This window comes from Labrys sp. HAY1-8F (genome assembly GCF_056754975.1).
The window spans coordinates 4048199-4105869 of record NZ_JBPGWZ010000002.1 but is presented as its reverse complement, the minus strand read 5'-3'; the positions used below and the strand labels follow the sequence as shown (position 1 = coordinate 4105869).

Below are 57671 nucleotides of genomic sequence, written 5' to 3'. Positions count from 1 at the left end.
CGCCGGCTTTGCTGGTGTTGCTGTTCATCTGGAACGGCCTGCCCCAGCTTTCGCCGCTGTTCCGGGCCGGCTGGTTCTCGCCCTTCCTGGCCGCCTTCATTGCACTCACCTTGATCCAGGTGGCCTATCTCACCGAGATCCTGCGCAGCGCCTTCGCGGCCGTGGGGCCGGGGCAGCGTGAAGCCGGTGCGGCGCTCGGCCTGCATCGCGGCCAGATCTTCGTCCTCGTCACGCTGCCCCAGGCCATGCGCATCGCCCTGCCCGCCCTGATGAGCGAGTTCATCACGCTCCTGAAGACGACGTCGCTTGCCACGGTGATCTCGCTCAAGGAACTGATGACTGTCACCCAATATGCCATCGCCACCAGCTTCCGCTTCATGGAGTGGTATGGCGCAGCGCTGGTCTATTATCTCGTGATGGTCTCGATCCTGACCGCCATCCAGATGCGGACCGAGGCGATCTTCGCGCGAGGCCGGCGTTGATGTTCTCGCCTTCCATAAACGTCGCGCTGCCTCATTCGAAGAAATCACGCCTTGATCCTGGAGTAACGGCATGACCGTGGTCCCTCCTACTGCCTGGTTTGCCAGGGAAAGCCTTACGCCCGACCTGACCCGGCTGTGGGAACCCTGCGTGCACGCCTTCTTCCAGGCCAACATCTTTCACCTGAGGGGCCGCGATGCCGATCTGGTGCTCGATTTCGGCATGGGCCTGTCCTCGCTGCGCGGCGCCCTGGAACTCACCGAAAGCAAGCCCGTCCTGGCGGTGGCAAGCCACGGCCATGTCGACCATGTCGGCTCCTTCCACGAATTCGAGCAGCGTTTCGGCCATGTCGCCGAGCAGGCGGCCTTCGCCGAGATGCGCGACGATGACACGCTCGCCTCGCTGTTCCGCGACATGGATGGCGCCGTCACACGTCCGCCGGTCCCATCCTGGCAGGCGGCAGACTATCGCCTCGACCCCGCTCCCCTCACCGCGTGTCTGGCGGAGGGCGACACCATTGATCTCGGCAATGTCAGGCTGCGCGTGCTGCATCTGCCGGGCCATTCGCCCGGATCGATCGGACTGCTGGACGAGCAGGGCGGCCTGTTCTTCAGCGGCGATGCGATCTATCGCGGCGGCCTCGTCGACGACGTGCCGGGCGCCGATAAGATAGTCTATCGCAGGACGATGGAGCGCCTGGCCCGGCTCGACATCGCGGTGGCCCATGGCGGCCATGGTGACAGCATGGACCGCGCCGCCATGCAGGCGATCGCTCTCGACTATCTGCGGGATTGAGAAGAGAAATCTTTGACTTGTCATCCCCGGCTGAGCCACTCGCGAGCGCAACGAGGTGAAGGGGATGACGGATCAGGTTCGGCGCCCTTGATATAAGATTGAGCCGCATCTACCGGCTTGCCGGCATTGACAAGACCGGCTGCCTGGCGCATTGGGCTCGCCCCCAATTTTCCTGATCGGTGCCACCATGCTGCCCTTGGCCTGCCTCGGCGAGCGCATCGTCGTCCTCGGCCCCTCCAATGCCGGCAAGTCGACGCTCGCCGTCGCCCTCTCCAGAAAGCTCGCGGTTCCCGCCATCCACCTCGACCAGCTTCACCATCGGCCCCATACCGATTGGCAGCCCCGGCCAGAGGCGGAGTTCGCGGCCCTGCACGATGCCGCCATCATGGGAGAGCGCTGGGTGATGGAAGGTAATTATTCGCGCCTGATGCCCCAGCGCTTCGCTCGGGCCACCGGCGCGATCCTGATCACTTCCCATCACTGGCTGCGCTTCTATCGCTATCTCAAGCGCACGCTGGTCAACCGCTCCAGCCGTGCCGGCCATCTGGTGGGCGCCAAGGACAGCCTCAAATGGGAGATGATCCACTGGATCCTGGTCAAGACCCGCGACAGCAGCAGCAAATATACGGCGATCATCGGCCAGTCCGGCGTGCCAGCCGTCGAATGCCATACGGCGAAGGAGCTCAATGAGCTCTATCGGGCCTGGGATTTGTAGAGGCTTGTCCCGTCGCGGAGCATCACACGAGCGTGCCCCTTTTTGCTGAGGATCAGGAAGCCTGGATGCGGGCGGCTTTCGCGCCCTCTTCGTTCATAAGCCGCTCGATAATGCCAGCCAATTCGCTGGTCACTCGATCACTATCGGATAATACGATGGCATCACGATAGTAGCGTGAAACATCATGCCCCAGACCCAGTGCGGCTAGCTTGATATCACCGCTCGCTTCCACCCTCCCAATCACGTGGCGCAGATGGCGCTCCAGGATCGTGAGACCGTTGTTGGAGAGCGTGGAATCGTCGACCGGAGCACCGTCCGAAACAACGATCAGAATTTTGCGCCGCTCATGGCGGTTCCGCAATCGCCCGACGGCCCATTGAAGAGCTTCGCCGTCGACATTCTCCTTCAAGAGATTAGGTCTCAACATCTGCATGTAAATTGAATCATTGCAGACGCCGGGCTCGCTCCCATCCTTGTAGATGATATGCAATAGGTCACACAGTCTTCCGACCTCCTTCGGAAATGCTCCTTGCCTGCGCCACTTTTCGCGCGATTTTCCTCCCTTCCAGGTCGATGTCGTGAAGCCCAGGACTTCGCAGCCCGAGCCCAGGCTGACGATGAAATCATGCACCACACTGCAGGCCGTGGCAGCCAGCAAGATCGGTTCTCCTCGTAAAGAACCGGATTGATCGACGAGGAGGGTTATAAAGAAATCTGCCCGGCCTTGATCGCTGAAGCGTTCTCGCAGTCGCAGGCCTCTTTCGTCGGTCTGAGGCCCAGCCTCCAAGCGCCGTTGCGTCAATCTCTCTTCGTAGAGAACTCGATCATGCTCGGCCGTTTCGGCAGCCGTCTGCGACAGAGGACCAAAGAACTCATCAAAGTCACGCGCATGAATCACACGGTCGAATTCCCGGGTGAAAACGGAATAGCTGCCGTTTTCCTTTCTCTCCGCAGAGAAGAAACGCATGAGCAGCTTGGCTAAGGCGAAAAGTCCACAGGCGACCGGTAGCGCCAGCAATATCAGAACGGCGAGCAGGCCGTTCGTGAACATGGAATCCATGTCCTACCCCCCGATCTCCTCCTTGCGCTTGGCGATATAGGCGTCCATTGCCTCGCGCACGGCCGGATCGAGCGGCGGCGGAACATAGGCATCCCGCGTTTTCTTCCAAATCCCCAGCGCACGATCGGTCGCGGTACGCTCACCGGCATCGCGCCAATTCTCGAAATTGGACCAATCGGAGAGCACCGGGCGGTAGAAGGCGTTCTCATAACGGGCAAGCGTGTGGGGCGAGCCGAAGAAATGGCCGCCCGGCGCCACGCCGCGGATGGCATCGAGGGCGATCTCGTCGTCGCCGAACTCGATGGGTTTGAGGATCTCGGCCCAGCCGCGCAGCAATTCGGCGTCGATCACGATCTTTTCGAGGCTGGCCGACAGGCCGCCCTCGAGCCAGCCGGCCGCGTGGTTGATGAGGTGGCTATGGCTCATGATCGCTGCCCAGAGCGAGAAGCTGGTCTCCCAGGTCGCCTGAGCGTCCGGCGCCGGGCTGGCATTGACGGCGCTGGTGCGCACCGGCACGCCGAGGCGCCGACCGAGCTGGGCGGTCGCCAGGGCCGCATTGACATATTCGGGCGTGCCGAAGGCGGGCGAACCCGTCTTCATGTCGACATTCGACGTGAAGCCGCCCATCACGCAGGGCGCGCCGGGACGCAGCATCTGGCAGAGAGCCATGATGGCGCAGGCTTCTGCCGTCTGCTGCACCAGGGCACCGGCCAAAGTTACCGGTGCCATGGCGCCCATCAAGGTGAAGGGAGTGATCACCACGCATTGGCCATTACAGGCCATGGTCATGATGGAGTCCATGATCTCCTCGTCCACCACGCGGGGCGAGTTGACATTGGTCACCGTCATCAGGGTTGGACGGTCCGCCAGGGCCTCGATGCTGCAGCCGTGCTCGATCGCCGAAAGGGCGAGCGCATCACGCGCCTGCACGCCGCCGACACCGCGCGCCGCCCAGACCAGATCCGACAATTCGATATGGGCGCGATACATTTCCAGATGCCGCACGGGGACGGCGATATCGACCGGCTCCACCACCACGCCGCCCTGCCAATGCAGGAGGCCCAGGCCATTGGTGATCTTGAGGATGTCGCGGAAGGCCTCCAAGTCGCCATAGCGCCGGCCGCGCTCGAGGTCACGCACATTGGGCGCGCCGTTGACCGGGCCGAAATTGACGACATTGCCGCCGACATGCAGGTCCCGCTCGGGGTTGCGTGCATGCAGCACAAAGGACGACGGAGCCTTGGCCAGCATGGCCTCGACGATATCGCGGCCGAGGCGCACCATCTGCGTCGCCTCGTCCACCAGCGCTCCGTGGGTACGATAGGTCTCACGCGCCCTCGGGCTGAGGATCTTCATGCCGTCGGTTTCGAGCAGAGTGAAGGCGGCATCGAGGATGCGCTCGACCTGTTCGGGCGAGAGGATGTCGACCGGCGCGAAGCGATTGGTGAGCCGCGGCATCGGCGGGGTTGCCGCCCCAGTGTTGCGGCTGCCGCGTTCGCGGCGGCCGGCACGACCGTGCTCCGGCGGCGTGTTCTCGCGGGCGATAGGCTGGTCCGAGGGATCCTGGCTCATCCGCGCAACCTTCCGCCGTTCGGATCGTGCAAGGGAGCCTTGCGGATGATGGCCGGGCATTCCCTGCCAAAGATGTCGATGGCGAATTCGCCGCCGTCCTCGTGATATTCGGACTTGATGTAGCCGATGGCCACGCTTTTGCCGACATAATGGCCATAGCTGCCGGAGGTGACGTGGCCGACGACCTTGCCCGATTTGAGGATCGGCTCATAGCCGATCACCTCGGTATCGGTGTCGACCTCCAGCACGGTGAATTTCTTCTTCGGGCCCCGCTCGCGCTCCGCGAGCACGGCGTCGCGACCTGTGAAACCTTCCTTCTTGAAGTCGACAAAGAGATCGAGACCCGTTTCGGCAGGCGTGTAATCGGGCCTGAAATCCTTGTTGAAAGAGCCATAGGCCTTTTCGATGCGCAGGGACGACAGAGCCCGGCCGCCGAAATGCCTGAGGCCGAGATCGCGTCCGGCCTCGAAGATCTCATCATAGAGCGTGGCCTGGTAGTCGGGCGTCGCCCAGATCTCATAACCGAGCTCCCCGGTGAAACCGGCGCGGGAGAAGATCACCGGGGACATGCCGACGGCGGTTTCCTTTACGGCGAAGAGCTTGAAGGCATCGGGCGAGAGGTCCTCACGCACCAGGCGCTGCATCAGCGTGCGGGCATTGGGGCCGGCGATGGAGAAACCCGTGAGCGTCGATGCCGCCGAGCGCACATGCACGTCGGCGGGCGGGTTCTGCAGCCAGAACCAGCGCAGGTGATAGGCCTCGGCGAAGCCCGAGCCGATCAGGAGATAGCGGTCCAAGGCAAGGCAGGCGATGGAGAGATCGCCGACGATGCGCCCCTCAGGGTTGAGCATCGGCGCGATCGCCATGCGGCCGGGTTTCGGCAGCTTGCAGGCCAGCAGCTTGTCGAGCCAGGCGCGGGCGCCGGCGCCCTCGATCTCGTATTTACCGTAATTGGAGGTCTCATAGATGCCGACGGCCTCGCGCACCGCCAGGCATTCGCCCCTGACATGCGGGAAGGCGTTGGAGCGCCGATAGGTCGGGTTCTCGACGGGTTCGACCCCGGGCGGGGCGAACCAGAGCGCATGCTCCAGGCCGAAATTAGCGCCGAACACGGCACCCGCTCGTCTCAGGCGGCCATAGACAGGCGTGCGCCGCAGCGGCCGCGCATCCGGCAACTCCTCGTTGGGGAAGGCAAGGCGGAAGCGCCGGCGGTAATTCTCGATCACCTTGGCCTTGGTATAGCGCGGCGTGGCGAACACACCGAAGCGTGCGACGTCCATGGCCATGATGTCGGCACCCGGATCGCCCTCGGCCATCCAGCGCGACAGGGTCAGGCCGATGCCGCCACCCTGGCTGAAGCCCGCCATCACGGCACAGGCCACCCAGAAATTCGGCAGGCCCTTGACCGGGCCGACCAGCGGGTTGCCGTCCGGCGCGAAGGTGAAGGGGCCGTTGATCGATTTCTTCACGCCGGCCCGGCCGACAGCGGGGAAGTGCTCGAAGCCGACCTCGAGTTCTGGGGCGATGCGGTCGAAATTGTCGGGCAACAACTGGGTGGCGAAATCATCCGGCGTCTTGTCAACAGACCAGGGCGTGCAATTATGCTCGTAGGTGCCAAGCAGAGCCCCTTTGCCTTCCTGGCGCACATAGATCTCGCCGGAGAAATCGGTGGTGTTGATGATCTCCTTGTCCAGTCCTTCCAGCTCCGGGATGGCCTCGGTGACGATATAGTGGTGCTCCATCGCCAGCACCGGCAGCTCGATGCCGACCATCCGCCCGATCTCGCGGGCCCACAGGCCGCCGGCATTGACGACATGCTCGGCATGGATGGAGCCCTTGTCGGTGGCGACGTCCCAGGAGCCGTCGGGACGCTGGCTGAGGCCAGTGACGCGGGTGAAGCGGTGGATCTCGGCGCCCAGCTTGCGAGCCGCGCCGGCATAGGCATGGGTGGTGCCCCAGGGATCGACATGGCCGCCATCCGAGCGCCAGAGCGCGCCGGTGAAGTATTTCTCCTCGATCAGCACGTTGCGACGCTTGGCCTCTGCCACCGGGATGATCTCGGTTTCCATGTCGAGATAGCGGGCACGGCTGGCGACGAGGCGCAGATAGTCCATCTCGCCCTCATTGGCGGCCAGCATCAGGCCGCCATTGGCGTGGATGCCGCAGGACTGGCCCGTCAGGGCCTCCAGCTCGCGATAGAGGTCGATCGTATATTTCTGCAGCTTGGAGACGTTGGCATCGCCATTGAAGGTGTGCATGCCGCCGGCGGCGTGCCAGGTCGAACCCGAGGTCAGCTCGTTCTTCTCGATGAGCGCGACATCCGTCCAACCGATCTTGGCCAGGTGATAGAGGATGGAACATCCCACCACGCCACCGCCGATGACAACGGCACGCACTTCGCTCTTCATTCTCGGGACCCTTTCACGGCAACAGGTCCCTGATACACGACATCAGGCCGCTCCGCGACGATGGTAGGGAAAACGTCCTGATGACAAAACAAACATGACCAGAGTCAACTCATCAGATTTTTCAGGCTAAAAGTGAGGATAGGAAACAAATGATGGATAAGGAAACGCATTGGCCCGGGGATCGCAGGCTTCCAGCCCATGAGCGCCAACTTTGGGTGGTGGCACCAGATTGGAGGGTCGATCTCCAGATCGACCATCTTGGAAATGTCGGCCAGATAGAGGACAAAGGTGGTCGATCTCGCTCCATCAATTGATGGAGCTGTGGAGATCGACCCTCCACACCACCTGCGCCTCTGGCCGCAAAGTTGGCGCCTATGGGCTTCCAGCCTGCATCTTCGCCTGCCACAGGCGTAGCGTTTCCACGACGCAGGCTGGAAGCCTGCGATTCCAGGGCTCACCCCGTCGCGAAGCGTGCTTCCAGCAAATCAAGCTCGCGCACCAATCTGCGGGCCACCTCATCCGAAAGCCGCCGGGTCCGGGCGAACTGGAAGATCTGGTCGCGCTCGGCCCTGAGGCCCGCCAGGCGCAGCTGGCGCTCGATCTCGTCGATACGCCGCGTCAGCTCGGCTTCCTCACCGGTCTGCAGCCTCCCGTCGATGCGCTGGCGATAGAGATCCATGATTCGCACGCTGGCATCGGCATAGAGATCGGCATCGCTGCGCCCCAACCCCAATTCGTGCTGGGTCCGCTCGATCGCCTTGATCGCGGCTTCCGCCGCGGCGATGCGGGCCTGGTCCTCTTCCTCCTGATGCGAGGGCTCGGGCGGCAGCTCAAGGCCTTTGAGCAGGCGGGGAAGCCCCACGCTCGCAGCCACCAGGGACATCACGATCACCCCGGCCGCCAGGAAAATGGCAAGATCGCGCGCCGGGAAAGGCGAACCGTCGGTCAGGGTCAGGGGTAGCGTCAGCACGCCGGCCAGGGTGATGGCACCGCGCACGCCGGCCAACGAAGCGGCGGCGATCAGCCGCCAGCTCGGCAGTACCTCCACCTTGCCCTTGCGCGCGGCCCGGAACAGGGTGAAGCGCAGCGAGGTCCACACCCACAGGAAACGCAGGATCGCCAGCGACAGCGTGATAGCGAGGACATAGACGATCATCCAGATCGCGCCATGGCTTTCGGCCGCAGCGGCGACGATCTGCGGGATCTGCTCGCCTAGCAGCACGAAGATGATGCCGTTGGCAGCGAATTGTACCATGTCCCACACCGCACCGCCGCGCATGCGGGCAGCGACCAGCGACTGGCCGAGGCGCTCGACATAGCTCATGGTCATGCCGGCGGCTACGGCAGCCAGGATGCCCGAGCAATGCAGTTCTTCGGCGAGGAGATAGGCGGCAAAGGGGATCAGCAGGCTGACCAGCACCTGCGAACCCGCCTCGTCGCCGAAGCGGCGGGCGACCCAGCGATTGGCGAGGGACGCCCCCCAGGTAACGGCGATGCCGATGGCGACGCCACCGCTCGCCACCCAGATGAAAGTGCCGAGCGCGCTGGTGAAGGAGAAGGTGCCGGTCAAGGCCGCGGCGACGGCAAAACGCATGCAAACGAGGCCGGAGGCGTCGTTCAGCAGCGATTCGCCTTCCAGCACATGCATCAGCCGCTTGGGCACGGGGACCCTGGCAGCGATGGCCGATACCGCAATGGGATCGGTCGGCGAAACGACGGCCGCAAGCGCAAAAGCCACCGCCAGCGGCATGGAAGGGATGATCCAGTGGATGAAGAAGCCGACACCGATCACGGTGAAGACCACCAGGCCCAAAGCGAGCTCTATGATCGTCCCCTTGTCGCGGAACAGGCCGTCCTTGGGGATGCGCCAGCCATCCAGGAACAGAAGCGGCGGCAGAAACAGGAGGAAGAAGACCTGCGGGTCGAGCTCGACCTTGAAGCTGGCGAAGGACGCGATGAGCGCGCCGAAACCGATCTGGACCAGCGGCAGCGGCAGGACGATCGGCAGCATCCTGGCCAGCGCGCCGCTGAGAACGACCGCCAGCAACAAAAGTAGAATGACCGAGATCGTCTCCATGCCCGCCTTATCCGCTCGTGACGCGGTCAAGCTAGGTAGCGGCTGTTAAGATATTGTTGACCAGTCCGAGTTTTCACCAGTTCTCCGGGGTGCGTCGGATCCAGCATTCCCTCCGGCCGGTAACGACTCTCCTAAGGAATCAGGTACGGCCGAAGCCCGATCATCGGAATAGCTCCCAACAACAAGCGCAAGGCGTTCAATGGATTGGGAATAGCCGCAATTGTCCATTGCGCGACATGTTGGCTTAATCCTAGGTTGAACCGGACGGTGGACCTGCAAAACATTTGGGCCGCCTTGCCTGCAAGGTGTCGTCGGGGGAAACGCAATGTCTTCTTACAAATCCATTGAGCAAAATCCAAAATATCAGGAACTCGTAAGGCGCCGGCGAACGCTTGGCCTTACGCTTTCGGCCATCATGATGATCATCTATTTCGGCTTCATCCTGGTCGTCGCCTATCTGCCCGGCGTGCTGGGCCAGCATCTGGGTACTGGGGTGACCACGATCGGCATTCCGATCGGCCTGCTCGTCATCATCACCGCCTTCATCCTCACGGGCATCTATGTCCGCAAGGCCAATGCCGAATTCGACACACTGACCCGTGAAATCGTCGAGGAGGCCCGCTGATGGCACGCCGCGCCCTTCTCCTCGCCGCCCCTATCCTCGCCCTGACGGCAAATCGGGCCTTCGCCGATGCGGTCTCGGGGCCTGTGCAGCAGCAGGCCACGAACTGGCACGCCATCATCATGTTCGGCCTGTTCGTGCTCCTTACCCTGGCCATCACCGCCTGGGCGGCCCGCCGAACCAAGTCGACCTCCCAGTTCTATACGGCGGGCGGCGGCATCACCGGTTTTCAGAACGGCCTCGCCATTGCAGGCGATTTCATGTCGGCCGCCTCCTTCCTCGGCATTTCCGGCCTGGTCTATCTTTCCGGCTATGACGGCCTGATCTATTCGATCGGCTGGTTGGTCGGCTGGCCGATCGTGACATTCCTGATCGCCGAACCCCTGCGCAATCTCGGCAAGTTCACCTTCGCCGACGTGGCGTCCTTCCGCTTCAAGCAGACGCCGATCCGCGTGCTGGCGACCTGTGGCACCCTGGTCACGGTCGCCTTCTACCTGATCGCGCAGATGGTCGGGGCCGGCAAGCTGATCCAGCTCCTGTTCGGCCTGCAATACAGCTACGCCGTCATTATCGTCGGTGTCTTGATGATGCTCTATGTCACCTTCGGCGGCATGGTCGCCACCACCTGGGTGCAGCTCATCAAGGCCTGCCTGTTGCTCGGTGGCGCCACCTTCATGGCCCTGATGGTGCTGGCGACCTTCTCCTTCAGCCCCGAGGCCCTCTTCGCCAAGGCCGTCGAGGTCCATCCCAAGGGCCAAGCGATCATGCAGCCGGGATCGCTGATCTCCAATCCGATCTCGGCCATTTCGCTCGGCCTCGCGCTGATGTTCGGCACGGCCGGCCTGCCGCATATCCTGATGCGCTTCTTCACCGTCGCGGACGCCAAGGCGGCCCGTAAATCGGTGTTCTACGCCACCGGCTTCATTGGCTATTTCTACATTCTCACCTTCATCATCGGCTTCGGCGCCATCACCCTGGTCTCGACCAATCCGGAGTTCCTGACCGATCCGGCCAAGGGCCTGGCCTCCATCCGCGGCGGCGAGAACATGGCGGCCGTGCATCTGGCTTCGGCCGTCGGCGGCAACATCTTCCTCGGCTTCATCGCCGCCGTCGCCTTCGCAACCATCCTGGCGGTGGTATCAGGCCTGACGCTCGCCGGCGCTTCCGCCATCAGCCACGACCTCTACGCCACGGTCATCAAGGGCGGCAAGGCCAAGGAGCAGGACGAGATCCGCGTCTCCAAGATCACCACCGTCGTGCTCGGCGTGGTCGCCATGGTGCTCGGCATCACCTTCGAGAACGTCAACGTCGCCTTCATGGTTGGCCTGGCCTTCGCCATCGCCGCCTCCTGCAACTTCCCGGTATTGCTGATGTCGATGATGTGGCGTGGCATGACCACGCGCGGCGCGGTCATCGGGGGCTATCTAGGCCTGATCTCCGCCCTCGTCGGCGTCATCCTCTCGCCCGGCGTGTGGGAAGCCGTGCTCGGCCACCCCAAGGGCTCGGCGCCGTTCCCCTATTCGAACCCGGCGCTGTTCTCGATGGTGCTCGCCTTTGCCGGAATCTGGCTGTTCTCCAAGCTCGACAACAGCCAGCGCGCCGCCCAGGACCGGGCCGGCTTCGACGATCAGTATGTCCGTTCGCAGACCGGTATCGGTGCCGCGTCGGCCAGCAAGCATTGAGGCAAGGGTGGCCCGGATGAGGTTCACCCCTCATCCGGCTGCCGCCACCTTCTCCGGCAGGGGGATGAGGGGGCTTCCTCAAGCCCGCAACCACCGTGTCACCTCAATCCAGCTTCAGACCATATTCGGCCGCGCTTTCGACCAGCACCTCGGCGAAAGCCTGGGCCAGGGTCGAGGGCGCAAAAAGATCATAGGCCGGCTCGTCGGACACCTGATGCAGCAGGACGGGAATCTGCGCCATCACGGTCCGTGCGACACGACCCGGCCCGAACACGCGCGGATGCAGGTCGATCCGGCATAGTTTCATGAGGGCGGTGCGGGCCTTGGCGCCCGACAGGCGCAGCACGCCGAAGGCGGAAGACAGATCCACCACCGAAGCGCTCTCGCCGAGCGCATGTTTGAGGCTGACGGCAAGGCTGCCCGGCCGGCCATGCTTGTCCAGAACCAGCCAATCGCCGGGACCTGATGACAACACCTTCAGGGCCCCCGAGACCGCCGACCGGCCCGGCTCGGGTAGATCGAGCCCGAATTCTGCCTGGAGCGCACGGCGCAGGGCCGCATCGCCGCCCCGCCGCAGCTTGATCTCGGCGATGTCGGGACTGCGCTCGGCCAGTTGCACCTCGGCGACGCGATCAGAGGGGCGATCCGGAATCAAAGCATGATGACCGGGCACGGAACGCGGCAGAGGCAGCGGCTCGACGGCTCCGACCGGCGAAGCGTCCTTCACCCTGAGATTATCCGGATCGATGAAATGCGGGGAGACGATGGTGACCTCGCAGGCTTCGCCGCGCACGGGATCGGCGGCATGAAGCCTCTGGCCGATCCGCTCCTTGCCGCCGCGCAGCAGGGCAAGGCCGATGAACCCCTCCCCCTGCGTGGTCGGGCAGGCCGCGGTGAGGAAGCCCAGGCTCTCCTTGGCTTCGGCCGAGGCGGTGAGATGGGCACCGGCCCGCAGCTTGCGGCCGGAGTCGTCCACCTTCACGCCGACCAGGGTAAGGCGCCCGGCATCGGTCAGGCCAGGACGGCCTGCCAGGACACGGCCGACATAATCGCCCTTTTTCTTGAGCATGCGGCCAAGGCCGAGATCATCGGCCGTGGTCTGGCCGTTGAGTTCGCTGCCCGCCACATGCCCTTTCTCGATCCGCAGCAGATTGAGGGCATCCAGCCCATAGGGCTTGATGCCGAAGGGCTTGCCGGCGGCGAGGATCGCTTCCCATACCGGCTCGGCATGGCCCGATGGCACCGAAACCTCATAGGCGAGTTCGCCCGAGAAAGAGATGCGGAAGAGCCGGCCGGAAACCCCGGCGATCACGGTCTCGACGACAGCCATGAAGGGAAAGGCCTGGCCATCGAGGTCCTGGCTGGCGATGCGGGAGAGCACCGCCCTTGCCTTCGGCCCGGCGACCGCGAAGGTCGCCCATTGTTCGGCGACATTGGTGATCTGGACGTCGAGATCGGGCCACACCGCCTGATGGTGGAATTCGAGATGCTCCAGCACCGGCCCGGCATTGGCCGTGGTGGTGGTGACGAAATAATGGTCCTCGGCCAATCGCGATGTGGTGCCGTCGTCGAAGACGATGCCGTCCTCGCGCAGCATCAGGCCGTAGCGCGCCCGTCCCACCGGCAGCGAGGAGAAGGCGTTGGCATAGATACGATCGAGGAAGACGCCCGCATCGCGGCCCTGAACGTCGATCTTGCCGAGCGAGGAGGCATCGGTGACGCCGACGGCCTCTCGGACGGCCTTCGCTTCGGCCAGCACCGGCGCCCAGCTTGTATCGCGCGAGGGGGAATAGACCAGGGGCCGTAGCCACAGCCCGAGCTTGACGAAGACGGCGCCATGCCGTGAATGCCAGTCATGCAGAGCGAGCCGGCGCTTGGGCCGGAAATGCTCGCCCGTCTCGGCGCCGGCAAGCGCACCGAAGGAGACCGGCGCGGCATAGGGCCGGAAGGTCGGCAGGCCCGTTTCGGCGATGCTCTCGCCCTTCTCGCCGGCGAGGATGGCACTCCCGACGAGGCCACCCGTCTTGCCCTGGTCGGTGGCCATGCCGAGCGTGGTGTAGCGCTTGGCGTGCTCGACATGGCCATAGCCTTCGCGCACCGCGAGCCGCAGGTCATCGGCGGTGACGTCGTGCTGCAGGTCGACGAAGGCCTTTCCGACGAAGGCCTTGCGGGAGCCGCGCGAAACCTTGGCCTCCCAGAAGGGCTGGGGCGGCGTGCCCTCGCCCTCCGGCCCCGCGGCATCGCCGACGAGCTCGATCCGCTCATTGCCCCTGGCGCGGAAAGACACGGCCTTTTCGTCCCATTCGAACGGCAACCGGGCCTGGCCGGCCAGTTGCAGCCGGGGATCATGGCCGCCCGAGATGCAGAGCAGATCGGCCAGCAGCATTTGCGGCCGCAGCCTTGCCGCGATCGAGGTGATGGTCAGGACATGGAGGGGAGTGCCTTCGGTGGCGGAGACCTGCGACCCGAACCAGACGGGGATGCCCGATCGCTCCGCCTCGCGGCCGGCCGCCGAATCAGCCCTGACATCGATGATACCGGCAATCTCGACGCCGGCTTGCGCAAGCTGCCTCACCGCCTCATAGGCGCGATCATTGTTGACGAAGAAGGCCGCCCGCCGGCCCGGCGCCACGCCGAAACGCGCGGCGAAGGTCGCGGCCGCCGAAGCCAGCATCACCCCGGGCCGGTCATTGCCGGGAAAGGCGATCAGGCGTTCCTGTGCGCCGGTGGCGAGCACGATCCTGCCCGGGCGGATGATCCATTGGCGCTGGCGCACCTCGTTCGGCTTCGGCGTGGCGCGATGATCGGCCACCCGCTCGACGGCGCCGACCACCAGCCCGTCATAGAGCCCATAGGCACCGGTGCGGTTGAGCAGCGTCACCTCGGGAAGCGCCGCAAGTTCGGCGAGCTTGTCCGTCAGGCCATCGCGCATCGCCGGATCGAGCAGCGCCGAGCCGCCGAAGGCGAAGTCCTGTTCCAGCACGATCACGCGTTTGCCGGCCCGCCCCGCCGCCAGGGCGCTGTCGAGCCCTGATGGGCCGGAGCCGACGACCAGCAGATCGCAATGGGCATGCATGGTGTCGTAGCTGTCGGGATCCGGCTCCCGCGCCGCCCGCCCCAGCCCCGCCGCCCGGCGGATCAGCGGTTCATACACCTTCTCCCACCAGGCTGGCGGCCACATGAAGGTCTTGTAGTAGAAGCCCGCCGGCAGAAAGGGCGAAAGCCAGCCATTCACCGCGCCGAGGTCGAAACCGAGCGAAGGCCAGCGGTTCTGGCTCACCGCCTCCAGTCCCTCGAAGAGTTCGATCGTGGTCGCTGGAATGTTGGGTTCGCGCCGCGCGCCTTTGCGCAGTTCCACCAGGGCCGAGGGCTCCTCGGGCCCAGCCGTGAAGATGCCGCGCGGCCGGTGATATTTGAACGAGCGCCCGACGATGCGCACGCCATTGGCCAGGAGCGCCGAGGCGAGCGTATCGCCGCGATAGCCGTGCAGGATCTTGCCGTCGAAGCGGAAGGACAGCGGCTTGCCGCGATCGACCTGCCCGCCCTCGGCGAGGCGATGGGGACCGCTCATGCCGAACGCTCCGGCAGGGCGATCTCGTCATGCCCAGGCAGAGTTTCCCGGCGGGACCCATCGGTGGCCCCCGCCGGGAAACTCTGCCCGGCAACCACGGTCTGGATCTCGTGGTTGACCGTATCGCGCAGCACCTTCAGCACCTGCCGGCAGCCATACACATGCTGCCACCATTCCAGATGCCAGCCTGCCGGATTGGCGCGCTCATAGACATAGTAGTAATAGGCTTGCGCCTCGGCCTCTTCGCCCGGCCGCCGCACCGAAGCATCGCCCCGATAACGGAATTCGACCTCGTCGCGCAGGCCGCAATGGGGACAGGCAATTCTCAGCATGATGGGCGAGCCTCGACGGTCAGGACGCTTCGCAAATCCGCTGGACCGAGAGGGCTGTCATCCCCGGCGCCACCGCAGGTGGCGGGAAGGGGATCCAGGGGCTGACGAGCACGATCCATGGCCCCTTCCCCTCGCTCTGCTCGGCCGGGGATGACAATTGCGGTCATTGCGATGCTTCTCATCTCAATGCATCCAGGCATAGGGGCCGATGCCCCGTTCGTCGATCGCCCGCCCCTCCCGGAAGCGTTGCAGGCCGAAATGGGCGATCAGCGGGTGTGGCGCGCCGGTCGCCACCAGATGCGCCGTGGTGAAACCGCCGGCGGGGATCGCCTTGAAGCCGCCATAGCACCAGCCGCCATTGAGGTAGAGATTGCGCACCGGCGTCGTCGAGATGATCGGATTGCCGTCGGCGGTCATGTCCATCGCCCCGCCCCATTGGCGCAGCACGCGCAGGCGCCCGAGGGCCGGCATCAGCGTGAGGCCGGCCGCCAGCACATCCTCCACCATCGGCAGGCTGCCCCGCCTGGCATAGGAGTTGTAGCCATCGAGCGCCCCGCCGAAGACGAGGCCGCCCTTGTCCGACTGGCTGACATAGAAGTGGCCGGCGCCATAGGTGACGACGCAGTCGATCAGCGGCTTGACCGCCTCGGAAACGAAGGCCTGCAGCACATGGGTCTCCAGCGGCAGGCGGAAACCGGCCATACCGGCCAGCAGCGAGGAATGCCCGGCCACCGCGAACAGCACCTTGCCGGCGCGGATGCTGCCGAGGCTGGTTTCAACACCGGTGATCGCCTCGCCTTCACGCGTGAGGCCGGTGACCTCGCAATTTTCGACGATGTCGACGCCGCGCCGGTCGGCGGCACGGGCATAGCCCCAGGCGACCGCATCGTGGCGAACGGTGCCGCCCCGCTTTTGCAGGAAGCCACCGAGCACGGGAAAGCGACCGTTGTCGACATCGACCAGCGGCACCAGGCGCTTGACGCCCTCCTTGTCGAGCAGTTCGGTATCGACGCCTTCCAGCAGCATCTGGTTGGCACGGCGGGCCAGCAGGTCGCGCTGGCCGTCCGCATGCACGAGGTTGAGGGCGCCGCGCTGCGAGACCATGGCATTGTAGTTGAGCTCGGCCTCGAGCCCTTCCCACAATTTGAGCGAAAAGTCGTAGAAGCGGATGTTCTCGGGCGAGAAATAATTGGAGCGGATGATGGTGGTGTTGCGCCCGACATTGCCGAGCCCGATGCCGCCGCGCTCCAGCACCGCGACATTGGCGATGCCGTGATTCTTGGCGAGATAATAGGCCGTGGCAAGGCCATGCCCGCCGCCGCCGACGATCACCACGTCATAGGCCTGTTTGGGCGCCGCCTTGCGCCAGGCCGGCCCCCAGCCGCGATGTCCGCGCAACGCCTCCAAAGCGAGGCGAAATCCCGAATAGGCGGAAGAGGTGACGGACATGGGCTCCGCTGTAATGCCGCGAGGGCGCCTGCCCGACGCAGGCGCCCCCCGACTTAAGCACCTCGCCCGCCGCTGGCAATCGAAACACCGACACAGACCTCGATTTTGTTGGCGGAACCCCGGCGCCGGGGAGACCCGCACAGATCATCCCGCCGTGATCCCGCGCAGCACCGCTGCCGCAACTTTCTCCCAATTTTTCCGCCGTTCCGGTCTTGCCCCGCGCGACGCATATCTATATGAAGCGCCCGACCAGCTGCGGAGAGGTGGCAGAGTGGTTGAATGCACCGCACTCGAAATGCGGCATGGGGGCAACTCCATCGGGGGTTCAAATCCCTCCCTCTCCGCCATTTATCCCTGAAATCATTATCGTTTTTGGCACGAAGGTGGCGATCTCTGAGATGCGTCTTGCCAATTAAGTGCACTGTCACCGTAATTGCAAAGTCGCCTCGCGCCCGTGGTGGACGAAAACCACGATGGGGCGAGCGGTGGGCATCACCATTGACAACCATGTCCGTCATAAGATGACCGACTATGAAAGCCTCTACCAAATCAACGGCATAACGCGAGAAGAGGCGCGCACAATCATCCTGCCGAGTGTGAACGCCATTCTCCGCTCGTGGCAGGAAGCGCCCGAGAATGGGGGTTATGACAGCCCAGAGGGACGGCGGGTCTGCCTCACAAGCAAGAGCGGGGAGGTGATCAACGCCAGAATTCGCAGGGTTCCTCGCGTGGTCTAGTCGGTGCACTACGGGCGTTGCGAGCGGGTCAGTTTGGGCCGTGCTATGGTGGCGCTCTGCGCTGATATGAGGAATTTACCGTGTTCAATTGGTCGGTAGAGCGCTTTGCGGCTCTTGTCGCGGCATGCGTGGTAGGCGGATGGCTTGGCGCGGCGTTCGCCTATAGCCAAAGATCAGACCCGAACGAAGGCTTTTGGCGGTGGCTCAACACCCCGCACCTGTCGAGTAGGGGACTGCCTGAACAACTTGTGTGCACCGTTGTGGGGTCCTTGGTGGTGGGCGGCATCGTGTTGGTTTGGGGGAAAGCGGGGCAAAAGAGATAGATAGAAGTTTCAAAGCGGGCGCGATACCATCCACGTGCTTTGATCTCCGGGCGCGTGCGCGACATCGCGAGGGGGGCATGGGGGGATTGCGCGACTATTCCAGTCGAGGCCTCTCCTCAGATTTTTCCGGCAAAACATTTCGGTGCCCCTAGTGGGCAGGTGCAGGTCCCCTTGTGCGGGAGCGTTCTGGTTAGCCGTCCTATCCATCGCCTGGACCAGTGCCTCTAACCGCAAGATGGTAAATCTCGCCTGCGACAGGAGGTCCTTCAGTTCCTTCTCGGGAACCTTGGCAGGCTCCTTACAGGCAACCTGGAGGCGGTCGGTTAGGTTTGTGTATCGACTATCGTCCATGTTGCGACTCTCCTTTTCGAAGGGTCTTCATAGCACCCGTGAGGGGCGCACTGAAGCTCATTAAAGGACACGCATAGGGCAACCTACCGGGAACGATAGGCTGGCGTATACGGGCTCCTGGTCGATGGCACGGGTGTTGCGGCTCGTGCCTCTGCCGCCTCATTCAGGATATCTTGAAACACTCTTTGGCACAGGAAGAAACTCCACTCAATCACAGAGAATTGTCCGGATGCCACTATGTATATGCCGATGAAATCCGAGAATTAATTGCCCAAAATATCCATAATATCGGAAGACTTTGCTTTCTCCCATTTTCTTTTAATATATCTCGATGTGTATTCTACCTCAGGAAAAAGAGATCTAGAGTTTATATTTAGAATATCTAATTCAGAAATTATTTTCGATTTGCTATCTTTAGGGATATCAATCTGGGACAATTTAAAGGAGACGACATTGTCGAATGATTTGTACGATAATAGACCGGCAGCGACGAAAGCTCCAGACTGAGCCATTACACGTCTATTTGACTTTGATGGGTAAACGAAAAAATATTTGCGAAAATCAGTGGCTCGTATTTTATTTTGAAAATACGGCTTCTCCATTCTAACAAATTGTGCAAGACGTTCCGTGCTTTCCAGTTGTTGCAATTTGCTGTCAGGTGACTTTCGATCCGATACAGTTTCCTTCAATTCATCTCGTTCGTCATCTGTCAGTCGAGATAGATTGCAAATCAAACTTACTGTATCGCTATCCGGATAGCGAATATTCTCTTTACGAAAATCTAAAATTAAAACTTTTCCATCTTTGTCGCGCTGCGGCTCATCTGAACATGCAAAAAATAATCCAACGAGTGGGTTTAGCGAGACATCCAGCAATCGTGTAGGAAGCCCATAGTGTTGGGCGCGGACAAGGCGACCAAACATGGTCTTGTCTTCTGTGAACTCCGTAGGTGCTTCCGCCATTAGTTCGCTGATAATGTTGCTTTCTGCCTCACTACGTAGGCCCCGCATTACAGAGGGCATCAATTTCCAAGATGCGCTTGCCTCTCCCCGAAAGCAGCGCACTCCAGTTGTAGGTTTTAATTTATATATTTCATTGAGAAATGATGTCACACTGTTGACGCTAACCGACTGTGCCTCTTGTGCCCTCTTACGGGGTGCAGTTAAAGCCTTTGCCACGTTTGCTCCCTGTGACTCTATTTATCAAACGCGTAATGACATAAGTCGTCTTTGCAGTAAACAATTAGATTTAAACTTGGCCTATGTGACTCCGTGAGAAAACAATGAAAAAGTAATCAGATAGGCGTCACTGTTGCTTGTGCGTCGATTGTTTCGGCAGTTTCACCGCTTCGACGCACCGCCGTGCTTGTTTCATCAGTGGCCTCGCAGAATATCGCCCGAGCGTTATGCTCTTCCGCTTATGGCCCACGACAATAGCAATGGTGTTTTCCGGTTGGTCGGCGCATTCTGCCTTGGTGATGAACAGGAAGGAATGGAAATTGACTAAGGACCGTCTTTTGATCGGCATCTGTTCACCGGCACCCTGCCCGTAAAGCCTTCGGGTTGGCAATGTTGACTGTAGGCCCCTATAGCATCTGGAACCAACTACCACGATAGCGCCGCTGCGGCAGTCCTCGCGAGAGACTGCGGGGAGTCTATGGCCCGCATTAATGGACACGCATTGGCAATCTACCAAGAATGATAGGCTGGCGCATACGGGCTCCCTAGAGCTCCTCTGGCGGTAAGGTTCGCGTACCTTTGCAGTTTGGGTAGCGGCTGCACCCCATGAAAAATCGCCTTTTATTGCGACCGCGTCGAGCTAACCGTTTTTGCAAAGGAAACCCACACAACGGGCAGGCCATGCCGCTCTCGGCGGCCTCTTGCTTGATCGCGTCATCGCTTGCCTTCTGTATCTCCGCTGCCTGCGCGCGTTCGCGCATAGCCCCGGCATCCTCGATGGACTGGCGCCACAACCACATAGCGGTCGATGCGCCGAGCGATAGAAGCAATGATAGGAAGCCCTTACCATGATCTGAAACCCCTCCATGCCATGAACATGCACCTCTCAAACCGATGGAATGCGAGCGCCAGCCATCTCTGCATGTTGTCGGCAAGAAATACCCAAGGACGACACTAGAAACGATGCTAGTGACGAGGAATGTAGCAATGGTCGCTACAATGGGATTTCTAATGAACGAAGGTAAGTTGCGCATGAGGTGAGATTACATTGATTATCTCACAGTCGCGAACCCTTTGCGCGAGAGCCAGAGAATGAGTTATGGGGGAAAGCGCGTTTCCAACCTCGCTGAGGCTCCTGCTAGAAAGTTTGAGGTGAGATATTTTGTCCCCTTTTAGGTTACCCTACTGATCGGTAAGCATGAATATTGGGGGTTACAATGATCAAACAAGCAGTGATTGCTATGGGTGCCGTACTCGCCAGTTCCATCTGCGCGGACGCGGGAAAATATCGGATATTTGGGCCGGGCGCCTCCAGTTGCGCAACGTGGTTATCCGGCAACAAGGCTAGAGGCGATGTATGGATAACAGGAGCGTGGACGATGTTGGACCTCTGGCGCTCTAAGGCCACTCCAGACAGGGCAGACGTGGGGCACTCGACAGATGCCCTTGGCATCCTCGGGGAGGTCGAAAAGTTGTGTCGAGAAAATCCTTCACTCGGCCTAGCAGAAGCCACGGTTCGCGTATTCGAGACCCTTAGACAAGAGGGCAGATAGGAAGTGTATTTGAGGCATCATGACGGTAGACGTTGGTACGTGGCGGTGGTACAAACCATTCAAACTGATCATAGCCTAAGATACTGAAATATAAAGATTTATAGGCGAAGAAGGGCCAGTCCCTCCCTCTCCGCCATTTACTCCTGAAATTATTGTCGTTTTCGACCTGATGGTAACTAGTCGTACCATTGGTCCCGTTTTCGCCTAGCTCACCCCGTTTGAGACGGCGCCGTCATTTGCGGAAGAGACAGGCGCCCCGCTGCCAGCTTACAACCGGCTGCGCAACTCCGCCAAATCGGCGGCGAACCAGATGTCCTGGCCGCGATTGGCCTCCCGGACGAAATCACGCAGGGCATCGCTGCCGGCGATCCAGGCCGAGATATCGCCGATCACGGCGAGGCGCATGCGATAATTGACGAATTTCTGCGCCACGGCGCCGGCGAGCCGCGTGCGCAGGCGGAAGAAGTTGTCGCCAAGCCGCGTGACCGGAATGGCAACCAGCCCCGCCTCGTGTTCCCAGGCCTTGCTGAGAAAATCGTTTATATCGGCTTCGCTGGCGAGCTTCTCACCGTCTGCAGCACAGACGAGCACCCGGACGCCGCCGATCTCCTCGACGCTGTCGTTCATGGTCGTTCTCCCGGTGGCCCGCCTCAGACGATCTCGTAGATGTGATACTGATCGCCCGTCGCCTGCGGAAACGCCCGGCGCCGGAAGGCGGGCGGCAGCTTGCCGTCCACCAGGGCAATATCGACATTGGAGATATAGAAGCCTCCCTGCGCCATCAAACCGGGCAGATAGGCGATGATATCGGCCACGATCGGCACGGCGCCCTGCCGGTCCTTGAGGCCGAGGTCGGAATGGGCCAGCGCGGCCTTGCGCGGCAAGCGCTGTCCAGCCGTGCGGATGGTATCGCCGATATCGCCGAGGAAGAGCAATTCATCCGCCGGGCGCACGAAGACATTGGGGCTCACGCGCTTTTCGAAGGCATAGATATCCCGATCGGGAAAGTTCTGGCGCAAATGGTCATAGGTCCGGCCATGGCCGAGGCCGAATTCGAGCACCGGCCCCTCGATCCCCCGGATGAGCTCGACGGCGAGGTCGAGGCAACTGCGCTGGGCCGTCATGCGATTGATAAAATTATCGAGATAACTCATTATCCATTTCACATCATTGCAGAAATCCCGGCCGGCCGTTCTCGGCTGCCGTCCCGGCGGGCGCCGGAAGCCGGCTCCCGGACGCTGTGTCCGGGCCGGATATACCGGCCGTCATAAGCCACCGGCCCGGCGCGAGGCAAGCGATCCGGCGGCCTCTCGCGACACGGCGCGGCCTGACAGAAGCAGCGTGCCGGTGTCTCTCAATGTCCGTCAAATTTGCCGGTGTGCGCGAACACAACGTAGCGGCTACGTTGATTCTGCGAACGGCGCGGCACTCTCCGAACAGATCCCCTCCCTGCCGTGTCGTTCGTGTCTTTCCAGCTCGTCTCTCTCTCGTCTAACCTCCCAGCCCGCGCAAGCGGGCTTTTTCTTTTCCTGCGTGCATTGACCAGACAAATCGGTTGCACTGATTTCCGTTCGGTTACTCTCTGGAATAGGGAATGGCGATCTCCGCCCGTTCCAGCAGCCACTCCCAGTGGCCGCGGGCATAGCCGCGCGAGACGTCGGCAAGGAGCTTGGCCATCTCGCCCTCGATCGCCGCGATCTCGGCCATGGCGTGGCTGTTGGCGACCAGCAAGACGCGCACCGCCGCACGCGCATCGCCGTCACAATCGGCGATGACGCGCTCCACGCTCGCTTCCAGATCTTCCGGCAAAGCCTGTTCGGATTTGCTGGCTTGCGAGGTCATTGACGGTTCTCCCTGTTCAGAGGACTGGAATCGGCAGATATCTCGCCCCACCGGGACGGTGCACGAGCCCTGCCCCGATGACGGAACGGGCGTCTGCTGCCCGCCCCGGCCTTGATCAGCACGAACGCAGGGCAAAGCGCGTTCATGCGAGAACGTTTTTGCTCCAACGCCTTGTTTCGAGATGCCGTTGCGATTCATCCGCTTCGGCAAATCGCAAAATGCTTTCGGATTCGAGACCGGAAAATTAGGCGAGCCGGCTGCGGCTGTCGAGCATTTTGTTCATGTTATGTTCCGGAATAAACGACACCGACACGAGCCTGGTCCCGATCTCCCGCAGCCAGGCAAGACGCCTGAAAAAATCTGCACGAAGCATGGAACCAAATCCCGGCCCACCGGTTGAGTGTGTAGTCGGATGCCTTGAGACCGTTCCTGGCATTCGAGCGGGCTCGCCCGCATGACTTCGAGCTGTTGACGCACTCGTAGTTTCCTCGGGCTTTTTGGCCCGACCCAACGACCCAACTGCCGGGTGCCCCCGCATCCGGCTTTTTCTTTGCGCCGACCGCTACGGCACAAGATCCGATTTCGGAATCGGATCCCGTGCCGTGGATCTTTGTTGTCGCATCGTTTTTGCCGAAAACCGGAGTCCACTTTTCGGCACGATGCTGCTGCAGCCTCAATTGCGCAGCACCGCGCAACTTCCGCCGACGCGGTGCAGCTTGTCACACAGCAGACTCGCCTCGCGCAGGCTGCGGGCTGGCAGGCGGACACGATAGAAGGCCCGCCGGCCGCGCCCGGCCATGCGCGTGCCGACAATCAATGTCTCCCGGCCCGCCAGAACGGCCGAGAAGCGCTTCACCGCCCGCTCGTAAGAGGCGATGGCGATCGCCTTGGAGAAATTGCCGGACAGCTGCACGCCGAAGGGCGCATAGGGGCCCTCGATCAGGCGCGGCACCTCCCTGCGCACGGTGGTGACGACGGCGAGGCAATCGACCGGCTTGGCGGCGGGCTCCTCCCCGGCCTTGAGCCCGTCGTTCGAAACCCAGTCGTCAACGCTGCGATGGGTGATGAAATAGACATAGGCACGTGTTTCCGAGGGCAGATAGCGCCCGCCCGCCAGCCAGTCCGAGAGGCGCTTGGGCCCGGCATTATAGGCCGCCAGCGCCAGCCCCCAATTGCCGAACTGCGTCTTGAGCGCGCTGAGATAGGCGGCCGAAGCCGGAATCGCCTTTTCGGGATCGAAGGGATCGTCGAGTTGCCATTCGGCCGCCGTGCCAGGCATGAACTGGGCGATACCCTGCGCGCCGGCACTGGAGATGACGTGGGGACGGAAACTGCTCTCGCGCCAGATCAGCCGGGTGAAGAGTTCGGGCGGAATGCCCTTGTCCTTGGCCGTGGTCTCGATCAGACGGCAGATCGCCTCGTCCAGGCTCTCCTGGCGCGCCTCGGCTCGGCCCACTATGGCCATGCCGGCGAAGGCGGCAAGAAGCAGCATCGTCGTCAAGCAGATTACTCTCGATCGTGGCCCCGGCCCGATCGAGAGTAATCCGCAAGACATCAAATATTTGCAGAATTTTCCGGCGGGGTCCATGGACGGAGCCCGTCGGAAAACTCTGCTTGGGAAAAGCCGAAGGTTCACAAACAAGGCCCCGCCACTGCCAGCGCGGCCTTCTCTATCGCCATAGCCGAGCTCCTCGGCAAGTGCTTCTTGGCGTCCTGCTGTTTCTTGACCTCCTGCTTCCTGGCTACGACGGGCCGGCCTTTGGGTAATGACCCATGACGCCGCGGCCGCCTTGCCAGGATCGCCTGGACTGGTGCAAACAGGGCACCCCGCCACTTGGAAATTCCATCATGACGAGATGTCATTGGGCCGTAGTCGCTCTCGCCTGGTTCGCGGCCTCCACCGGCACGGCCCTGGCCGCCTCCGAATTCGATCCCACGCCGCTATTGCCTGTTTCGATCGAGGAGGCCGACCGCTCCCGTCTGATGAATTTCGAGCAGACGCGCCGCAGCGCCGTCGATGCGGTGCTCGGCTCCAATGCCCGCCACACCGCCGACGGCATCGCCCTGGAGGAGATCCTCGCCGGCGATCCCAGGCCGATCGCCAATACACGCGAACTCGTCGGCAATTGGCGCTGCCGCAGCGCCCAGCTCGACGACGGCTCGAAGGCCAATGACGGCAAGGGCAGCATCTATGCCTATCCCTATTTCAAATGCGCCATCAGCGAGCGCGGCGGCAAGCTCTTCTTCGCCAAGGTGAACGGCTCCCAGCGCGTCAGCGGCTTTCTCTACCGCGTCAGCAACACCCGCTTCGTCTTCCTCGGCGGCAATGCCAATGGCGACGATCCGCCGGTCGCCTATGGCGCATCGCCCAAATCCGACGCGGTGGCCTATCTGTTCAAGGCTGGCCCGCGCAAGCTGCGCCTGGAACTGCCGCAAACCTGCTGCAGCACGCTCGAGATCCTCGAACTGGTGCGCTGAGCCTGCCGGCTCTCGGGGGGCTGGTCTTCAGACCAGCCTGAAGCGCGGCGCCTGCCAGGGATGAAGATGCCGGGTCTGAAGTGCCAGAGCGATGCAACCCCTCATCCGCCTTTCTCAGGTTTGTTCGGAAGACCTTGAAAGGGATCTGAAGGCCCGCCCCCGGATTCATGCCGTCGGCGGCAAAGAAGCACGAAACATCTATCCCGCCCGCGTGAAGGCAGCCCGGTCCAGGGACAGAAGATCGCCGATGCGCTCGATGGTGACGTCGGGCTTGGGATCGACAGTGTTCATATCCGCTTCCAGGGCGTAATGGCCCTGGCGCACGAAGATGGTGGTGAGCTTGTCGCCCATCACCGCCTTCATCTTGGCGAGCAGGCGGGGCTTGTCGTCGACCATGGCGTAATGCTCGGCCGGATAATGGCGCTGCACGGAGTCCAGCATCTGCTCCTTGTGCAGATAGATCATCACCCGCCCTTCCACCGCGTCCCACAGGCCGGCGCGCTGCACCTTGCGCGGCTGGAACACGATGTCGCCATCTGAAAGCACGGCGGGAGCGCTGAAGCTCTTGAGATGGGCGATCGCTTCCAGCGCCTTCGGGAAGACGCGCTCGGCGAAGGGATATTCCAGGAGAAACTTAGACATCTGGAGCAGGTCGGGGTCGTCGTCCAGCCCGGCGCGGAAGAGCTGGAGTGCGGCGAGATAATCGGCATAGCCGTAATCGTCGCGGATCTTGCCGTAGATCGTCCAGTAGCGCGCGCGCTGGTCCGCTCCGAAGGCTTCCTCGATATGGTCGCCGAGGTCCTCGCCAAAGCGGTCATTGTCGAGCAGCGTGTTGTCGACGTCGAGAAGGACGACGAGCTTGCGGTCAGGGGACACGGCGAACTCCTATGATGTTACGCGAAGTAGAGACAGGGCGCGGACAGGGCCGCGCTACAGTACAGGATCCGATATTGGAATCGGATGCTGTACTGTAAGACTTTGTTGCCGCATCGTTTTTTCCGAAAACCGGCATCCACTTTTCGGTACGATGCTCTAGCGCCCCATCCGGTTCCAGGCGTCGAGGCCGGCGATCTTGTAGGCCTCGGCGAGGGTGGGATAGTTGAAGGTGTTCTCGATGAAATAGTCGATCGTGCCTTTGAGGTTGAGCACGGCCTGGCCGATATGGATCAGTTCGGTCGCGCCCTCGCCCAAGATGTGCACGCCGAGCAGGCGGCGCGTCTTGGTCGAGAAGATCATCTTCATGATGCCGCTGTCGAGCCCCATGATGTGGCCGCGCGAGGTCTCACGCAGCCGGGCGATGCCGACTTCGTAGGGAATGCCCTTCTGGCGCACTTCCTCCTCGGTCAGGCCCGTGGTGGAGATCTCCGGCACCGAATAGATGCCATAGGGGAAATATTCGGGTGGCGGCGGCGGTTCGAGGCCGAAGGCATGGCAGGCGGCCACCCGCCCCTGCTCCATCGAGGTGGAGGCGAGGCTGGGAAAGCCGATGACGTCGCCGGCCGCGTAGATATGCGCCACCTCTGTCTGCAGGGTCGCCGGATTGACGCCGATGCGGCCGCGATGATCGGTCTTGAGGCCGGCCGCGTCGAGGTTCAGCCTGTCCGTATTGCCGACGCGCCCGGCGGCGAACATCAGCATCTCCGATGACACCTTGCGGCCATCGCCCAGCTTGGTGACGACGCGGCTCTCCTCGCGCTCGATCGAGACCACCGGGGAACCCAGGCGCAGCGAGACGTTGCGGTCCCGCAATTCATGCATGAACTCCTCGATCAGCTCCTTGTCGATGAAATCGAGGAAGCTCGAGCGCGGCTCGATCAGCGTGACGGCGACGTCGAGAGCACTGAAGATGGTGGCATATTCGACGCCGATCACGCCCGCACCGATCACGGTGAGGCTGCGCGGCAGCCGGGGCAGCTCGATGATCTCGTCGCTGTCGAAGACATTATCGGAATTGAACGGCACATAGTCGGGGCGGAAGGGCTGCGTGCCGCAGGCGATCAGGATGTAATTGGCCGTCACCGTGCTGCGCGTGCCGGTCTCCGTGGTGATCTCGATTTCGTGCGGGCCGAGAAAGCGTGCTTCGCCGCGGGCCGTGCGCACGGTGTTGCGGCTGAACTGATGCTCCAGCACCTCGACCTCGTGGTCGAGTGTCTTCTGGAGGCGGACCATCAGGTCGGTGGCGCCGATATCCTGCTTGACCCGGTAGGCCCGGCCGTAGAAGCCACGCTCGCGCCAACCCGACAAGTTCAGCACCGTCTCACGCAGCGTCTTGGAGGGAATCGTCCCGGTGTGCACCGACACGCCACCCACGCGCCGGCCCTTCTCCACCACCAGGACCGACTTGCCGAGCTTGGCCGATTGCACGGCGGCGCGACGGCCGGACGGGCCCGAACCGATGACGAGCATGTCATAATCATACATGGAGGGAAGTCTCTAGGCCGTTGGAACAAGGTGTCGAAAAGGCGGGAAGTGCCCGGGAGCATGGTCATGCTGCATGACAGCATGAATGCACATAGGGCTGCCACCTGCCAAGAGACAAGAAAAAATGCCGCGACGACGTCGAACCATCTGCCATGCAGCCGGCGGAATGAAGCGTTGTTTGCCTTCTCCGCGAAGCGGGGGAAGACAGGTCGCGCGCCTATCCTGGCGCCCGGCCCGACAGCACATCCTCCACCGCCGTCGACCAACTGCCATTCGTGTGCTTGGCCCAATAGGCCTCGAGCAGCGCCCGGGTGACCGGCCCCATGCGGCCCTCGCCGACGGCGGCGCCATTGATCCGCGTCACCGGCATGATGCCGCCGGCCGTCGAGGTAATGAAGACCTCGTCGGCAGCCCGCGCCTCGGCCGCCGTCACGACCCGCTCCTCCAGGGGAAAGCCGAGTTCGGCGGCGAGTTCGATCGCGCTCTGGCGCGTAACGCCACGCAGCACGCCGCGATCGGGTGTGGCGATCCGGCCCTGGCGCACGGTGAAGATGTTGAAGCCCGGCCCCTCGGCGAGGTTGCCGTCGGCATCGGTCAGCACGGCGCTCTGCGCGCCGCGATCATAGGCATCGTAGAGGCCCATGACGAAATCCAGCCAGTGATAGTTCTTGACGGTGGGATCGACCGAATCCGGCGGGATGCGGCGAATGTCGGACAGCACGATCGGAAGCCCGGCCTCGCGCTGTTCGGGCTTGAGGATCCAGCCGAACGGAATGGCAAAGCAGATCAGTTGGTTATGGGCCTCCCTGGGGTCGCGCGAGAAGGTCGGTGAGATACCGCGCGTCAGCACCATCTCGACATAGGCATCCTGGAGCCCGGAGCGGGAGACGCATTCGGCGAGAATCTGGACCAGCTTTTCGGGCGAGACCGGCAGCGTGAGGCGCAGCCTGTCGGCCGAGCGCAGGAATCGCTCGATATGGGTGTCGAGGCGGAAGAAGCGGCCCTTCCAGACATGTACGACGTCATAGGTCGCGTCCGAATGCAGGAAGCCCCAGTCGAGCACCGAGATCTTGGCTTCAGACATCGGCACGAAGCCGCCATCGATATAGGCTGTTCCGGCAGGATAGTTCATGCGGCCCCACTCTTGCCCCGCGACCTTTGATCGGAATCGGGCATGCGCGATCTGCGCCCGGTAATGAAAATAATTCAAGACCGATGTCGCCCTCCGCCAGGCTCATTCGTCGTCACGATAGGAGGCCGAAGAAATTCGCCCAGGCAAGGAAATGGATACGATGACGATCACCATCACGGCGTTTGAACGATCACCCGATGGCGGCAAGGGACTGGCACGCGATACGCGCGTTCGCTGGGCGCTCGAAGAAGTGGGCCAGCCTTATGAGGTTCGCCTGGTTTCCTTCGCGCAGATGAAGGCGCCTGGCCATCTGGCCATCCACCCCTTCGGCCAGATCCCCACTTACGAGGACGGTTCTCTGTCGCTGTTCGAGACCGGCTCGATCGTCTTTCACCTCGCCGAGCGGCATGCGGGCCTGCTGCCTGGGGATCGCGATGCCCGAGCGCGGGCGATCACCTGGATGTTTGCCGCACTCAACACCGTCGAGCCGCCGATCCTCGACCTGACGACAGCACGGATCTTCGAAGCCGACAAGCCCTGGAGCGCGGAGCGCCTGCCCTTGGTAAAGGACCGCGTTCGGGCCCGGCTCGACCAGCTCTCCGCCCGGCTGGGCAACGCCGACTGGCTCGATGGGGCGTTCAGCGCAGGTGATTTGTTGATGGTATCCGTGCTGCTGCGACTGAGAATGTCGGGCCTTCTGGACGAATATCAAAACCTGGCCGCCTATGTCGCCCGCGGGGAAGCTCGGCCCGCTTATGTCAGGGCCTTTGCCGCGCAATTTGCGATCAACGCCCCGTCAGCCCGTTGAAACATGAGCTCGCAAAGCCGAGCCGACAGCACAGACTACGCTCTAGTTTGGCCCCAGCGCATGGCCGCGAATGCGATAGCCGAGTGTGAGCGGCATTCCCGGCTCGATCGTGATCGCCGTGCGCACGCCGGACTGGGCGATGGGATTGTCCGAGGCGGCGATCACCGAGCCGAAATCGAAGGCCGAGGCCACGGGCTCGACGCCCACGCACAGATGGCGCCCGTTCCAGGGCGGGAATTTGCGCCCGCGATTGCTCATCCACAAGAGGCAGGACGGCAGCTTTGTGGTGTCCCAGGAAAGATCCCAGGCAACCCGGTCGTGCTCGTCGATGAGATGGACGCCGCCTTCGATGCCGCAGAGTTGCATTATGTCCTCGCGGTCGTCGGCGAAGGGCAGCCTGTCGAAACGCTCGCTCCCGCCTGACTTGACCGCGACATCGGCAAGCGTCGTGAACCTCCTGTCCGGCTCGGCCCGGGCTGCCGCTTCGGCAACGGGATGGCTGAGGCCGAAACGATAGGTACCGGGCTCGATGCGAAAGGATCCTGGTTTTCCACGCAGGGCGAAGTTGGGATGAAAGCCGAACGGCCTGACGCAACGGTGCCGGGCCCGGATCTCGACAGAAACATCCAGTTCCGCCTGCCCGTCGATCGGGCGGATCGTGCGTGTGATCCTCTCGATGGGCGAGTCGCTGGGATAATCGAGGCCGAGGGTGATCGCATCTTGCGTGCGCGACACCAGGCTCCATTCGGCGGCAGCGCTGTGGCCATGCAGCAGGTGATCACTCGGGCCGAGCGGATGGCCGCTGTCCGGCAACGAAGCATCCACCAGCCCCCGCCAGGCGCCGATCAGGGGATCGTCGCTGCTATAGAGCCTCCCAAAGGGCAGGCAGGGCCAGTCGCCCCGGAGGTTCTCCAGGCCCGGCTCGACTTTTTCGCCGGCCGTGATCCAGGGCGCCTCGTGGAAGGGTTCGACGAAGCGGCCGTCCTCCAAGCGAAAGCGCGTGCGGCCCAGGGCGGCAGCGCCGGCATGTACCGTCACCTGGCCATGCGACCAGTCGAGCGACCAGGTTTGCGGCATGTAGATTTCCTGATTTCCGGCGGGGCGAGTATCCGGGCGGCAAGATTGGTCGCCGCCCGGAACTCGTGCTCAGAACTTGAATTCCTCGACATTGGCCGGCGTGACGATCTTGGCGGGGCCGAGCACCACCTCACCCTTTTCGCCCACCGTATAGTCGCCAAGCCGCCCGGCCTTGAACTTGTCGCCCGGCTTGCCGGTGATCTTGCACTGCGCCAGTTGCTGGGCACCGTAATAGGTAAGATAGCCGAGATCCTTGACGTTCCACCAGATGTCCTGGACGGAGCCGTTCTGGATGTATTTCTTGATTAGGGTGGCCGGCGCCAGGCCCGTCAGCTTGACCTTGCCGAGGCTGCCAGCCTGTTCAAGGGCGCGCGCCGCGGCCGGCAGGCCGATGCCGGCGGGGATGATGATGCCCTTGAGGTTCGGGAAGGCTTGGACGAGCGCCAGGGCCTGCTGCTGGTTGACCTGCTCGCTCTCCTGGCCATAGGCGATCTGCACCAACTTCATCTTGGCGAATTTTGGCTCCTTCATCTTGTTCTTGATGAAGTCGATCCAGGCATTCTGGTTGGTGGCCGTCGGCGTGGAGGAGAGGATGGCGAAATCCCCCTCATAACCGATCATCTGCCCCATGCTCTCCAGCATCATCTCGGCCAGGCTGTCGCCCTTGGCCTGGTTGAAGAACAGCGAGCGGGCGGCTTCCGAGACGTCCGAATCGTAGGAGACGATCCTGACGCCCTGCTTGGCGGCGCGCTTGAGGGCCGGCGCCACGGCATTGGCGTCATTGCCGGAGATGGCGATGACGTCGACCTTCTGGGACACCAGATTGTTGATGAACTCGATCTGGGCTTCGGCGGTCGCCTGGGAAGGCGCCTGCTGGATCACCTTGCCGCCGATCTCCTTTTGGGCCTCCTCCGCCCCGGTCTTGGCGACCTGGAAATAGGGATCGGTGTCGAGCTTGGGCAGGAAGCCGACGGTCACGGGCTCCTTGGCGCATTTCTCGGCCGCGAAGGCCGGCGCCGCCAGAGCGCCCAGCATGATGGCCGTGGTCAGGATCAGGTGTGTTCTCATCGCTTTTTTCATGGCTCGTCTCCTCCTTCACGCCTTTCTTCAGGTCGTTGTTGGTTTACGCTTTCAGTCAGGTCGTTCGTTCCGGTTCTCGCGGCCGGCCGGCTGCCTTGAACTTGGCCTGGAGACCGCCATAGAGGCGCTGGGCCGTGGTGCTGAGCAATAGCGAGAAGATCAGCAAGAGCCCGATCACGGTGCCCTGCGCATCGCCGCCGATCTGGCTCAGCCCCAGCACGTTGCGCAGCGTGGCGATCAGTACCAGCGCCAGGAACACGCCGGTCAGCTTGCCTTTGCCCCCGAACACGCTGACGCCGCCGAGAAGCGCGATGGTGATCACGTCGAGTTCGAGGCCGATGGCATTGTCGGCCCGGGCATTGGCAAGGCGGGCGGTGAACACGATGGAGGCGATGGCACAGATGAAGCCGCTGAGGACGAACAGGCCGAGGCGGATGCGCGCCACCCGCACCCCGGCATAGAGCGCCGTATCAGGGCTGCCGCCGATGGCGTAGATGCGCCGGCCGATGCTGCTCACCTGCAGCAGGATGGCGAAGACCGGCGCCAGCACGAGGAAAGGCACGATCGTCCAGGGGATCGGCGTGTCGCCCAGCGTGTCGATGCCGAAATCGGTGAAGCTCTCGGGAAACTCGTTCACCGAGCCGGTTCCGAGCAGGATGTAGCCGATGCCGCGAAACATCGCCATGGTGCCGAGGGTGACCACCAGCGAGGGCAGGCCGAGATAGGTCACCAGCAGGCCGTTGAACGCGCCCGCAAGGATGCCCGTCAGCAGCGCCAGTGCGATCGCACCCTCCAGCGGCAGGCCCTCGCGGATCAGCACGCCGAACACCACGCTGCTGAGAGCCAGGATACTGGCAACGGACAGGTCGATCTCGCGGGCGATGATCAAGAGCACCATCGGCAGCACGATCAGGGCTCGCTCGGATGCACCGGCAATGGCCTGCGAGATGTTGAAGGCCGTGGCGAAATTCGGTACGGCCAGCACCGCATAGGCGAGCACCGCTACGGTGAGCAGCGCCAGGAAATTCTCCCAGCTGGCGATCCTTTCAATAAGGCTCGTCTTCATCGCCCTCTCCGTCCCTGATGGGTCCGCCGCCCGATAATGGTGTCGACACCGATGGCGAGTAGGATGACGAGGCCATAGACCCCCTGCAGCCAGAGCGGATCGACGCGCACCAGCGTCAGCCCGTTCTGGATCACCAGGAGCGTCAGCGCGCCGAGGGCGACGCCGAGCACCGTTCCGGCACCACCCCTGATGGCAACGCCACCCACCACCACCGAGGCGATCACGGTGAGTTCGAAGCCGAGCGCCACGCGGGCATCGATGGTGGCATAGCGCGAGGCCCACAGCGCGCCGTCGAAGCCGGCCAGCAGGCCCGCCAGCATGAAGGCGCCGAGCACGAGAGCCGTGCGGCGGATGCCGATAAGGGCGGCTCCATCCGGATTGGAGCCGATGGCATAGAGCTCCCGGCCAACAGGCCAGTGCGTCAGGATCACCCCGATCACCACCAGGCAGGCGAGAGCGATGAGGATCACGGCCGGAATGCCGATGATGCGGGCGCTGGTCATGTCGAGCCAGGCTTGCGGCACCTGGTCGGCGCTGATCTGCCGGCCGCCCGCCCACAGGCTGTTCAGGCCGCGGAAGACCGAAAGGGTGCCGAGCGTGACCACGATCGCCGGCACGCGGCCGAAGGTCACCACCAGCCCGTTCAGGGCACCGCAGGCCAGGCCTATGGCACAAGCCGTGGCGACGCCCAGAAGCACCGAGCTTTCGGGATGGGCATGCATGAAGCTGGCGGCGCCATAGGCCGACAGGCCGATCACGGAGGCCACCGACAGATCGATGTTGCGCGTCAGCAGGACCAGCATCTGGGCCACAGCGACGATCATCAGGAGCGCCGCGTCCATGGCGATGGCGGTCAGGTTCTCGGGGCTGACCATGCGCGGATTGAGGAACATCACCGGCAGGACAACGGCCGCCATGGCCCCGACCAGCCCGACCTCGCGCCGGCGCAGCAGCGCCTTGAGCCAGCTGCTCTGAGGCTCATCGAGCTTTGCGGCCTCATCCCGCGGCGCCAGCGCCGGCTGCTTGTCCAAAACCACCCCGCCGGCATCGGTGGCCGCGCGTATCACCTTTTCCTGGTCGGCCTCCCCGCGCGCAAAGGCGCCAGCCATCCGGCCCTCGCGCAGCACGACGATGCGATCGCACATGCTCACCAGTTCGGGCAGTTCCGAGGAAATCAGGATGATCGCCAGCCCCTGCTGGGCCAGTTCGGCGATCATGGTATGGACTTCGGACTTGCTCTCGACATCGATGCCCTGGGTCGGTTCGTCGAGGATGAGCAGCCTGGGCTGGGTGGCGAGCCATTTCGACAGCACCACCTTCTGCTGATTGCCGCCCGAAAGTGTCTTCACAGGCTGGGCGAAGCTGCGGAATTTCAGCTTCAGGCGCCGCAAATGCGGCTCGACCAAAGCCAGTTCCTGCCGGCGCATCACCAGCCCCGCCATGGTGGCCTTCTCGATCACCGGCAGGGAGGCGTTGTCGAGGATGGGAAAATCCATCACCAGGCTCTGGCCGAGCCGGTCTTCCGAGACATAGGCGATGCCGGCGGCCATCGCGGCGGGCGGATCGGCAAAGGATACCGCCTTTCCTTCCATCTCGATGCGGCCCGCCGTCGGCTGGTCGATGCCGAAAAGCACGCGGGCGATCTCGGTGCGCCCGCTGCCCACCAGCCCGCCGAGGCCGAGAATCTCGCCGGCCCGGACGCTGAAGGAGACGTCGTCGAAGGCCCCTTCGCGCGACAGGCCGGAAACGGCGAGCACCTCGCGGCCGGGCTTGGAGTCCCATTGCGGATAGATGGCCTTGAGCGGCCGCCCGATCATCATCTGCACGGCTTGGTCACGGTCGAGTTCCACCGCCCGCCTCACCCCGATCAGATGGCCGTCGCGCAGGACGGCGATGCGGTCGGCGATCCGGTAGATCTCTTCCATGCGATGGCCGACGAACATCATCGCCACCTGCCGGGCCTTGAGATCGGCGACCACGGCGAAGAGGCGCTCGACCTCGCGCTGGGACAGGGCAGCGGTCGGCTCGTCCATGATCAGCACCTTGGCGTTGACCGACAGGGCACGGGCGATCTCGACCAATTGCTGCTCGGAGGTGCGCAGCTCCTTCAATTGATCCTCGGGCGAGCATTTCAGTCCGACGACGTCGAGCAGAGCGCGCGCTTCCTCGCGCATGCGCTCATAGTCGATGCGGCCCAGGGAGCGCTGCGGCATGTGGCCGACGAAAATGTTCTCGAACACCGTCAGGTCGCCGAACAGGCCAGGATGCTGATGCATCACTGCAATGCCGCGGCGCTGGGCTTCGAGCGGAGACCAATGCTCCACCGGCTGGTTATCGATGGCGACCGCGCCCTCGTCCGGCCTGTAGACGCCGGCAAGCAGCTTGACGCAGGTGCTCTTGCCCGCGCCGTTCTCGCCCAAAAGGGCCAGCACCTCGCCGGGCAGGAGATCGAAACTGGCGTTGGAAAGAGCGATCGTTCCTCCGAAGCGCTTGGAGGCGTTCACCAGCCCGGCAGCCGCCGCGGGGGACGCGATCGAGGCTCCGAGGCCCTCATCGGCCAGGCTGCTCTTCATGGCATTGCCCGCCGGCGACGACGCGACCGAGATACCCCCACCATCATCCTCCCGCACCCTTTAATTATTAAAGCAAATGGATATATCGATGCCCCTGGACTGTCAAGCGGATGCCCTCTCCCCTAGCCGGCCCCGATATAGGTTTTCAGGCTGGCGCGCCCGATACCCGGCGCCTTGGCCTTCACCAGCGTGGCGCTGTCCGGCGCGAACATGGCATAGAGCGGCAGGATGGCCGCGCCGATCGCCGCCGCCTGCGGCCCCATCGTCCCGACCGCGATATCAGGCGCGAACAGCCCTTCCGGCATGATCGCCTGGAAACGGCGCGACACCGCCTCGACCGTCCGCTGCAGGATGGCCGATGGCAAGATGCCGTCGATCACGATCGCCGACACATCCACCACGGCGATGGCGCCGACGATCGCCTGGGCGAGCGCGTCGGCGCAGTCCTCCACCCACGCGCCGAGATGGGGTTCGGCCGCCTCTCCGATCTCGGCCAGTTCGTGGGCCCGCCGGATCGGCACGCCGTTCTGGCGCAGATGGTTGGTCAGCACATAGATCGAGGCCCGGCGCAGCAGGATCTCGAATGGCCCTTTCGGCGCCGGCACGCTGGACAGCAGCGAGGGCGTCACGGGATAGGGGCCGAAGGCGGCCGAATTGCCGTTCGGGCCGGTCTCCAGATTGCCGTTGATGATCAGTCCGCCGCCGATGAAGGTGGAGATGAACAGATAGATGAAATCCCTGGCCTCGCGCCCCCGGCCATAGACCAGTTCGGCCGTCGCCGCACCGGAGGCATCGTTCTCGAAGAAAAGCGGCAGATCTATGCTGTCGGCCAGGGCCTTGGCGAAATCGAAATCCTCCCAGGCCTGGGTGATCGAAGCCGGCATGCCCAGCTCCTTGGTCCAGCTGTCCATGAAATAGGGCATCGCCACGCCGACGCCGACCACCCGGCTGCGCAAATCGGGCGCCAGGCCGGCCCGGAAGGTGCGGACATAGGCGGCGGCCAGCTCCGCCACCATCTGCGGTTCGGGATATTCGTAGTCGCTGGTCTCCATGCGCAGGGTGCGGCCGGTGAAATCGACCAGCACAGCATCGAAGGCTCGCCGGCCGACATGCAGGCCGATCGAAAAAGCACCGTCGGGCGCCGGCGCATAGAGGGTGGAAGGCTGCCCCACCTGTCCGGCGCGCTTGCCTTCATGCCTCACGAGCCCGACTTCCTCGAGATGGTCGACGATGACGGCCACGGCCTGAGGCGTGAGATTGGCCGAGCGGGCGAGTTCGGCCTTGGAGGCCTGGCCGAGACGCTGCAGCGCCTCGAGCACCACGCGCTCATTGTAGCGCCGGACCTGGACGGAATTGCTGCCCTTGCGGCTCGCCGGCGCGTTCGGCTGGGACATGGTCGCCATCGTGCTCCAATGAATGAAGGATCTCGAGCCGGAAGGATCCTTCAATTATTAAAGCACTATGCTTAATTATCAAGCGAGATGACACGATTGAGGGGAACGCTTCCCGGAAACGCGGACGTTCTCGTCCATGCGTCCTCAAGGTAGCGGACCCGCGAGATGACAAAGGCGACAATAGAACTCGACGCATGTGTCCCCTCACCCCGTTCTTACGGGGAGAGGCTAGCGTCGCATCTCACATCCCAAGTCAGCGCTTAGGGACGCGGTATCCAAGTTCCTGGATACATCTTTCCCTATCGCTGCGCCGTCTGCGCATAGGCGCTGCCGAAGCGATTGGCCAGGAAGGCCGACAGGGCAATGTCCTCCTGGCGGATAAAGCCCTTCTGGGGCAGTTCTCCTGCGGCCAGCATGTCCAGCACGGCGCAGATGGCGGAGGCCGTCGTCACCTGGATGGCGCTGCGCAGGCGCAAGCCGACGCGGCGGTTGTAGATCTTGTTGGCATAGGTCTCCTGCACCAGGTGGCCGTGGCGCTTGCCGCTGACGGTGACGAAGATCACCACCACGTCCTGGATCGTCGCCGGCAGGGCATTTTCGAGAATGTCCTTGAGCACGTCGCGGCGATGCCTGAGATCGAGGTCGTTGAGGAGCGCCTTCATGATCGCCGCATGGCCGGGATAGCGGATGGTGCGGTAATTGAGCGTGCGCACTCGCCCCAGATAGGTCTCGCACAGGCTGCCGAGGCCGCCCGAGGTGTTGAAGGCTTCATAGGTGACGCCGTCGAGCGAAAATTCCTCACGCTCCTCCATCGCCGGCACTTCGACGCGATGGCCATCGACGATCGCTTCACAGGGTTCGCAATATTCGTTGATGACCCCATCCGTCGACCAGGTCAGGTTGTAGTTGAGCGCGTTGGAGGGATATTGCGGCAGGGCGCCGACCCGCATGCGGATGGAATCCAGGCTGTCGAATTGCTGGGCGAGATCATTGGCGACGATCGAGATAAAGCCGGGCGCCAGCCCGCATTGAGGGATGAAGGCGCTTTTGGCCAAAGCCGCGAGGTCCCGCACGCGGCGCGTCGAGGCGACGTCCTCGGTCAGGTCGAGATAATGGACATTGGCGCGCGCCGCCGCTTCCGCAATACGGGTGGTGAGATGAAAGGGTGCCGCGCTGAGCACCGCATAGGCACCGTCGAGCACTGCACCGAGGGCAGCCTCGTCCTGGAGATCGAGTTCACGTTGCGCCACCGCCGCCGAAAGCTCGGCACTTTCCAGCTGCTCGGCCGAACGGTCGATGACTGTGACTTCATAGTCTCCGCTGACCGCCAGAATATCGGCGATACACGCCCCGATCTTGCCTGCTCCCGCTACCACGATCTTGCGCATCGTCGGCCTCCCCTGTCGCGATTCTTGCTCAAAAGCCTACGCCTGCCTCCTTTTGTTTCGAAGACTGCATTTCGACGATATGCCGAGCTTTCTTTGCACAATGCAGGGCGTTATATCGTCATTATGACGACACCCGCCGATGATGTCCTGATTGCCATCCTGCGCGAGAATGCCCGCGCCTCCACGGCCGAGATCGCCCGGCGCCTCGGCGTCTCCCGCACCACCGTGCAGAGCCGCCTGGCCCGCCTCGAACATCGCGGCGTGATCGTCGGCTACACCATCCGGCTTTCCGAGGAACACACGCGCTCGCTCCTGCGCGCCCATGTCCTGCTCACCACCGTGCCGAAGCTGATCCGCCAGGTGGAAGCGGGCCTGCGCGAAATTCCGTCCGTGCGCACCCTGCACTCGGTCAGCGGCAATTTCGACATGATCGCAGTGATCGAGGCCCGGTCCGTGGGCGAACTCGACGAACTCGCCGATCGCATCGGGGCGCTGGAGGGCGTCGAGCGCACCTCGACCTCTCTCATCCTGTCGACCCGGATCGAGCGTTAGCTGGGCGGTGACCGATCCCGACACCGACGGATCTTCGATAATCGACGTTCAGTTTCGGTTCAGCCGCAATCGGGATGATGGCGGCCAAATCATGAGAGGTCGAGATGCTCCTGCGCAAGAAACTGTTCGGTCTGGCTGGAACCCTGATGCTCGCCGTCTCGCCCACGGCGATCGTGCTGGTGCAGGATGCCATGGCCCAGGACGCCCAGGCCCCAACCACGGAAGCGCCCGCGCCGGGCTCCAAGCCCTCGGTCGAGGACATTCTGAAGCGCCATAAGAAGGGCAGCGGCCAGGACGGCGAAGGGGCTCCGGCAAAACGGGCTGCCCCCGCCGAATCGCAGGACCAGGACGGCGGCGCTCCCGCTGCAAAGCCGAAGCGGCAGAAGCCGGCTGCCGAGCAGGAGGGGGCAGCGCCCGGTTCCGGCGCTGACGAGGCCCCCGCCGCCAAGCCCAAGCGTCAGAAGCCTGCGCCCGATGCGGCTAGCCAGGACGCGCCCGGCGAACCGGCGCCGGCCGAGACGCCTCCTGCCGCCAAGCCCAAGCCCAAGCGCGAGAAGCCGGCACCCGATGCGGCCGGCCAGGAAACTCCTGGAAAACCGGCCGCTGGCGAGCCGGCACCGGCGGCTCCACCGACAAAGCCGAAGCGCCAGAAACCCGCCGCCCCTGGCGAAGACAGCGGGCAGGACACACCGGCCGCCAAGCCCGGCGCTCCTGCCCAGCCGAATACGGATCAAGGTGCCGGTACGGCCCCCGCGCAACCCAAGCCTCTCCAGCCCAAGCCCCAGCAGCCTGCCGCCGGCGACGGCCAGCCAGCTGCGGGCCAGGAGACGGACAAGGAGAACGGCGGCACGCCCGAACCGCGCGGCAAGCGCCGCGACCGCACGCAGGGCCAGCCTGGCCAGGGCCAGCCCGGCAATGACGGCGTGCCGCAGGGCGTCGACGACGGCCAGCCGCAGAACCGCCTCCAGAATCGCCCCCAGGACCGTCCTTTGGACGGCCGCTCAGGCGGGCGCAACCAGCTTCCCGGCCAAGGCGGCATTCCCCTGCCGGCCGACGGCACGCAGCAGGGTCAGGAGGGGCGCCCCGGCCTTCCGCCGCAGCCGGACAACGGCAGCCAGCAAGGCCAGGGCCGCCCCCTGCAGGGTCCGGTCGACCGGGCGGCGGAACAGCGCGCCATCGGCCTGTTGGGTGATACCACGCCGCCCGACCGTCTCAACGACCAGCAATTGCGCCAGCGCCTCAACGTCTATCGCTCGGCCCTGGCGACCGGAAACCTGTCGGAAGCCACCGAGCAAGCCCTGATTCAGCGCCTCAACGGCGCACGCGCGGCCCTGCGCAACCGCGTCGCCGACCAGGAATATGGCGGCGAGCAGCAGCAAGGCCAGGCCGGGCGCGGCTCGCCGTTCGGCCGCTCCCAGTTCCGCCAGGGTTCGCCCCGTCCCCAGGATATTCCCGCCATCCTGGCGGATCGGCGCCCGTCCAACGTATTGACCATCGAACAGCTCAACCGCCGTATCCTGGTCTATCGCGACGCCTCCAACGACCAGCGCTACAATCCCGAGGACCGTGAGGCCTTCGCGCAATATCTGCTGGACGACCGCAACGATCTGCGCCGCCGCCTGCTCAGCGATCGCGGTCAGCGCACCGACCGCCTGCGGGGCGATGAAGACGGCAGGCGGTTCGACATGGACATCAACCCGCGCGGGCAGCGCTATCAGAGCGTCTGGGCCGCCGAAGTCGATGACGACCAGATCGAGCAACAATTTGCCGCCCGCCCCCTCAAGCCTCTGCCGCGCCGCTATCCACGTGCCGAATTTCTTGCCCGGCCCGAGGTGGTGATGGAACAGCCCGCCGTGCGCCAGTCCATTCCCAGCGTCGAACTGGATACCATCCACTTCGGCTTCAACGAATCATTCGTACGCGAGGAAGAGATCGCCAATCTCGACCGCATCGGGCGCATCCTCGAGCGCATCGTGGCCGCCCATCCGGGCGAGGTCTTCGTGATCGAGGGCAATACGGATGCGGTGGGCGACGATGCCTATAATCTGCGCCTGTCCAAGGAGCGGGCTGAGGCTGTGAAGCAGGCCTTGACGCAATATTACGTGATCTCGCCCGACAATCTGGTCACGGCGGGCCTGGGCGAGCGCTATCTCAAGATCCCGACGCCGGAGCCCGAGCAGGAAAACCGCCGCGTGACCCTGCGCCGTATCACGCCTCTGCTGGAGAAGTGACGGCTGCGATAAAGATCGCGGCGCGCATCCCTGTCGGATGCGCGCCGCTTTTGCTTGCCATCGCTTCCCCTTTCGCTTAAATCCCGCGGCGCGGTGGCAACTGGTCTCCGCGTCTCCTCGCCTCATGCATAACAGCCACGGCCGGGATCGCATCCTGGCCGCTTTTGTGCGGCGTCCCCTCATCGAGAGCGTCTCAGCACGTTCGAGAGTTCATCGGAGCCTAGTGGCCGTATGTCCGGCAGCCCGCGTCCCCGTCTTGTGATGAAGTTTGGCGGCACCTCTGTCGCCACTGTCGAGCGCATCAAGAATGTGGCGCAGCATGTCAAACGCGAGGTCGCCGCCGGCTACGACGTGGCGGTGGTGGTCTCCGCCATGTCCGGCAAGACCAATGAGCTCGTGGGCTGGTGCAACGAGGCGTCGCCGCTCTACGATCAGCGCGAATATGACACCATCGTCGCCTCCGGTGAACAGGTGACCTCGGGCCTCCTGGCCCTGACGCTCAGCAGCATCGGCATCAAGGCCCGGTCCTGGCAGGGCTGGCAGGTGCCGATCGAGACCTCGGCCGCTCACGGCTCTGCACGCATTTCGGCGATCCCCTCCAAGAATCTCGATGACGGCTTTGCCGCCGGGGAAGTCGCGGTGATTTCCGGCTTCCAGGGCGTCGAACCCATAAGCGGGCGCATCACCACGCTGGGCCGCGGTGGTTCCGACACGTCGGCCGTCGCCATTGCCGGCGCGATCGGTGCCGAGCGCTGCGACATTTACACCGATGTCGACGGCGTCTACACCACCGATCCGCGCATCGTGCCCAAGGCCCAGCGCATGGACCGCATCGCTTTCGAGGAAATGCTGGAAATGGCTTCCCTCGGCGCCAAGGTGCTGCAGGTCCGCTCGGTGGAACTGGCCATGGTCCACAAGGTGAAAACCTATGTAAGATCGTCCTTCGACGATCCAGAAAACCCCAATCCCGGAACCCTGATCTGCGACGAGGAAGACATCATGGAACAGCAGGTTGTGACCGGCATCGCCTATTCGAAGGATGAAGCGCAGATCACCCTGCGGGATGTTGCCGACCGTCCGGGTGTCGCCGCCGCCATCTTCGTGCCCCTGGCCGATGCCAACATCAACGTCGACATGATCGTGCAGAACATTTCCGCCGACGGGGCTTCCACCGACATCACCTTCACGGTGCCGCAGGCCGAGTTCCAGCGCGCCAAGGATGTGATCGACAAGGCCCGCAAGGACGTGGTGTGCGACAATGTCGAAACCAATATGGACGTCTCGAAGATCTCGGTGATCGGCATCGGCATGCGCAGCCATGCCGGCGTAGCGGCAACCTGCTTCCAGGCCCTCGCCGGCCGCGGCATCAACATCCGCGCCATCACCACCTCCGAGATCAAGATCTCCGTGCTGATCGACGCGGCCTATACCGAACTGGCGGTACGCACGCTCCACACGCTTTACGGGCTCGACAAGGCCTGAGCAACCGCGCCTTGTTCTCATGACGACGGCATAGCGCCCCGATGACGCAGTGCCCGGCAAGATCGGAAATACTTCTTTCAATTTCCGTGAGATCTTGCGACAGAACAAAAAGTTAGTGCGTGCTTCGTTTGGATTCTCGCGCGAGGTACGCCCCTATTCATTATGGTACCGGCCGCTTCGCCAGAACCGGCCGGCCCTCTGAGACAGCGGACGGCCCCGGTTCGCCGGGTCGTCAGATCTGTCGAGGACATGGAGGCATCGGATGCGTGGCGCGATCGGTGGCCCGCGCCTGCTCCTCAAGCGGCTCCGCGAAGTCATGGCGGAGCCTGTTTCGGCGCAGGAGAGGCTGGACAAGACCGTTGTCTTGATCGCCGCGAACATGGTCGCGGAGGTCTGCTCGGTCTATGTCCTGCGCACCGACGGCACGCTCGAACTCTATGCCACCGAAGGCCTCAATCCGAACGCGGTGCATTTGACCACCATGCGCAAGGGCGAGGGCCTGGTCGGCCTCGTCGCCAAGGAAGCCGAGGCCGTCACCACCTCGGACGCGCAGCACCATCCCTCCTTTGCCTACAAGCCGGAAACAGGCGAAGAAATCTACAACGCCTTCCTCGGCGTGCCGATCCTGCGCGCCGGCGAGACGCTCGGCGTCCTGGTCGTGCAGAACAAGGCCCAGCGCGCTTATTCGGAAGAGGAGATCGAGGCGCTCGCCACGGTTGCCATGGTGCTGGCCGAGATGATCGCTTCCGGCGAGCTTCAGGCCCTCGCCCGCCCGGGCGCCGATCTCGCCAGCCGTCGCGCCCTGCAGTTGACCGGCGCCCCGCTTTCCGAGGGCGTCGGCCTCGGCCATGTCGTGCTGCACGAGCCACGCGTGGTGGTGAAGACCTTTATCGCCGATGATGTCGGGCGCGAGACAGACCGCCTCGACAATGCCATCGTCGGCCTGCGCGACGCCATCGACGCCATGCTCGACCGTGGCGACCTCGCCCGCGCCACCGAGACGCTCGACGTGCTCGAAGCCTATCGCATGTTTGCGCAGGACCGCGGCTGGATCACCAAGATGCGCGAGGTCATCGCCACCGGCGTCACCGCCGAGGCGGCGGTGCAGCGCGTGCAGTCCGACACGCGCGCGCGCATGCAGCGCGTCGCCGATCCGATCCTGCGCGAGCGCCTCTACGATCTCGACGATCTCGCCAACCGCCTGCTGCGTCAGCTCACCGGCGACGGGCATCACGTCTCCTCCGACGCCATGCCCAAGGATGCGGTGCTGGTGGCCCGCTCAATGGGGCCGGCGGCCCTGCTCGATTATTCGCGCGACAACCTGCGCGGCCTCATCCTCGAAGAGGGTGGCCCGACCAGCCATGTCGCCATTGTGGCGCGCGCGCTCGGCATTCCCACCGTGGGCGAGGTCGAGGGCATCACCAGCCTGGTCGAACAGGGCGATGCCATCATCGTCGACGGCTCGGTGGGCGAGGTCCAGGTGCGTCCGGCGCCCGATGTCGAACACGCTTATGCGGAGAAGGTGAGGTTCCGGGCCAAGCGGCAGGAGCAGTATCTCGCCCTGCGCAACCTGCCCAGCCGCACGCGCGACGGCAGCGATATCAGATTGTTCATCAATGCCGGCCTCCTGGTCGACCTGCCGCATATCAAGGAGAGCGGCGCCGACGGCATCGGGCTGTTCCGCACCGAACTGCAATTCATGATCGCCTCGCAGTTCCCGCGTACCGGCGAGCAATATGCGCTCTACAAGGCCGTGCTGGAGGCTGCCGGTGACCGGCCCGTGACCTTCCGCACCCTCGATATCGGCGGCGACAAGGTGCTGCCCTATATGCACCAGATCGAGGAGGAGAACCCGGCGCTCGGCTGGCGCGCCATCCGTCTCGGCCTTGACCGTCCCGGCCTGATGCGCTCGCAGCTCCGCGCCTTGCTGCAGGCCGCCGCCGGACGCGAGCTCAGGGTGATGTTCCCGATGATCTCGGCCGCCGAGGAATTCGACCAGGCTCGCGGGGTGGTGGAACGCGAGATCACCTTCCTGCGCCGCCACGGCAAGCCCCTGCCGGATCTCGTGAAGCTCGGCGCCATGGTGGAGGTGCCCAGCCTCCTCTTCCAGCTCGACGAGATCCTGCAGCGCACCGACTTCCTGTCCGTCGGCTCGAACGATCTCTTCCAGTTCCTCTATGCGGTCGACCGCGGCAATGCGCGTGTGGCCGGCCGTTTCGACACGCTCTCGCCCTCGGTGATGCGGGCCCTGAAGATGATCGCCGACAAATCCAACGCCGCCGGCGTGCCGGTGACGCTGTGCGGCGAGCTGGCATCCAGACCGCTGGAGGCGCTTGCCCTGATCGGCCTCGGCTTCCGGCAATTGTCGATGACGCCGTCCGCGATCGGCCCGGTCAAGGCCATGTTGCTCGAAATCGACACGCGCGAGATCACCGACCTCGTCAACCACTACCTCAAGCCGGAAGCGGAGAAGCCGCTGCGCCTTGCCTTGCGGGAATTCGCTGCCGAACGCGGCATCCCGTTATAGCGAGGCTGCTCCGGGAGCGCGGACGTCCTCGCCCGCTTTTTTTCCCCATGCGCACCGTTTCCAAGATGCGGACGAGGACGTCCGCGCCCCCAGGATGAATAGATGCTACCCCTCGACCGCCTTGATGCCTTGCTTCGCCGCCGCGATTTCGTCGAGGCGGAGCTCGCCTCCGGCCCGGATGCCGAGTCCTATGTGGCCTTGGCTCGCGAACTCTCCGAACTCGATCCCGTCGCGGCAATCATTCGCGAATGGCAGGGTGCCCAGGAAGAACTGAAAGGCGTCGAAGTCATCATTGCCGAACCGGCCATGGCCGGCGAGATGGCCGAGATGGCGGAGGAGGAACGCAAGTCGCTGCTCGAACGGCTCGGCGAGCTGGAGACCGCGATCAAGCTGTCGCTGCTGCCCAAGGACGCCGCCGACGAAAAATCGGCCATCCTGGAAGTGCGCGCCGGCACCGGCGGCGACGAGGCTTCGCTTTTCGCCGGCGACCTCCTGCGCATGTATATGCGCTATGCCGATCTCCAGGGCTGGAAAACCGAGATCCTGACCGAATCCGAAGGCACCATGGGCGGCTACAAGGACGTCGCCGTGGCAGTCAGGGGCAAGGGCGTCTTCGCCAAGCTGAAATTCGAATCCGGCGTGCATCGCGTGCAGCGTGTACCGGTGACGGAGGCGGGCGGACGTATCCACACCTCCGCCGCCACGGTCGCCGTGTTGCCCGAAGCCGAAGAGGTGGATATCGCCATCGAGGAGAAGGACCTCAAAGTCGACGTCTTCAGGGCGTCCGGCGCCGGCGGCCAGCACGTCAACACCACCGACAGTGCCGTGCGCATCACCCATCTGCCCACCGGCATCGCTGTCGCGGTACAAGCTGAACGCTCCCAGCACAAGAACCGGGCGCAGGCCATGGCGATGCTGCGGGCACGCCTCTACGAGGCCGAGCGCGAGCGGGTCGACAGCGCCCGTGCGGCCGACCGGCGCGACCAGGTCGGTTCGGGTGACCGTTCCGAACGTATCCGCACCTATAATTTCCCGCAGGGGCGGCTCACCGATCATCGCATCGGCCTCACCCTCTACAAGCTCGATCAGATCATCACCGGGGATGCCCTCCACGAGGTGATCGACGCGCTGGTGACCGAAAACCAGGCCCGGCTTCTCGCCGCCAGCGAGGCTCGGGCGTGAGAGACAAGCTTGGTCTGCACGGCAAACGCCGCGCATGGGCGCTTCCATGACCACGCTCGGCGGCCTCTATCGGGAGATCCTGACCGACTTCCGGACAGCGAGCCTTGCCACGCCCGAGCTCGACGCGCGGTGGCTGGTCGCCGAAGCCGCCGGCCTGCCGGCGACCGCGATCACGCTCTCACCCGACAGCCCGATAACGGCCGAGGCCGCTGCGAAAGCCTACGCCTTCCGCGCCCGGCGCCTGGCCGGGGAGCCGGTGGACCGCATCCTGGGGAGCCGCGCGTTCTGGAGCCTGGAATTCCGCCTCGGCCCTGCCACCCTGTCGCCAAGGCCGGACACCGAAACCATCGTCGAAACCTGCCTTGCCCTGCTGCCCGAGCGGGATGTAACCTATCGTCTGCTCGATCTCGGCACCGGCACCGGCGCCATCCTGATTGCCCTGCTCCATGAAAGACCCCGAGCGAGCGGAATCGGGATCGATTGCTCTGCCGACGCCCTGGCTGTTGCTGCCCTGAATGCCGCCGATAATGGCGTTGCCGACCGGGCTCAATTCCAGCCCCGGAATTGGACGGAGGGCCTGGAGGATAAATTCGACCTCATCGTCTCCAACCCGCCCTATATTCCCTCCGCCGATATTGCCGGGCTGGAACCCGAGGTCCGCCAGCACGACCCGCTCCTCGCCCTTGATGGTGGCACGGACGGCCTCGACGCCTATCGTGCCATTGTCGCCGACGCGCCTCGCCTGCTGCGCCCGGGCGGGCTGCTGGTCTTCGAGCTTGGCATCGGCCAGGAGGACGCCGTGGCAGCGCTGATGCGCCAAGCCGGTTTCGAGATGATCGGTCCGGCGCGCAAAGATCTCGGTGGCGTCGCCCGGGCTCTCGCCGGCCGCTGGCCGGCCTGACGTCTAGAGCAGGCGCTCAACCAGTTCCATCCCGCAGAAAGCGTTGCAGCAGCGGCACGCAAAAATCCAGGAACACCCTGACGCGATGGGGAATGTTGTCGCCGCCGAAGAAGAGGACATGCATGTCCTCCTCGTCAGGCGTGACCGCATCAGCGAGGATCTCGACGAGGCGACCAGCCGCCAGCTCGTCGCGGATGTGATAATCGGCAAGGCGCGCCAGACCCACACCGGCGACGGCCATGCGGCGCAGCGTCTCGCCATTGTTGGCGAGCAGGGAAGCGCGCACGGCACGGTCGACGATGCGGCCGCTCTCACTAATCGGCCATACCGGCACCGCACGGCGGAAACTGAAACCCAGGCAATTGTGCCGTATGAGGTCATCGACCGATCGCGGCATGCCATGACGGTCGAGATAGGCCGGAGCTGCGACGATCAGGCGTCGCGAGGTGCCGATACGGCGTGCCCGCAGACGCGAGTCGGGCAAAGCACCCACCCGAAAAGCCACGTCGATATGCTCCTGATAGAGATCGAGCTTTTCTTCCGAAAGCGCCAGGTCGACGGCAACCTCCGGATAGGCCTGCCAGAAGGCCGGCAGGATCGGCTCGATCGCCATTGCCCCGAAGGCCAGCGAAGCCGTCACGCGCACGGTGCCGCTGGGGGTCACGGCCTGCCCGCTCAAATCCCGCTCGATCGCATCGAAGTCGTCGATGACGGCACCGCCGCGCTCGTAATAGGCCCGCCCTTCCCCGGTAAGAGACAGACGCCGGGTCGAACGCTCGAACAATCGCAATCCCAGGCGCGTCTCGATCCGTGCAATCAGCTTGCTTACCGTCGAAGGCGTCATGCGCAACTGCCGGGCGGCACGCGAATAGCTGCCGGTTTCGACCACCAGCCGGAACACCTGCATCTCGCCAAAGCGGTTGTCCATCTGCTGCCTGCTCTTACTCGTGAAACGATTTCATAAATAAGGTGATCCCCGGCGCCTTTCCCGGAACCCGACGCGGCCCTACCTCCACCTGAACCCAGGCGGCAGCGCTGATGCCGTCGTTGCTTGGAAACCAAGGAATCGAAAGTCGAGAAACGACAATGGATGCAATGGCCCCACTACCACGTACCGCCAATGCCGGCACACCGTCCAGCTTCTGGCCGCTGACGGCGCTGGCCATCGGCGCCTTTGGCATCGGCACCACCGAATTCTCGCCCATGGGCATGCTGCGCGACATTGCGCAAGGCGTCAGCGTCGACATTCCGACCGCCGGCCTGTTGATCAGCGCCTATGCCATCGGCGTGATGGCTGGCGCACCGGTGATGACGCTGCTGCTGGCCCGCCTTCACAAGCGCACGGCCCTGATGGTGCTGATGGGCATCTTCACCATCGGCAATCTGCTGGCGGCGATCGCACCCGGCTACTGGACGCTCATGGCCGCCCGCATCGTCACCAGCCTCAATCATGGTGCCTTCTTCGGCCTCGGCTCGGTCGTCGCTGCCAGCATCGTGCCACGGGAACGCCAAGCCAGCGCTATCGCCGCGATGTTCCTGGGCCTGACCATCGCCACCATCGGCGGCGTGCCGGCGGCCACCTGGATCGGCCAGGCCATCGGCTGGCGCCAGACCTTCGCTGCGACGGCCCTGCTCGGGCTGGCGGCCATCCTGGCGCTCTTCCTGGCTCTCCCGAAAGGGGAACCCGGTAGCATGCCCGACATCCATCGGGAATTCGGCGCCATTGCCCAGCGCAGCGTGCTGACCGCCATGGCGGCCACCGTGATGGGTGCGGGTGCCATGTTCGTCCTCTATACCTATGTCACCTCGGTACTGGTCGAGATCACCCAAGCCGGCGCCAGTTTCATCACCCTCGCCCTTGCCCTGATCGGCATTGGCCTGACCCTCGGCAATACGCTGGGTGGCCGCCTGGCCGACTGGTCGCTGGACGGCGCCGCCAGGCTCTCACTGGCAGCCCTCGGCGTGATCATGATGGTGCTGCCGCTCGCTCTGACCAATCATTGGGGCGCCGCAATCGGCCTTGTCATCTGGGGCATGGCCGCCTTCGCCATCGTGCCGCCCTTGCAGATGCGGGTGATGCAGGTCGCGTCGGCGGCACCGGGCCTGGCTTCTTCCATCAATGTCGGCGCCTTCAATCTCGGCAACGCCCTCGGTGCCGCCATCGGCAGCGCAACCCTCAGCCTGGGCCTGGGCTATACAGCCATACCGATTGCTGGCGGATTGCTGGCCCTTGCCGGCCTCGCACTCACCTTCGTTGGTAGCGAGCGGGCAGCGGCGGTAGCCTGCCCCGACCCGACCTAAGGTGGCGTTATTGCTGGGACCGCAGGCGTCCTCGCCTGCTCTTGGAAGGGCAGCGCTCACAGGATGGGAAGATGCAGGCGAGGACGCCTGCGATCCCAGGAAAAAGAAAACCCCGCCGAAGCGGGGTTTTTTTTGTGATGGATGGGGAAGCGCCTCAGGCGGCGGCCTCCTCCTCCTCTTCGGTGGCGTCGTCGAACTCTGCCTCGGCTTCCTTGGCACCGCCACGCTTGGGGCCCTTGGCGAGGTTGGCTTCGATCACCTTCACGGCCTCGGAATCGATGAGGTCGTCCACGGCGGCGAGCTCGCGCGCCATGCGATCGAGGGCCGCTTCATAGAGTTGACGCTCGGAATAGGACTGCTCGGGCTGCGCGTCGGAGCGATAGAGATCACGCACCACCTCGGCAATGGCGATCAGGTCGCCCGAATTGATCTTGGCTTCGTATTCCTGCGCACGGCGCGACCACATGGTGCGCTTGATGCGGGCACGGCCCTTGAGCGTCTCTAGCGCCTTGGCGACCACAGCCGGCTCGGACAGCTTGCGCATGCCGACGGAAGCGATCTTGGTGGTGGGCACGCGCAGCGTCATCTTGTCCTTGGAGAAGGAGATTACGAACAGCTCAAGCTTGAAACCGGCTACTTCCTGCTCGTCGATCGACACGATCTTGCCGACGCCATGCGAGGGGTAAACAATGCTCTCGCCCGTCTTGAAACCCTGCTTCGTGGACGTCTTTTTCGCTGTCGTCATGACGCTTCAACGCTCCTATCATTGGCGGATGCCGAACCGGCAGCCGCACCAAACCACGGACAGGCTCGCGCCTGTTGCCGCAAACACCATTCGACAGTGGAACCAGGCCAAAGCTTCAAGGAGCCGCCGCGAGGAACGTCGAACTGAAGGACGGTCAAAAATTCCATGTATCTATCGGCGCTACCCGCACCGACCGACTGAGGTCCCTTGAAGCTGAGCACAAAAAAATTGCCCCTGTGCGGAGCAGCGGCGGGGGTAACTCGGTCTCTCTCTTGACCATGCCGTGTGTATACACCAAAAATCGGCAAAAATCAACGCTTTTACACGCAAAAACGGCGCGTAAAGCGCTCGTTAAGGTTGATACCACGCGGTTTTTGTGAATAGCCGCTATGCAAAAAGCGACGGGCACATGCGAGCGCATCCCGACGGCCGCCTGTGGCCGAGGACCAAAAAACGGGCAGCCATGCGGCCCGCACAGTGGAGGCGAACCCTGCCGAATTCGGCCGGGATCTGGCGGTCAGGCGTCGCCCTGGCCCGGTTCCGGAGAGAGCAGCGGCAACTTGTCCGGCTTGCCGTCCCACTCCTTGGAATCGGGGAAACTGTCGCGCTTGACCGTGATATTGGGCCAGCTCTGCGCGAATTTGGCATTCAGCTCAAGCCAGGCCTCCAGGCCCTTTTCGGTATCGGCCTTGATGGCATCCGCCGGACATTCAGGCTCACAGACACCGCAATCGATGCATTCGTCGGGATGGATGACGAGAAAATTCTCACCCTCGTAGAAACAGTCCACCGGGCAGACTTCCACGCAGTCCATGTATTTGCACTTGATGCAGTTCTCAGTGACCACGTAGGTCATGCCAGAAAATCCCGAAAGTTTATAATCTTGCTAAAACTGCCTAGCCGAACTGCGCCGACGGTTCAAGGCGCACCAGCACAGAGCAGCCATTCGTCGCGGTGCTGGCTTTAACACAGTTCATCACAAACGGGGCACTGGACCTGTCCTCTACCCGGCCTGTCCTGCATCTCCAGCGCCCGGCTGGGGCGACAGCAAAGCGAGCTTGCCAGGCCTGCCGTCCCACTGCTTGGCATCCGCTGGGGTTTCGCGCTTCATCGTGATCTCCGGCCAGAGATAGGCATAGCGCGCGTTCAGTTCAACCCAGGCCTCCAGCCCTCGCTCGGCGCCGGAATGGATGGCATCCGCCGGACAAACCGGTTCGCAGATGCCGCAATCGATGCAGAGCAAAAGCGTTTTTCGATTTGGCGGAGTCACCTAGAATCGCAAAGACGCGTCGAACCAAAAAGCTGGAGCAAACAAGCGTTCAGTCATGAACACGCTTTGCTCTAGGGATCGATGACAAGCATGATCTCGCCTTCCCGGAAGCAATCCACCGGGCACTCGGCGACACAGTCCATATATTTGCATTTGATGCCGTTCTCGGTGACCACCTTGAGCAAAGCGCGTTTTCACATAAACGTCTCTTTGCTCCAGCTTTTTGGTTCGACGCGTCTTTGCGATTCTTGGCGTGACCGCCAAAATCAAAAAACACTCCGAGTCATGGCGGCCATTCCATCAAGGGAAGTCCTCAATGGAATGGCCGGGTGTGGCACGCTCGAGGCACAATTGCGGTCACAAGAGATCGCGGGCGATTTTCTCATGCCAGCGGCGCTCGGCTGCCACCTCGCCATTGGCGAGGGCCTTGAGCTCGCCTTCCAGGATGAAATCGGCCGCGGTCGCCTGCATCGCGGTCTTCACCTCGATACGGATCTGCCAGCCCTCGCGCCCCATCTCATAGCTCTCGGTGAGGTGGTAGCGCGCGCTGAGTGGATCATCGCCTCTGATGGTCAGTTCGCGCCGGAGACTATGGGAGAGCGTGGTATCGATCTCGTCGAAGCGCAGCACGCCCTCTCCGAACAGGCCGCCCTCCCCCTCCGTGACATAGGTGGCCGTGTTCGTCAGGAGATCGAGCGAGGTGGTGCGCGCCATCCGCCCTTCGGCGACCTTCGACATCGGGGTACGCGCCGCGCTCACGGCGGGCTCGAAGGCGACGACGAAGTCGTCCGCGCGGGCCTCGCGCACCGGCATGCTCAGCCGACCCGGGCAGCGCAGGGTCAGCGTCACCGGTTCCGGCGCCGGCCAGATCAGCGGCCAGTAGGCCGTCGACAAGGCCAGGCGTATGCGATGCCCCGGGGCGAGAGCATAGCCGCAATCGCTCAATTTGAGGCGGATGGGATAGAAGCGGCCGGGCACCAGCGCCTCGGGGTCGGCATGGCTGTCACGATGGGTCAGGTTGAACACGCCGTAGGCGATGCGGCGAGAAGATCCATCAGGCGCGACATCGCAGAGCCGGGCGCAGAGCTGGGCCAGAGGCTTATCGGAGGCGATCTCGATCTCGATCTCCGGGGCGCCAAGCAATTCGACCCGTTCGGTCAGGACCTCGCCGTCGAAGCTGCAGGAGAAGGCATCGTCATGGCGCTGATCGGCCGGCTCCTCGCCGCTGACGCCGGTGCCCATCCATTCCCCGGCCGCTGCCCCCGTCCAGGCCGGCGAGGCGAAGGCGATCTCGCTGGCCGGGCCGGGCTCGGTCGTCAAGGTGCCCGGCGCCAGATGGAAGGTCTTGGCGATGATCTGCGGCGAAGGCCAGGTCATCTCGCCGACAAAGCGGCCAGGTACCGGATCGCGGTGACCGGGCGGCGTCCATTCCTCGATGAAGGCCCGCATCATCGGCTCGGCCATGATGCCGCGATCCCGGCCCTTCAGCCAGTGATCCCACCAGCGCGTCGCCTCCTGCAGGAAGCCGATGGCAGGGCCCGGCACGCCGTCCTGCGGGTAGATATGGGCCCAGGGCCCGATCAGGCCGAGCCTGGGCACCTCCAGGCCCTCCAGCAGGCGCGGAATGGCATTGGTGTAGGCATCGCCCCAGCCGCCGACTGCGAAAACCGGACATTGCACGGCCGAGAAATCCTCACAGATCGAGCCGTGCCGCCAATAGGCATCGCGCCTCTGATGGGCGAGCCAGAGCGCCGGGAAGAAAGGCAGACGTTCGAGCCGGTGCTGCCATTGCGCCCGCCAGGCCTCGCCGACCAGCGCCGGATCCGCCGGGCGCGCCTGGTAGGCCAGCATTATGCTGCCCCACCACAGATTGTCGTTGAGCAGGGTACCGCCCATAAAATGGATGTCGTCGGCATAGCGGTCGTCGGTCGAGCAGACGGTGATGACAGCCTTGAGCGCCGGCGGGTTGAGCGCCGCGACCTGCAGGCAGTTGAAACCGCCCCAGCTCTTGCCCATCATGCCGACGGCGCCCGAGCACCAGGGCTGGGCCGCGAGCCAGGCGATCACCTCGCAGGCATCGTCGAGCTCGCGTTGCAGATATTCATCCTCGAGCAGGCCGTCGGATTCGCCGCTGCCTCTCATGTCCACGCGGATGGCGGCATAGCCATTGGCAGCGAACCAGCCATGCATCGGCTCGTCCCGCCCGCGCGTGCCGTCACGTTTGCGGTAGGGGATATATTCGAGGACCGCCGGCACAGGCCTGGCCTCCGCATCCTCGGGCAGCCAGAGGCGGGCTGCGAGCCGGGTGCCATCGGCGAGTGGGATAAAAAAATGTTCGATCGTGCGGGTCGCGGTCATCGGAAAAGACTTTATGAAAGACAAACGAAAGGGCCGGTCCGAGGACCGGCCCTTTCTACGAACTATTGGATTACGCCACCTTGCGGCTGGCGAGAATGTTGTCGAGCCAGTGGGTATCCATCTCCGGCACGGAGCTGATCAGCTTCTCCGTATAGGGGTGGAAGGGCGGCGCGAAGATGTCGGCCGTCGGGCCCTGGGCGATGATCTCGCCCTTGAGCATCACCGCCGTGCGATGGGCGATGCGGCGCACCGTGCCGAGGTCGTGGGTGATAAACATATAGGCGAGACCAAGATCGTCCTGCAGCTTCTTGAGGAGCTTGAGCACGTCTTCCGCCACCAGCGGGTCGAGGGCGGAGGTCGGCTCGTCGCAGATGATCACCTCCGGCTCGGCCGCCAGGGCACGCGCGATGCAGACGCGCTGCTTCTGGCCGCCCGAGAGCTGTCCGGGCCGACGGTCCGCGAACTCCTCCGGCAGACCGACCTGATGCAGCAGTTCAAGCACCCGCTTGCGCACGTCCCCCGCCGAACGGTTGAAGTAGAAGCTCACCGGGCGCCCGATGATCTGCCCCAGGCTCTGGCGCGGATTGAGCGCCACGTCCGGCATCTGGTGTACCATCTGCAGGCGGCGAAGGATGTCCTTGCTGCGTTGGGGCAAAGCCGGCGGCAGGGTCTTGCCGTTGAGTGAGACATCCCCCTCCCAGCGCGGCAGCAGGCCGACCACGATACGCGCAATCGTGCTCTTGCCGGAGCCGGACTCGCCCACCACCGCCAGGGTCTCGCCTTTTGCGAGCTTGAAGGAGGCGTTCTTGACGATCGCCACCGGGCCGTAGCCAGCGGTGACGTTGGTCATGGAGAGTACGGGCTCGGCCCCCTCCGCCGGGGCGGTGAGCTGGAGATGCTCGGCCTCGCGCCGCTCGTTCACCAGCGCCCGGGCATAGTCGGTCCGCGGCGCCTCCAGCACCTGCTGGGCCTCGCCGACCTCGACGGTCTTGCCATGACGCAGCACCATGATGCGATGGGCGATCTGGGCCACCACGGCAAGGTCGTGCGTGATGTAGAGACCTGCCGTGCCGAATTCCCGGATGAGGTCGCGCAGCAGCGCCAGCACCTCGATCTGGGTGGTGACGTCGAGCGCCGTGGTCGGCTCGTCGAGCACGATCACGTCGGGCCGGCAGCTCATTGCCATCGCCGCCATGGCGCGCTGGAGCTGGCCGCCCGAGACCTGGTGGGGATAGCGGTCGCCGATCGTGTCGGGATTGGGCAGTTGCAGGATGCGAAAGAGCTTGCGGGCATAGGCTTCCGCCTCCGGCCGCGTCATCACGCCATGCACCACCGGCGCCTCACAGACCTGGTCCATCAGCGTCATGGCCGGGTTGAAGGAAGCGGCGGCACTCTGGGCGATATAGGCGATGCTCTTGCCGCGGAAATTGCGGCGCTGCGCGGCGGTGGAGGCACGCAGTTCGGTGCCGTCGAGCTTGATCGAGCCTCCGGTGATGCGCATGCCGGCCCGGGCATAGGCCATCGACGCCAGGCCGATGGTGGACTTGCCGGCACCGGACTCACCGATGAGGCCGAGGATTTCTCCCCGCCGCAACGTCACGTCAACATTGTCGACCAGAACGCGGCCGGTGATGGTCTCGACCCGGAGCTTTTCCAGCTCGAGGATCATGTCGGAAGAGGTTTTGTCGTCTGCCATCTCAGCCCCCTTACATTTCCGCTTGCGCGCCGGATGGGCGGGCATCGATCGACAGGAACCAATCGACCACCAGGTTGATGCCGATGGTGAGCAGGGCGATGGCGGCGGCGGGATAGAGTGCCGCGGCCCGCCCGAGCTTAAGGCTGGTGATGTTGTCGCGCACCATGCCGCCCCAGTCCGCATAGGGCAGGGGAACGCCGAGACCGATGAAGCTCAAGGCGGCGATGAACAGGAAGTTGAAGCAGAAGCGCAGTCCGAACTCCGACATCAAAGGCGCGGCGGCATTGGGCAGGATCTCGCGCCAGACCACCCACCAGATGCCCTCGCCGCGCAGCCTCGCCACCTCGACGAAATCCAGCGAGGCGAGGTTCATGCCGAGCGCGCGGGCAAGGCGATAGACGCGGCTGGAGTCGAGGAAGGCGATGGTCAGCACCAGGGAGGTCAGGGTCTGGCCGAAGATCGACAGGATGATCAGCGCCCAGATCAGCAGCGGCACCGACATGACGATGTCGACGGCGCGCGAGAGCACGGCGTCGATCCACCGCCCGGTCACGGCCGCCACAAGGCCGAGCGTGATGCCGATGGCGAAGGACATGATGGTGGTGACCAGGGCGATGCCGATGGTGAGGCGGGCGCCATAGATCAGGCGGGTGAGCATGTCACGCCCGATCTGGTCGGTCCCCAGCCAGTTGGCCGCCGAGATCGTCGCCCAGGTCTTGCCGACGGTCTGCGTCTCCGAATAAGGAGCGAGCCAGGGGCCGGCGATGGCGACGACGACGTTGAGCGCGATGATGAACAAGCCGATGACGGCAGTGAGCGGCGCCTTGTGTCCGAAAATGACCATGCTGCTTTCCTACCGGGGATGCCGCAGACGCGGATTGAGGATGATCGCCAGCACGTCGGCAATCGTATTGAGGATGATGAACACCGCTGCAAACAGGATGCCACAGGCCAGGATCGCCGGCACGTCGCGCTTGGTCACCGCGTCGATCATGTATTGGCCGACACCCGGATAGGTGAAGACCTTCTCGATGACGACCACGCCGACCACCAGATAGGCGACGTTCAATGCGACCACCGAGATGATCGGCGAGGCCGCGTTGGGAAGCGCATGCTTGGTGACGACACGGGCCCGCGTCAGGCCCTTGAGGAAGCCCATTTCGACATAGGGTGTCGACATGATCGACAGCACCGAATTGCGCGTCATGCGCATCATATGGGCGGTAACCAGGCAGGTCAGCGCCACCGCCGGCAGGAAGGTCACATAGAGACGGAAGAAAAAGCCCATGTCGGAATTGACGGTCGCCAGCGGCGGAAACCAGCGCCAATAACCGGCAAAGAGCAGGATCAGCACCCCGCCGATGAAGAATTCCGGCAGCGAGATGGCGATCAGTGCCAGCACGTTGGCGGCACGGTCGGCCAAGCGCCCCTCGGTGATGGCGCAGGTGATGCCGGTGATGACGGCGAGCGGCACGGCGATCACGGCCGCGTAGCAGGCCAGGAACATCGTATTGGTGAAGCGCGGCCACAGATCGTTCACGATGGCGTTCTGGTTGGTGTAGGAGCGACCAAAATCAAAATGCGCGACGATGTTCCAGAGCCAGTTCAGATAACGCTGCCAGGCCGGCACATCCAGACCGATGCTGCGTTCGAAGGCGGCCTTGGTTTCTGCCGTGGCCGCCTGGCCGAGCACGGCGTCCGCCGCATTGCCCTGCAAATTGAGGGTTAGAATAAACAGAATGAGCGAGATGGCGAAGAGCGTCACCAGCCCCTGGACGATGCGCCAACCAATAAGACGTCCCACAATGTGCCCTTTCGACCTGTTGCCGACGGAGACCGGGCACGTAGCAGTTCCCCCCGCATGCGCCCGGCCTTCTGCAATATGAAAGGAGAAGAGCGAGGCGCCTCACGCGCGTCGCCCCCGAAGCGCTCCACGATCTGGCTGATACACCAGGGATCGCAGGAACGCGTCGAAACAAAGAGCAGGGGCAAAGCGGCGTTGTCGCCAAACGCCCCTTGCTCCAGAGTTCTCAGGCGAACCAGCCCTTTTCAGCGACGCGCTGGTCGCACATGTCGTAGCGTGGATGCGGGGCCGTCCCCATGATCTTCTTGGAGTAGGCGTCGAGATAGTCGCCGACCGCATAACAGACCATGCCGCCATCGTCGTGGATCATCTTCTGGCAATCGGCATAGATCTGAGCGCGCTTGGCTTCGTCGCTCTCGACGCGGGCGGAGATCAGGAGCTTGTCGAATTCAGGACGC

The 57671-nt window shown here is 63.6% G+C and carries 45 protein-coding genes, 1 tRNA gene and 2 pseudogenes (2 of these 48 running past the window's edge); 16 read left to right on the top strand and 32 right to left on the bottom strand.

Going from position 1 to position 57671, the window contains the following annotated elements:
• The 3 genes from ACR9ZN_RS27980 to ACR9ZN_RS27970 form a co-directional block, all read left to right on the top strand.
• A protein-coding gene (locus ACR9ZN_RS27980; protein ID WP_441771398.1) for an amino acid ABC transporter permease crosses the window boundary here: on the top strand, positions 1-482 show its 3' portion. Its footprint begins 196 nt before the window's first position; only the last 482 of its 678 coding nucleotides appear in the window; its start codon lies beyond the left edge, outside the window; it ends in the stop codon at positions 480-482.
• A gap of 70 nt (positions 483-552) precedes the next feature.
• Complete coding sequence (locus ACR9ZN_RS27975) at positions 553-1275, top strand: MBL fold metallo-hydrolase (protein WP_454812558.1); 723 nt, start codon at positions 553-555, stop codon at positions 1273-1275.
• Between the two features lie 187 nt (positions 1276-1462).
• Positions 1463-1990, top strand: coding sequence for a P-loop NTPase family protein (locus ACR9ZN_RS27970; RefSeq protein ID WP_481274399.1), 528 nt, complete (start codon positions 1463-1465; stop codon positions 1988-1990).
• Positions 1991-2042: 52 nt separating this feature from the next.
• On the opposite strand, the gene ACR9ZN_RS27965 is transcribed toward ACR9ZN_RS27970, so the two are convergent.
• The 4 genes from ACR9ZN_RS27965 to ACR9ZN_RS27950 all read right to left on the bottom strand — a co-directional run bounded on the left by ACR9ZN_RS27965 (position 2043) and on the right by ACR9ZN_RS27950 (position 9107).
• A complete protein-coding gene (locus ACR9ZN_RS27965) occupies positions 2043-3050 on the bottom strand; it encodes a cobaltochelatase CobT-related protein (protein WP_481273726.1) in 1008 nt (335 codons plus the stop codon).
• A gap of 3 nt (positions 3051-3053) precedes the next feature.
• On the bottom strand, positions 3054-4622 hold the full coding sequence (locus ACR9ZN_RS27960; protein ID WP_481273725.1) for a trimethylamine methyltransferase family protein: 1569 nt from the start codon (positions 4620-4622) through the stop codon (positions 3054-3056).
• Positions 4619-7030 carry a GcvT family protein gene (locus ACR9ZN_RS27955; RefSeq protein ID WP_481273724.1) on the bottom strand — a complete coding sequence of 804 codons (2412 nt, stop codon included), beginning with the start codon at positions 7028-7030 and terminating at the stop codon, positions 4619-4621. Before ACR9ZN_RS27955 ends, ACR9ZN_RS27960 begins: the two co-directional genes overlap by 4 nt.
• A gap of 454 nt (positions 7031-7484) precedes the next feature.
• The gene (locus tag ACR9ZN_RS27950) at positions 7485-9107 is read right to left on the bottom strand and encodes a Na+/H+ antiporter (protein ID WP_454812553.1); all 1623 of its coding nucleotides are present in this window, start codon (positions 9105-9107) and stop codon (positions 7485-7487) included.
• Between the two features lie 325 nt (positions 9108-9432).
• Between ACR9ZN_RS27950 and ACR9ZN_RS27945 the strand changes: the two genes are divergently transcribed.
• Positions 9433-9732 carry a DUF485 domain-containing protein gene (locus tag ACR9ZN_RS27945; RefSeq protein WP_441771403.1) on the top strand — a complete coding sequence of 100 codons (300 nt, stop codon included), beginning with the start codon at positions 9433-9435 and terminating at the stop codon, positions 9730-9732.
• Positions 9732-11411, top strand: a complete 1680-nt coding sequence (locus tag ACR9ZN_RS27940) for a cation acetate symporter (RefSeq protein ID WP_481273723.1) — start codon at positions 9732-9734, stop codon at positions 11409-11411. The genes ACR9ZN_RS27945 and ACR9ZN_RS27940 overlap by 1 nt, the downstream gene beginning before the upstream one ends.
• Before the next feature lie 103 nt (positions 11412-11514).
• On the opposite strand, the gene ACR9ZN_RS27935 is transcribed toward ACR9ZN_RS27940, so the two are convergent.
• The 3 genes from ACR9ZN_RS27935 to ACR9ZN_RS27925 all read right to left on the bottom strand — a co-directional run bounded on the left by ACR9ZN_RS27935 (position 11515) and on the right by ACR9ZN_RS27925 (position 16763).
• On the bottom strand, positions 11515-14982 hold the full coding sequence (locus ACR9ZN_RS27935) for a 2Fe-2S iron-sulfur cluster-binding protein (RefSeq protein ID WP_481273722.1): 3468 nt from the start codon (positions 14980-14982) through the stop codon (positions 11515-11517).
• Entirely contained in the window at positions 14979-15314 is a 336-nt protein-coding gene (locus tag ACR9ZN_RS27930; RefSeq protein ID WP_481273721.1) for a sarcosine oxidase subunit delta, read from the bottom strand. The genes ACR9ZN_RS27935 and ACR9ZN_RS27930 overlap by 4 nt, the downstream gene beginning before the upstream one ends.
• Positions 15315-15497: 183 nt before the next feature.
• The gene (locus ACR9ZN_RS27925) at positions 15498-16763 is read right to left on the bottom strand and encodes a sarcosine oxidase subunit beta family protein (protein WP_481273720.1); all 1266 of its coding nucleotides are present in this window, start codon (positions 16761-16763) and stop codon (positions 15498-15500) included.
• 257 nt (positions 16764-17020) lie between these two features.
• Here ACR9ZN_RS27925 and ACR9ZN_RS27920 point away from each other — a divergent pair.
• Together ACR9ZN_RS27920 and ACR9ZN_RS27915 are read left to right on the top strand one after the other, a co-directional pair.
• Positions 17021-17110, top strand: a tRNA-Ser gene (locus ACR9ZN_RS27920).
• Between the two features lie 126 nt (positions 17111-17236).
• On the top strand, positions 17237-17500 hold the full coding sequence (locus tag ACR9ZN_RS27915; protein WP_481273719.1) for a DUF2293 domain-containing protein: 264 nt from the start codon (positions 17237-17239) through the stop codon (positions 17498-17500).
• A gap of 937 nt (positions 17501-18437) precedes the next feature.
• Here ACR9ZN_RS27915 and ACR9ZN_RS27910 read toward each other — a convergent pair.
• From ACR9ZN_RS27910 to ACR9ZN_RS27885, 6 genes are all read right to left on the bottom strand, one after another.
• Positions 18438-19352 (bottom strand): FRG domain-containing protein, encoded by a 915-nt coding sequence (locus ACR9ZN_RS27910; protein WP_481273718.1) that lies wholly within the window; start codon positions 19350-19352, stop codon positions 18438-18440.
• Positions 19353-19897: 545 nt separating this feature from the next.
• Positions 19898-20035: a topoisomerase DNA-binding C4 zinc finger domain-containing protein gene (locus ACR9ZN_RS27905; protein ID WP_481274398.1), complete on the bottom strand. Its 138-nt coding sequence runs from the start codon at positions 20033-20035 to the stop codon at positions 19898-19900.
• A gap of 1137 nt (positions 20036-21172) precedes the next feature.
• Positions 21173-21532: a DUF4180 domain-containing protein gene (locus ACR9ZN_RS27900; protein ID WP_481273717.1), complete on the bottom strand. Its 360-nt coding sequence runs from the start codon at positions 21530-21532 to the stop codon at positions 21173-21175.
• A gap of 23 nt (positions 21533-21555) precedes the next feature.
• A complete protein-coding gene (locus tag ACR9ZN_RS27895; protein ID WP_441771408.1) occupies positions 21556-22059 on the bottom strand; it encodes a class I SAM-dependent methyltransferase in 504 nt (167 codons plus the stop codon).
• Between the two features lie 421 nt (positions 22060-22480).
• The gene (locus tag ACR9ZN_RS27890; protein ID WP_434954932.1) at positions 22481-22747 is read right to left on the bottom strand and encodes a hypothetical protein; all 267 of its coding nucleotides are present in this window, start codon (positions 22745-22747) and stop codon (positions 22481-22483) included.
• 673 nt (positions 22748-23420) lie between these two features.
• A complete protein-coding gene (locus ACR9ZN_RS27885; protein WP_481274397.1) occupies positions 23421-24239 on the bottom strand; it encodes a lytic transglycosylase domain-containing protein in 819 nt (272 codons plus the stop codon).
• 356 nt (positions 24240-24595) lie between these two features.
• Between ACR9ZN_RS27885 and ACR9ZN_RS27880 the strand changes: the two genes are divergently transcribed.
• On the top strand, positions 24596-25225 hold the full coding sequence (locus ACR9ZN_RS27880) for a DUF4893 domain-containing protein (RefSeq protein ID WP_454812538.1): 630 nt from the start codon (positions 24596-24598) through the stop codon (positions 25223-25225).
• Between the two features lie 198 nt (positions 25226-25423).
• On the opposite strand, the gene ACR9ZN_RS27875 is transcribed toward ACR9ZN_RS27880, so the two are convergent.
• The 3 genes from ACR9ZN_RS27875 to ACR9ZN_RS27865 form a co-directional block, all read right to left on the bottom strand.
• Positions 25424-26101 (bottom strand): HAD family hydrolase, encoded by a 678-nt coding sequence (locus ACR9ZN_RS27875; protein ID WP_441771410.1) that lies wholly within the window; start codon positions 26099-26101, stop codon positions 25424-25426.
• Between the two features lie 156 nt (positions 26102-26257).
• A complete protein-coding gene (sthA, locus tag ACR9ZN_RS27870) occupies positions 26258-27646 on the bottom strand; it encodes a Si-specific NAD(P)(+) transhydrogenase (RefSeq protein WP_434954929.1) in 1389 nt (462 codons plus the stop codon).
• 217 nt (positions 27647-27863) lie between these two features.
• A complete protein-coding gene (locus ACR9ZN_RS27865; protein ID WP_481273716.1) occupies positions 27864-28778 on the bottom strand; it encodes an aminotransferase class IV in 915 nt (304 codons plus the stop codon).
• Positions 28779-28938: 160 nt separating this feature from the next.
• Between ACR9ZN_RS27865 and ACR9ZN_RS27860 the strand changes: the two genes are divergently transcribed.
• Positions 28939-29586 (top strand): glutathione S-transferase family protein, encoded by a 648-nt coding sequence (locus ACR9ZN_RS27860; RefSeq protein ID WP_481273715.1) that lies wholly within the window; start codon positions 28939-28941, stop codon positions 29584-29586.
• Between the two features lie 42 nt (positions 29587-29628).
• On the opposite strand, the gene ACR9ZN_RS27855 is transcribed toward ACR9ZN_RS27860, so the two are convergent.
• The 6 genes from ACR9ZN_RS27855 to ACR9ZN_RS27830 all read right to left on the bottom strand — a co-directional run bounded on the left by ACR9ZN_RS27855 (position 29629) and on the right by ACR9ZN_RS27830 (position 38164).
• The gene (locus ACR9ZN_RS27855; RefSeq protein ID WP_481273714.1) at positions 29629-30663 is read right to left on the bottom strand and encodes a hypothetical protein; all 1035 of its coding nucleotides are present in this window, start codon (positions 30661-30663) and stop codon (positions 29629-29631) included.
• A 69-nt stretch (positions 30664-30732) separates the two neighbouring features.
• Complete coding sequence (locus ACR9ZN_RS27850) at positions 30733-31743, bottom strand: rhamnose ABC transporter substrate-binding protein (protein ID WP_481273713.1); 1011 nt, start codon at positions 31741-31743, stop codon at positions 30733-30735.
• Between the two features lie 55 nt (positions 31744-31798).
• Entirely contained in the window at positions 31799-32809 is a 1011-nt protein-coding gene (locus tag ACR9ZN_RS27845) for an ABC transporter permease (RefSeq protein WP_434954925.1), read from the bottom strand.
• Complete coding sequence (locus ACR9ZN_RS27840) at positions 32806-35382, bottom strand: ATP-binding cassette domain-containing protein (protein WP_481273712.1); 2577 nt, start codon at positions 35380-35382, stop codon at positions 32806-32808. The genes ACR9ZN_RS27845 and ACR9ZN_RS27840 overlap by 4 nt, the downstream gene beginning before the upstream one ends.
• A gap of 122 nt (positions 35383-35504) precedes the next feature.
• The gene (locus ACR9ZN_RS27835; protein ID WP_454812528.1) at positions 35505-36776 is read right to left on the bottom strand and encodes an ROK family transcriptional regulator; all 1272 of its coding nucleotides are present in this window, start codon (positions 36774-36776) and stop codon (positions 35505-35507) included.
• Between the two features lie 299 nt (positions 36777-37075).
• The gene (locus tag ACR9ZN_RS27830) at positions 37076-38164 is read right to left on the bottom strand and encodes a saccharopine dehydrogenase family protein (RefSeq protein WP_454812527.1); all 1089 of its coding nucleotides are present in this window, start codon (positions 38162-38164) and stop codon (positions 37076-37078) included.
• Positions 38165-38287: 123 nt separating this feature from the next.
• Here ACR9ZN_RS27830 and ACR9ZN_RS27825 point away from each other — a divergent pair, with 123 nt between their 5' ends.
• From ACR9ZN_RS27825 to prmC, 6 genes are all read left to right on the top strand, one after another.
• Entirely contained in the window at positions 38288-38716 is a 429-nt protein-coding gene (locus ACR9ZN_RS27825; protein ID WP_481273711.1) for an Lrp/AsnC family transcriptional regulator, read from the top strand.
• A gap of 104 nt (positions 38717-38820) precedes the next feature.
• Positions 38821-40947: an OmpA family protein gene (locus tag ACR9ZN_RS27820; protein ID WP_481273710.1), complete on the top strand. Its 2127-nt coding sequence runs from the start codon at positions 38821-38823 to the stop codon at positions 40945-40947.
• A 231-nt stretch (positions 40948-41178) separates the two neighbouring features.
• Positions 41179-42429 (top strand): aspartate kinase, encoded by a 1251-nt coding sequence (locus ACR9ZN_RS27815; RefSeq protein WP_434954919.1) that lies wholly within the window; start codon positions 41179-41181, stop codon positions 42427-42429.
• Between the two features lie 262 nt (positions 42430-42691).
• Positions 42692-44956, top strand: coding sequence for a phosphoenolpyruvate--protein phosphotransferase (gene ptsP, locus ACR9ZN_RS27810; RefSeq protein WP_434954918.1), 2265 nt, complete (start codon positions 42692-42694; stop codon positions 44954-44956).
• A gap of 102 nt (positions 44957-45058) precedes the next feature.
• A complete protein-coding gene (prfA, locus tag ACR9ZN_RS27805) occupies positions 45059-46138 on the top strand; it encodes a peptide chain release factor 1 (protein WP_434954917.1) in 1080 nt (359 codons plus the stop codon).
• 34 nt (positions 46139-46172) lie between these two features.
• Entirely contained in the window at positions 46173-47039 is an 867-nt protein-coding gene (gene prmC, locus ACR9ZN_RS27800) for a peptide chain release factor N(5)-glutamine methyltransferase (RefSeq protein WP_481273709.1), read from the top strand.
• Between the two features lie 16 nt (positions 47040-47055).
• On the opposite strand, the gene ACR9ZN_RS27795 is transcribed toward prmC, so the two are convergent.
• Positions 47056-47967, bottom strand: coding sequence for a LysR family transcriptional regulator (locus ACR9ZN_RS27795; protein ID WP_434954915.1), 912 nt, complete (start codon positions 47965-47967; stop codon positions 47056-47058).
• A gap of 167 nt (positions 47968-48134) precedes the next feature.
• Here ACR9ZN_RS27795 and ACR9ZN_RS27790 point away from each other — a divergent pair, with 167 nt between their 5' ends.
• On the top strand, positions 48135-49340 hold the full coding sequence (locus ACR9ZN_RS27790) for an MFS transporter (RefSeq protein ID WP_481273708.1): 1206 nt from the start codon (positions 48135-48137) through the stop codon (positions 49338-49340).
• 154 nt (positions 49341-49494) lie between these two features.
• Here ACR9ZN_RS27790 and ACR9ZN_RS27785 read toward each other — a convergent pair whose 3' ends face one another.
• The 9 genes and pseudogenes from ACR9ZN_RS27785 to ACR9ZN_RS27745 all read right to left on the bottom strand — a co-directional run.
• Positions 49495-50085, bottom strand: a complete 591-nt coding sequence (locus ACR9ZN_RS27785) for a CarD family transcriptional regulator (protein WP_367624859.1) — start codon at positions 50083-50085, stop codon at positions 49495-49497.
• A gap of 517 nt (positions 50086-50602) precedes the next feature.
• Entirely contained in the window at positions 50603-50941 is a 339-nt protein-coding gene (gene fdxA / locus ACR9ZN_RS27780; RefSeq protein ID WP_105865397.1) for a ferredoxin FdxA, read from the bottom strand.
• Between the two features lie 147 nt (positions 50942-51088).
• Positions 51089-51322, bottom strand: a pseudogene (locus ACR9ZN_RS27775) (DUF3470 domain-containing protein); the annotation flags it as partial.
• Between the two features lie 107 nt (positions 51323-51429).
• Positions 51430-51540, bottom strand: a pseudogene (locus tag ACR9ZN_RS27770) (ferredoxin FdxA); the annotation flags it as partial.
• Between the two features lie 172 nt (positions 51541-51712).
• Complete coding sequence (locus ACR9ZN_RS27765; RefSeq protein WP_481273707.1) at positions 51713-53713, bottom strand: CocE/NonD family hydrolase; 2001 nt, start codon at positions 53711-53713, stop codon at positions 51713-51715.
• Positions 53714-53783: 70 nt separating this feature from the next.
• Positions 53784-55409: an ABC transporter ATP-binding protein gene (locus ACR9ZN_RS27760; RefSeq protein ID WP_434954911.1), complete on the bottom strand. Its 1626-nt coding sequence runs from the start codon at positions 55407-55409 to the stop codon at positions 53784-53786.
• Positions 55410-55419: 10 nt separating this feature from the next.
• Complete coding sequence (locus ACR9ZN_RS27755) at positions 55420-56253, bottom strand: ABC transporter permease (RefSeq protein ID WP_322434950.1); 834 nt, start codon at positions 56251-56253, stop codon at positions 55420-55422.
• 9 nt (positions 56254-56262) lie between these two features.
• A complete protein-coding gene (locus ACR9ZN_RS27750) occupies positions 56263-57213 on the bottom strand; it encodes an ABC transporter permease (protein ID WP_434954910.1) in 951 nt (316 codons plus the stop codon).
• 226 nt (positions 57214-57439) lie between these two features.
• Positions 57440-57671, bottom strand: partial view of an ABC transporter substrate-binding protein gene (locus tag ACR9ZN_RS27745; protein ID WP_434954909.1) — the 3' end only. Its footprint extends 1343 nt past the window's final position; only the last 232 of its 1575 coding nucleotides appear in the window; its start codon lies off the right edge, out of view — the gene reads right to left on this strand; the stop codon is at positions 57440-57442.

Coding starts and splice junctions, on each gene's coding strand:
- ACR9ZN_RS27840 (WP_481273712.1), bottom strand. CDS start 35,382: ATGAAGAGCAGCCTGGCCGATGAGGGCCTCGGAGCCTCGATCGCGTCC.
- ACR9ZN_RS27815 (WP_434954919.1), top strand. CDS start 41,179: ATGTCCGGCAGCCCGCGTCCCCGTCTTGTGATGAAGTTTGGCGGCACC.
- ACR9ZN_RS27785 (WP_367624859.1), bottom strand. CDS start 50,085: ATGACGACAGCGAAAAAGACGTCCACGAAGCAGGGTTTCAAGACGGGC.
- ACR9ZN_RS27790 (WP_481273708.1), top strand. CDS start 48,135: ATGGCCCCACTACCACGTACCGCCAATGCCGGCACACCGTCCAGCTTC.
- ACR9ZN_RS27945 (WP_441771403.1), top strand. CDS start 9,433: ATGTCTTCTTACAAATCCATTGAGCAAAATCCAAAATATCAGGAACTC.
- ACR9ZN_RS27765 (WP_481273707.1), bottom strand. CDS start 53,713: ATGACCGCGACCCGCACGATCGAACATTTTTTTATCCCACTCGCCGAT.
- ACR9ZN_RS27865 (WP_481273716.1), bottom strand. CDS start 28,778: ATGAACTATCCTGCCGGAACAGCCTATATCGATGGCGGCTTCGTGCCG.
- ACR9ZN_RS27855 (WP_481273714.1), bottom strand. CDS start 30,663: ATGCCGCAAACCTGGTCGCTCGACTGGTCGCATGGCCAGGTGACGGTA.
- ACR9ZN_RS27830 (WP_454812527.1), bottom strand. CDS start 38,164: ATGCGCAAGATCGTGGTAGCGGGAGCAGGCAAGATCGGGGCGTGTATC.
- ACR9ZN_RS27955 (WP_481273724.1), bottom strand. CDS start 7,030: ATGAAGAGCGAAGTGCGTGCCGTTGTCATCGGCGGTGGCGTGGTGGGA.
- ACR9ZN_RS27960 (WP_481273725.1), bottom strand. CDS start 4,622: ATGAGCCAGGATCCCTCGGACCAGCCTATCGCCCGCGAGAACACGCCG.
- ACR9ZN_RS27795 (WP_434954915.1), bottom strand. CDS start 47,967: ATGGACAACCGCTTTGGCGAGATGCAGGTGTTCCGGCTGGTGGTCGAA.
- ACR9ZN_RS27925 (WP_481273720.1), bottom strand. CDS start 16,763: ATGTCCGTCACCTCTTCCGCCTATTCGGGATTTCGCCTCGCTTTGGAG.
- ACR9ZN_RS27820 (WP_481273710.1), top strand. CDS start 38,821: ATGCTCCTGCGCAAGAAACTGTTCGGTCTGGCTGGAACCCTGATGCTC.
- ACR9ZN_RS27975 (WP_454812558.1), top strand. CDS start 553: ATGACCGTGGTCCCTCCTACTGCCTGGTTTGCCAGGGAAAGCCTTACG.
- ACR9ZN_RS27905 (WP_481274398.1), bottom strand. CDS start 20,035: ATGGCCTGCCCGTTGTGTGGGTTTCCTTTGCAAAAACGGTTAGCTCGA.
- ACR9ZN_RS27890 (WP_434954932.1), bottom strand. CDS start 22,747: ATGACCTCGCAAGCCAGCAAATCCGAACAGGCTTTGCCGGAAGATCTG.
- ACR9ZN_RS27860 (WP_481273715.1), top strand. CDS start 28,939: ATGACGATCACCATCACGGCGTTTGAACGATCACCCGATGGCGGCAAG.
- prfA (WP_434954917.1), top strand. CDS start 45,059: ATGCTACCCCTCGACCGCCTTGATGCCTTGCTTCGCCGCCGCGATTTC.
- ACR9ZN_RS27940 (WP_481273723.1), top strand. CDS start 9,732: ATGGCACGCCGCGCCCTTCTCCTCGCCGCCCCTATCCTCGCCCTGACG.
- ACR9ZN_RS27935 (WP_481273722.1), bottom strand. CDS start 14,982: ATGAGCGGTCCCCATCGCCTCGCCGAGGGCGGGCAGGTCGATCGCGGC.
- ACR9ZN_RS27970 (WP_481274399.1), top strand. CDS start 1,463: ATGCTGCCCTTGGCCTGCCTCGGCGAGCGCATCGTCGTCCTCGGCCCC.
- ACR9ZN_RS27885 (WP_481274397.1), bottom strand. CDS start 24,239: ATGCTGCTTCTTGCCGCCTTCGCCGGCATGGCCATAGTGGGCCGAGCC.
- ACR9ZN_RS27760 (WP_434954911.1), bottom strand. CDS start 55,409: ATGGCAGACGACAAAACCTCTTCCGACATGATCCTCGAGCTGGAAAAG.
- sthA (WP_434954929.1), bottom strand. CDS start 27,646: ATGTATGATTATGACATGCTCGTCATCGGTTCGGGCCCGTCCGGCCGT.
- ACR9ZN_RS27930 (WP_481273721.1), bottom strand. CDS start 15,314: ATGCTGAGAATTGCCTGTCCCCATTGCGGCCTGCGCGACGAGGTCGAA.
- ACR9ZN_RS27850 (WP_481273713.1), bottom strand. CDS start 31,743: ATGAAAAAAGCGATGAGAACACACCTGATCCTGACCACGGCCATCATG.
- fdxA (WP_105865397.1), bottom strand. CDS start 50,941: ATGACCTACGTGGTCACTGAGAACTGCATCAAGTGCAAATACATGGAC.
- ptsP (WP_434954918.1), top strand. CDS start 42,692: ATGCGTGGCGCGATCGGTGGCCCGCGCCTGCTCCTCAAGCGGCTCCGC.
- ACR9ZN_RS27755 (WP_322434950.1), bottom strand. CDS start 56,253: ATGGTCATTTTCGGACACAAGGCGCCGCTCACTGCCGTCATCGGCTTG.
- ACR9ZN_RS27825 (WP_481273711.1), top strand. CDS start 38,288: ATGACGACACCCGCCGATGATGTCCTGATTGCCATCCTGCGCGAGAAT.
- ACR9ZN_RS27845 (WP_434954925.1), bottom strand. CDS start 32,809: ATGAAGACGAGCCTTATTGAAAGGATCGCCAGCTGGGAGAATTTCCTG.
- ACR9ZN_RS27895 (WP_441771408.1), bottom strand. CDS start 22,059: ATGAGTTATCTCGATAATTTTATCAATCGCATGACGGCCCAGCGCAGT.
- ACR9ZN_RS27900 (WP_481273717.1), bottom strand. CDS start 21,532: ATGAACGACAGCGTCGAGGAGATCGGCGGCGTCCGGGTGCTCGTCTGT.
- ACR9ZN_RS27950 (WP_454812553.1), bottom strand. CDS start 9,107: ATGGAGACGATCTCGGTCATTCTACTTTTGTTGCTGGCGGTCGTTCTC.
- ACR9ZN_RS27880 (WP_454812538.1), top strand. CDS start 24,596: ATGACGAGATGTCATTGGGCCGTAGTCGCTCTCGCCTGGTTCGCGGCC.
- ACR9ZN_RS27835 (WP_454812528.1), bottom strand. CDS start 36,776: ATGTCCCAGCCGAACGCGCCGGCGAGCCGCAAGGGCAGCAATTCCGTC.
- prmC (WP_481273709.1), top strand. CDS start 46,173: ATGGGCGCTTCCATGACCACGCTCGGCGGCCTCTATCGGGAGATCCTG.
- ACR9ZN_RS27915 (WP_481273719.1), top strand. CDS start 17,237: ATGGGGCGAGCGGTGGGCATCACCATTGACAACCATGTCCGTCATAAG.
- ACR9ZN_RS27965 (WP_481273726.1), bottom strand. CDS start 3,050: ATGGATTCCATGTTCACGAACGGCCTGCTCGCCGTTCTGATATTGCTG.